General features: G+C 72.8%; 51 protein-coding genes and 1 riboswitch (1 of these 52 only partly in view). Of the genes, 29 read left to right on the top strand and 22 right to left on the bottom strand.

Annotated features, from left to right (window positions below; all coding sequences use genetic code 11):
- From AB0L21_RS16090 to otsB, 3 genes are all read left to right on the top strand, one after another.
- Nucleotides 1-885 carry the 3' portion of an extracellular solute-binding protein gene (locus AB0L21_RS16090; RefSeq protein WP_365709888.1) on the top strand. Its footprint begins 369 nt before the window's first position, so only the last 885 of its 1254 coding nucleotides appear in the window; its start codon lies off the left edge, out of view; it ends in the stop codon at nt 883-885.
- Nucleotides 886-920: 35 nt separating this feature from the next.
- Complete coding sequence (locus AB0L21_RS16085) at nt 921-1145, top strand: DUF3263 domain-containing protein (RefSeq protein ID WP_014673423.1); 225 nt, start codon at nt 921-923, stop codon at nt 1143-1145.
- Nucleotides 1146-1236: 91 nt separating this feature from the next.
- Complete coding sequence (gene otsB, locus AB0L21_RS16080) at nt 1237-2091, top strand: trehalose-phosphatase (RefSeq protein WP_365784542.1); 855 nt, start codon at nt 1237-1239, stop codon at nt 2089-2091.
- A gap of 278 nt (nt 2092-2369) precedes the next feature.
- On the opposite strand, the gene AB0L21_RS16075 is transcribed toward otsB, so the two are convergent.
- A complete protein-coding gene (locus AB0L21_RS16075; protein ID WP_365784540.1) occupies nt 2370-3809 on the bottom strand; it encodes a trehalose-6-phosphate synthase in 1440 nt (479 codons plus the stop codon).
- Between the two features lie 74 nt (nt 3810-3883).
- On the bottom strand, nt 3884-4828 hold the full coding sequence (locus AB0L21_RS16070; protein WP_365709896.1) for a glucosyl-3-phosphoglycerate synthase: 945 nt from the start codon (nt 4826-4828) through the stop codon (nt 3884-3886).
- A gap of 131 nt (nt 4829-4959) precedes the next feature.
- Nucleotides 4960-5100, top strand: a riboswitch (SAM riboswitch).
- A gap of 17 nt (nt 5101-5117) precedes the next feature.
- On the opposite strand from AB0L21_RS16070, the gene thrC reads away from it, so the two are divergent.
- The 5 genes from thrC to AB0L21_RS16045 all read left to right on the top strand — a co-directional run bounded on the left by thrC (nt 5118) and on the right by AB0L21_RS16045 (nt 10756).
- Nucleotides 5118-6401, top strand: a complete 1284-nt coding sequence (gene thrC, locus AB0L21_RS16065) for a threonine synthase (protein ID WP_365709898.1) — start codon at nt 5118-5120, stop codon at nt 6399-6401.
- A gap of 148 nt (nt 6402-6549) precedes the next feature.
- Nucleotides 6550-6825, top strand: a complete 276-nt coding sequence (locus tag AB0L21_RS16060; protein WP_208032903.1) for a ubiquitin-like small modifier protein 1 — start codon at nt 6550-6552, stop codon at nt 6823-6825.
- Between the two features lie 448 nt (nt 6826-7273).
- Nucleotides 7274-7477: a cold-shock protein gene (locus AB0L21_RS16055; protein ID WP_004986573.1), complete on the top strand. Its 204-nt coding sequence runs from the start codon at nt 7274-7276 to the stop codon at nt 7475-7477.
- A 298-nt stretch (nt 7478-7775) separates the two neighbouring features.
- A complete protein-coding gene (gene groL, locus AB0L21_RS16050) occupies nt 7776-9398 on the top strand; it encodes a chaperonin GroEL (protein WP_365709901.1) in 1623 nt (540 codons plus the stop codon).
- A 230-nt stretch (nt 9399-9628) separates the two neighbouring features.
- Complete coding sequence (locus AB0L21_RS16045) at nt 9629-10756, top strand: NADH:flavin oxidoreductase (RefSeq protein WP_365784538.1); 1128 nt, start codon at nt 9629-9631, stop codon at nt 10754-10756.
- A gap of 204 nt (nt 10757-10960) precedes the next feature.
- On the opposite strand, the gene AB0L21_RS16040 is transcribed toward AB0L21_RS16045, so the two are convergent.
- The 3 genes from AB0L21_RS16040 to AB0L21_RS16030 form a co-directional block, all read right to left on the bottom strand.
- On the bottom strand, nt 10961-11533 hold the full coding sequence (locus AB0L21_RS16040) for a hypothetical protein (RefSeq protein ID WP_030643046.1): 573 nt from the start codon (nt 11531-11533) through the stop codon (nt 10961-10963).
- Nucleotides 11534-11581: 48 nt separating this feature from the next.
- Nucleotides 11582-12505, bottom strand: a complete 924-nt coding sequence (gene murQ / locus AB0L21_RS16035) for an N-acetylmuramic acid 6-phosphate etherase (protein ID WP_365784537.1) — start codon at nt 12503-12505, stop codon at nt 11582-11584.
- Nucleotides 12506-12572: 67 nt separating this feature from the next.
- The gene (locus tag AB0L21_RS16030; protein WP_365711072.1) at nt 12573-13478 is read right to left on the bottom strand and encodes a MurR/RpiR family transcriptional regulator; all 906 of its coding nucleotides are present in this window, start codon (nt 13476-13478) and stop codon (nt 12573-12575) included.
- A gap of 56 nt (nt 13479-13534) precedes the next feature.
- Between AB0L21_RS16030 and AB0L21_RS16025 the strand changes: the two genes are divergently transcribed.
- Nucleotides 13535-13918: a hypothetical protein gene (locus AB0L21_RS16025; protein WP_365711074.1), complete on the top strand. Its 384-nt coding sequence runs from the start codon at nt 13535-13537 to the stop codon at nt 13916-13918.
- 7 nt (nt 13919-13925) lie between these two features.
- Nucleotides 13926-14201 carry a DUF4031 domain-containing protein gene (locus AB0L21_RS16020; RefSeq protein WP_365784535.1) on the top strand — a complete coding sequence of 92 codons (276 nt, stop codon included), beginning with the start codon at nt 13926-13928 and terminating at the stop codon, nt 14199-14201.
- Here the strand turns inward: AB0L21_RS16020 and AB0L21_RS16015 are convergent.
- Together AB0L21_RS16015 and AB0L21_RS16010 are read right to left on the bottom strand one after the other, a co-directional pair.
- The gene (locus tag AB0L21_RS16015) at nt 14183-15283 is read right to left on the bottom strand and encodes a GNAT family N-acetyltransferase (protein ID WP_365784533.1); all 1101 of its coding nucleotides are present in this window, start codon (nt 15281-15283) and stop codon (nt 14183-14185) included. The genes AB0L21_RS16020 and AB0L21_RS16015 overlap by 19 nt on opposite strands.
- 26 nt (nt 15284-15309) lie before the next feature.
- Complete coding sequence (locus AB0L21_RS16010) at nt 15310-15954, bottom strand: hypothetical protein (RefSeq protein WP_365711080.1); 645 nt, start codon at nt 15952-15954, stop codon at nt 15310-15312.
- 133 nt (nt 15955-16087) lie between these two features.
- Here AB0L21_RS16010 and AB0L21_RS16005 point away from each other — a divergent pair, with 133 nt between their 5' ends.
- Together AB0L21_RS16005 and AB0L21_RS16000 are read left to right on the top strand one after the other, a co-directional pair.
- The gene (locus tag AB0L21_RS16005; protein ID WP_365711094.1) at nt 16088-16747 is read left to right on the top strand and encodes a maleylpyruvate isomerase family mycothiol-dependent enzyme; all 660 of its coding nucleotides are present in this window, start codon (nt 16088-16090) and stop codon (nt 16745-16747) included.
- Nucleotides 16748-16813: 66 nt separating this feature from the next.
- Nucleotides 16814-17512 carry a copper homeostasis protein CutC gene (locus AB0L21_RS16000; RefSeq protein ID WP_365711082.1) on the top strand — a complete coding sequence of 233 codons (699 nt, stop codon included), beginning with the start codon at nt 16814-16816 and terminating at the stop codon, nt 17510-17512.
- 256 nt (nt 17513-17768) lie between these two features.
- On the opposite strand, the gene AB0L21_RS15995 is transcribed toward AB0L21_RS16000, so the two are convergent.
- Complete coding sequence (locus tag AB0L21_RS15995; protein WP_365711084.1) at nt 17769-19823, bottom strand: UvrD-helicase domain-containing protein; 2055 nt, start codon at nt 19821-19823, stop codon at nt 17769-17771.
- A gap of 312 nt (nt 19824-20135) precedes the next feature.
- On the opposite strand from AB0L21_RS15995, the gene AB0L21_RS15990 reads away from it, so the two are divergent.
- A complete protein-coding gene (locus tag AB0L21_RS15990; RefSeq protein ID WP_365784531.1) occupies nt 20136-20318 on the top strand; it encodes a hypothetical protein in 183 nt (60 codons plus the stop codon).
- A 33-nt stretch (nt 20319-20351) separates the two neighbouring features.
- A complete protein-coding gene (locus AB0L21_RS15985; RefSeq protein ID WP_365784643.1) occupies nt 20352-21482 on the top strand; it encodes a glycosyltransferase 87 family protein in 1131 nt (376 codons plus the stop codon).
- Nucleotides 21483-21506: 24 nt separating this feature from the next.
- On the opposite strand, the gene AB0L21_RS15980 is transcribed toward AB0L21_RS15985, so the two are convergent.
- Complete coding sequence (locus tag AB0L21_RS15980) at nt 21507-23531, bottom strand: NAD-binding lipoprotein (protein WP_365784529.1); 2025 nt, start codon at nt 23529-23531, stop codon at nt 21507-21509.
- Nucleotides 23532-23763: 232 nt separating this feature from the next.
- Between AB0L21_RS15980 and AB0L21_RS15975 the strand changes: the two genes are divergently transcribed.
- On the top strand, nt 23764-25782 hold the full coding sequence (locus AB0L21_RS15975; RefSeq protein WP_365784527.1) for an NAD(P)/FAD-dependent oxidoreductase: 2019 nt from the start codon (nt 23764-23766) through the stop codon (nt 25780-25782).
- 4 nt (nt 25783-25786) lie between these two features.
- Here AB0L21_RS15975 and AB0L21_RS15970 read toward each other — a convergent pair whose 3' ends face one another.
- Nucleotides 25787-27430, bottom strand: a complete 1644-nt coding sequence (locus tag AB0L21_RS15970; RefSeq protein ID WP_365711098.1) for a DNA repair helicase XPB — start codon at nt 27428-27430, stop codon at nt 25787-25789.
- Between the two features lie 177 nt (nt 27431-27607).
- Between AB0L21_RS15970 and AB0L21_RS15965 the strand changes: the two genes are divergently transcribed.
- Nucleotides 27608-28147, top strand: a complete 540-nt coding sequence (locus AB0L21_RS15965; RefSeq protein ID WP_365784525.1) for a hypothetical protein — start codon at nt 27608-27610, stop codon at nt 28145-28147.
- Between the two features lie 202 nt (nt 28148-28349).
- On the opposite strand, the gene AB0L21_RS15960 is transcribed toward AB0L21_RS15965, so the two are convergent.
- The gene (locus AB0L21_RS15960) at nt 28350-30941 is read right to left on the bottom strand and encodes a helicase-associated domain-containing protein (protein ID WP_365784523.1); all 2592 of its coding nucleotides are present in this window, start codon (nt 30939-30941) and stop codon (nt 28350-28352) included.
- Between the two features lie 98 nt (nt 30942-31039).
- On the opposite strand from AB0L21_RS15960, the gene AB0L21_RS15955 reads away from it, so the two are divergent.
- Together AB0L21_RS15955 and AB0L21_RS15950 are read left to right on the top strand one after the other, a co-directional pair.
- The gene (locus AB0L21_RS15955; protein ID WP_365784521.1) at nt 31040-32020 is read left to right on the top strand and encodes a hypothetical protein; all 981 of its coding nucleotides are present in this window, start codon (nt 31040-31042) and stop codon (nt 32018-32020) included.
- A 124-nt stretch (nt 32021-32144) separates the two neighbouring features.
- Complete coding sequence (locus tag AB0L21_RS15950; RefSeq protein ID WP_365708976.1) at nt 32145-32789, top strand: HAD family hydrolase; 645 nt, start codon at nt 32145-32147, stop codon at nt 32787-32789.
- Here the strand turns inward: AB0L21_RS15950 and AB0L21_RS15945 are convergent.
- The gene (locus tag AB0L21_RS15945) at nt 32753-33016 is read right to left on the bottom strand and encodes a hypothetical protein (protein WP_030989395.1); all 264 of its coding nucleotides are present in this window, start codon (nt 33014-33016) and stop codon (nt 32753-32755) included. The genes AB0L21_RS15950 and AB0L21_RS15945 overlap by 37 nt on opposite strands.
- 165 nt (nt 33017-33181) lie before the next feature.
- Between AB0L21_RS15945 and AB0L21_RS15940 the strand changes: the two genes are divergently transcribed.
- A complete protein-coding gene (locus AB0L21_RS15940) occupies nt 33182-33565 on the top strand; it encodes a cold-shock protein (protein ID WP_014673396.1) in 384 nt (127 codons plus the stop codon).
- A gap of 26 nt (nt 33566-33591) precedes the next feature.
- Here AB0L21_RS15940 and AB0L21_RS15935 read toward each other — a convergent pair whose 3' ends face one another.
- From AB0L21_RS15935 to AB0L21_RS15920, 4 genes are all read right to left on the bottom strand, one after another.
- Complete coding sequence (locus AB0L21_RS15935) at nt 33592-34440, bottom strand: 1,4-dihydroxy-6-naphthoate synthase (protein WP_365708980.1); 849 nt, start codon at nt 34438-34440, stop codon at nt 33592-33594.
- On the bottom strand, nt 34430-35176 hold the full coding sequence (locus tag AB0L21_RS15930; protein ID WP_365784519.1) for a futalosine hydrolase: 747 nt from the start codon (nt 35174-35176) through the stop codon (nt 34430-34432). Before AB0L21_RS15930 ends, AB0L21_RS15935 begins: the two co-directional genes overlap by 11 nt.
- Nucleotides 35149-35646: a DUF2771 domain-containing protein gene (locus AB0L21_RS15925; protein WP_365708984.1), complete on the bottom strand. Its 498-nt coding sequence runs from the start codon at nt 35644-35646 to the stop codon at nt 35149-35151. The genes AB0L21_RS15930 and AB0L21_RS15925 overlap by 28 nt, the downstream gene beginning before the upstream one ends.
- 93 nt (nt 35647-35739) lie before the next feature.
- Nucleotides 35740-37134, bottom strand: coding sequence for an MFS transporter (locus tag AB0L21_RS15920; protein ID WP_365708986.1), 1395 nt, complete (start codon nt 37132-37134; stop codon nt 35740-35742).
- A 267-nt stretch (nt 37135-37401) separates the two neighbouring features.
- On the opposite strand from AB0L21_RS15920, the gene AB0L21_RS15915 reads away from it, so the two are divergent.
- The 5 genes from AB0L21_RS15915 to AB0L21_RS15895 all read left to right on the top strand — a co-directional run bounded on the left by AB0L21_RS15915 (nt 37402) and on the right by AB0L21_RS15895 (nt 45378).
- Nucleotides 37402-38328, top strand: a complete 927-nt coding sequence (locus AB0L21_RS15915; RefSeq protein WP_365784517.1) for a DUF3027 domain-containing protein — start codon at nt 37402-37404, stop codon at nt 38326-38328.
- 1062 nt (nt 38329-39390) lie between these two features.
- A complete protein-coding gene (locus AB0L21_RS15910; RefSeq protein ID WP_365784515.1) occupies nt 39391-42519 on the top strand; it encodes a molecular chaperone Hsp90 in 3129 nt (1042 codons plus the stop codon).
- Between the two features lie 140 nt (nt 42520-42659).
- Nucleotides 42660-43418 carry a calcium-binding protein gene (locus AB0L21_RS15905; RefSeq protein ID WP_365708991.1) on the top strand — a complete coding sequence of 253 codons (759 nt, stop codon included), beginning with the start codon at nt 42660-42662 and terminating at the stop codon, nt 43416-43418.
- A gap of 40 nt (nt 43419-43458) precedes the next feature.
- Nucleotides 43459-44346, top strand: coding sequence for a hypothetical protein (locus AB0L21_RS15900; protein WP_365708993.1), 888 nt, complete (start codon nt 43459-43461; stop codon nt 44344-44346).
- Nucleotides 44347-44547: 201 nt separating this feature from the next.
- Nucleotides 44548-45378 carry a hypothetical protein gene (locus tag AB0L21_RS15895; RefSeq protein ID WP_365708995.1) on the top strand — a complete coding sequence of 277 codons (831 nt, stop codon included), beginning with the start codon at nt 44548-44550 and terminating at the stop codon, nt 45376-45378.
- Nucleotides 45379-45394: 16 nt separating this feature from the next.
- On the opposite strand, the gene AB0L21_RS15890 is transcribed toward AB0L21_RS15895, so the two are convergent.
- Both AB0L21_RS15890 and AB0L21_RS15885 read right to left on the bottom strand, forming a co-directional pair.
- Nucleotides 45395-47791 carry an HAD-IC family P-type ATPase gene (locus AB0L21_RS15890; RefSeq protein ID WP_365784514.1) on the bottom strand — a complete coding sequence of 799 codons (2397 nt, stop codon included), beginning with the start codon at nt 47789-47791 and terminating at the stop codon, nt 45395-45397.
- A gap of 74 nt (nt 47792-47865) precedes the next feature.
- Nucleotides 47866-48132, bottom strand: coding sequence for a DUF2530 domain-containing protein (locus AB0L21_RS15885; RefSeq protein WP_365784512.1), 267 nt, complete (start codon nt 48130-48132; stop codon nt 47866-47868).
- A gap of 150 nt (nt 48133-48282) precedes the next feature.
- Between AB0L21_RS15885 and AB0L21_RS15880 the strand changes: the two genes are divergently transcribed.
- Entirely contained in the window at nt 48283-49734 is a 1452-nt protein-coding gene (locus AB0L21_RS15880; RefSeq protein WP_365709001.1) for an NCS2 family permease, read from the top strand.
- A 10-nt stretch (nt 49735-49744) separates the two neighbouring features.
- Here AB0L21_RS15880 and AB0L21_RS15875 read toward each other — a convergent pair whose 3' ends face one another.
- Nucleotides 49745-49927: a ribbon-helix-helix protein, CopG family gene (locus AB0L21_RS15875; protein ID WP_030642981.1), complete on the bottom strand. Its 183-nt coding sequence runs from the start codon at nt 49925-49927 to the stop codon at nt 49745-49747.
- A gap of 155 nt (nt 49928-50082) precedes the next feature.
- On the opposite strand from AB0L21_RS15875, the gene AB0L21_RS15870 reads away from it, so the two are divergent.
- Together AB0L21_RS15870 and AB0L21_RS15865 are read left to right on the top strand one after the other, a co-directional pair.
- Nucleotides 50083-50520 carry a MarR family transcriptional regulator gene (locus AB0L21_RS15870; protein ID WP_365709003.1) on the top strand — a complete coding sequence of 146 codons (438 nt, stop codon included), beginning with the start codon at nt 50083-50085 and terminating at the stop codon, nt 50518-50520.
- A gap of 102 nt (nt 50521-50622) precedes the next feature.
- A complete protein-coding gene (locus tag AB0L21_RS15865; protein WP_365784510.1) occupies nt 50623-51894 on the top strand; it encodes an MFS transporter in 1272 nt (423 codons plus the stop codon).
- A 224-nt stretch (nt 51895-52118) separates the two neighbouring features.
- Here the strand turns inward: AB0L21_RS15865 and AB0L21_RS15860 are convergent, their stop codons facing one another.
- A complete protein-coding gene (locus AB0L21_RS15860; RefSeq protein WP_365709007.1) occupies nt 52119-52643 on the bottom strand; it encodes a GNAT family N-acetyltransferase in 525 nt (174 codons plus the stop codon).
- A 40-nt stretch (nt 52644-52683) separates the two neighbouring features.
- Between AB0L21_RS15860 and thpR the strand changes: the two genes are divergently transcribed.
- On the top strand, nt 52684-53256 hold the full coding sequence (thpR, locus tag AB0L21_RS15855) for an RNA 2',3'-cyclic phosphodiesterase (RefSeq protein WP_365784508.1): 573 nt from the start codon (nt 52684-52686) through the stop codon (nt 53254-53256).
- Between the two features lie 189 nt (nt 53257-53445).
- Here the strand turns inward: thpR and AB0L21_RS15850 are convergent, their stop codons facing one another.
- Both AB0L21_RS15850 and AB0L21_RS15845 read right to left on the bottom strand, forming a co-directional pair.
- On the bottom strand, nt 53446-54438 hold the full coding sequence (locus AB0L21_RS15850) for an aldo/keto reductase (protein WP_365709011.1): 993 nt from the start codon (nt 54436-54438) through the stop codon (nt 53446-53448).
- Between the two features lie 127 nt (nt 54439-54565).
- Nucleotides 54566-55051: a carboxymuconolactone decarboxylase family protein gene (locus AB0L21_RS15845; protein ID WP_365784506.1), complete on the bottom strand. Its 486-nt coding sequence runs from the start codon at nt 55049-55051 to the stop codon at nt 54566-54568.
- A 195-nt stretch (nt 55052-55246) separates the two neighbouring features.
- Here AB0L21_RS15845 and AB0L21_RS15840 point away from each other — a divergent pair, with 195 nt between their 5' ends.
- On the top strand, nt 55247-56356 hold the full coding sequence (locus AB0L21_RS15840; protein WP_365784504.1) for a hypothetical protein: 1110 nt from the start codon (nt 55247-55249) through the stop codon (nt 56354-56356).
- Nucleotides 56357-56409 lie beyond the last annotated feature (53 nt).

Here is a 56409-nt window from a genome sequence, read left to right as displayed (position 1 = left end):
GAGTGGAAGCACACGCAGTACGGCATCCCGTTCGCCGCCTCCACGCGCGTGCTCTTCTACAACAAGTCCCTGTTCGCCAGGGCCAACCTCACGGCGCCCACCACCTGGGACGAGCTGGCCACCGACGCCAGGGCGCTCAAGGCGGAGGGCGTGAAGTACCCGTACGCGCTGCCCCTCGGGCCCGAGGAGGCCCAGGCCGAGACCATGCAGTGGCTGCTCAGCGGCGGCAACGGCGGCAGCGGGTACACCGACGACGTCGGCACCTACACGATCGACTCCGCCACGAACATCGGAACGTTCACCTGGCTCAAGGACGAGCTGGTCGGCAAGGGCCTGACCGGCCCGGTCGCCCCCGGCAAGCTCAACCGCGCCGACGCGTTCGCCGCCTTCGCCGACGGCCAGGTCGGCATGCTCAACGGGCACCCCACGCTCATCCAGCAGGCGGCCAAGAAGGGCGTGAAGTTCGGCATGGTGCCGATGCCGGGCCGCACCGGCAAGGCCAGGGCCTCCATGGGCGTCACCGACTGGATGATGGGCTTCAAGCAGAACGGGCACGCCCAGCAGATCGGCGACTTCCTCGACTTCGTCTACAGCCAGAAGAACGTCCTCGGCTTCTCCCGGGAGTACGGGCTGCTGCCGGTCACCGGCTCCGCGTCCAACACCATGGCGGCGTCGGACGCCCCCGCCGACAAGGCCCTGCACCCCTTCCTGGAGCAGCTGCCGACCTCGGAGCTGTACCCCGCCGGCAAGACCTCCTGGGCGGCGGTCAGCGCGGCCGTGAAGCAGAACATCGGCCAGGCGGTCGCTCCCGGCGGCAGTCCCGCCGGCGTCCTGACCCGTCTGCAGTCGACGGCCATGGCGGCCGACAGCAGCAGCGCGAGCTGAGCCCGCTGTCGGTGCCCGCCGCTACCGTGGCAGGCATGGAACTGGGCACCCGTGAGAAGGCGATCCTCGCGCTGGAGCGCCGGGCCTTCCCCGGCCCCGGCGCGAAGGAACGCGCGATACGCGAGGAGCTGGACCTGTCCCCCGTCCGCTACTACCAGCTCCTCAACGCCCTCCTGGACGACGAGCGGGCCCTGGCCCACGACCCGGTGACGGTCAACCGCCTGCGCCGGATACGGGAGACGAGGCGCGCGGAACGCTGAGGTCGCTTCAGGAGACCGAGTCGGGTGGGTGGGGCCGGGGCCCACGGGCGGCCCAGGCGTGAGGGGGCCCCGAGCCGGATAGTGTCGCGGTATGGACGCTCTGCCGACCCCGCGCACCCCGGCCGGTCGGGACGGCCTCGCCGCCCTGCTGGCGCAGCCCCGCACCGCCCTGATCGGCCTGGACTTCGACGGCACGCTGGCCCCGATCGTCGCCGACCCCGAGCAGGCCCGCGCCCACCCCGAGGCCGTACCCGCCCTCGCCGCCCTCGCCCCCCAGATCGCCTCCGTCGCCGTGATCACCGGCCGCCCGCCCGAGGTCGCGGTCCGGTACGGCGGCTTCGCCGGCGTCCCCGGCCTGGAGCACCTCACCGTCCTCGGCCACTACGGCGCCGAGCGCTGGGACGCGGCCACCGGCAAGGTCACCGCGCCGCCCCCGCACCCCGGCGTCGCCGCCGTCCGCGCCGAGCTGCCGGGCCTGCTGGAGCGCGCCGGCGCGGAGGAGGGCACGTGGATCGAGGAGAAGGGCCGGGCGCTCGCGGTGCACACCCGCCGCGCCCCCGACCCGCAGGCCGCGTTCGAGGCCCTGCGCGCCCCCCTCGCCGACCTCGCCACCCGGCACGGCCTGATCGTCGAGCCCGGCCGCATGGTCCTGGAACTGCGCCCACCGGGCATGGACAAGGGCGTGGCCCTCCTCGACCACGCCCGCGCCGTCAAGGCCGGCTGCGTCGTCTACGCCGGTGACGACCTGGGCGACCTCCCCGCCTTCGCCGCGATCGAGAAGCTCCGCACCGACGGCGTCCCCGGCCTGCTGGTCTGCAGCGGCAGCACGGAGGTCACCGAACTGGCGGACCGCGCCGACCTGGTCGTCGACGGCCCGGAGGGCGTCGTGGGCCTGCTGCGGGCGCTGGCCGTTCAGCTGGGCCGGGAGCCCGGCACCGAGGGCTGATCGAGGGGCCCGGGGCGGGCCGAGTCCCGGGTCGCGTGACAGCGCCAGCGTGGAGGTCGCCGGGCTGGCGGGGCGGCCCGGCCTGGTGGTCGACGGCCCGGAGGGGGTCGGCGACGCTGGCTGTTCAGTTGGGCCGAGGTCAGGCGCCGAGGGCTGATCGAGGGGCCCGGGGCGGGCCCAGTCCCGGGTCGCGTGACAGCGTCAGCACGGAGGTCGCCGGCCTGGCGGACCGGGCCGGCCTGGTGGTCGACGGCCCGGAGGGGGTCGGCGCCGGCCGTTCAGTTGGGCCGGGGGGCCAGCGCCGCGAGCTGATCGAGGAACCACCGGGCCGGCGGCAGCGCGGTCGCGGCGGCGGCCAGCCGCTTGGAGCGTTCCGCCCGCGCGTCCGCCGGCAGGGTCAGCGCCTCGTGCAGGACCCGCGCCGTCCCCGCGATGTCGTACGGGTTCACCACGAAGGCGTCCTCGCCCAGCTCCTCGTACGCCCCCGCCTCCCGCGACAGCACCAGTGCGCAGCCCTCGTCGGAGACGACCGGGACCTCCTTGGCGACCAGGTTCATCCCGTCCCGGATGGGGTTCACCAGCGCCACGTCGGCCAGCCGGTACGCGGCCAGGGAGCGGGCGAAGTCGTCCTTCACGTGCAGCACGACCGGGGTCCAGCCGGCCGTGCCGTACCGCTCGTTGATCTCGTCCGCGACCCGCCGCACCTGCGCGGTGTACTCGCGGTACACGGCGAGGTCCTGCCGGGACGGGTAGGCGAACGCCACGTGGACGACCTTCTCCCGCCACTCCGGGTGGTCCTCCAGCAGCTGCTCGTACGCCAGCAGCCCGCGCACGATGTTCTTGGACAGCTCGGTCCGGTCCACCCGGACGATCGTCTTCCGGCCCTCTCCGATCTCCGCCCGCAGCGCCGCCATCCGCTCGGCCACGTCCGGCTCGTGCGCCCGCTTGCGCAGGAAGTCCGCGTCCGCGCCCAGCCCGTGCACCCCGATCCGGGTGCCGGAGGGGATGCCGGGCCCGAGCACCGCGTGGCAGCAGTCCGTGAACGCGTCCGCCCACCGCCGGGTGAGGAACGCCGCCCGGTCCGCGCCCAGGATGCCGCTGAGCAGTTCGGCCGCGATGTCGTCGGGCAGGAGGCGGAAGTAGTCCGGCGGCGCCCACGGGGTGTGCGAGAAGTGCCCGATGCGCAGGTCGGGCCGGAGCCGGCGGAGCATGCGGGGGGCGAGCGCCAGGTGGTAGTCCTGGATCAGCACGGCCGCGCCCTCGGCCGCCTCCTCGGCCAGCGCCTCGGCGAACGCCCGGTTGTAGGCCTCGTACGACGCCCACTGCCGCCGGAAGCCGGCGTCGAAGACCGGCTCCAGCGGGGTCTGGTACAGCATGTGGTGGACGAACCAGAGCACCGAGTTGGCGATGCCGTTGTACGCCTCGGCGTGCACGGTCGCGTCGATGTCGAGCATCCGCACCCGCTGCCCGCCGGTCTCCTCGGCCGGCAGCAGTCCGCCGTCCGCGCGCCGGACGGCCGCCCGGTCGCCGTCGCCGAGCGCGGCGCACACCCACACCGAGCCCGCGTCCGACCCGATGGCGGACAGTCCCGAGACCAGCCCGCCGCCGCCCCGTCGGGCGTGCAGCGAGCCGTCCTCGCCCACGTGATAGGAGACCGGGCCGCGGTTCGACGCGACCAGCACCTGAGCCTTTTCCGCAGCATCGAGCGTGGAAGCCATACGCCTCAACCTAGCCCGGCCCCGAACCGCTCAAACGTACGGCCCGCCCGGTGAGCCGACCGTATACGGCCCGTTCACGCCACCTTCCGTTCGGCGTACTCGGTGATCTCCACCATGGGCGGCCGCTCCTCGGTGTCCACCGAGTAGGTGCGCGGTTCGAACCCGTCCTCGCCCCGCTCGAACTGGGTCAGCGAGGGCCGGACCAGATGGCCGCGGGCCAGCCGGAGCTGGGCGGTGCGGTAGATCGCGGCGGCCATCCGGCCGAGCGCCTGCCCGTCCTGGTGCCGGTGCTTGCGCACGCCCACGTCGACCTGGGCCAGCGCGTCCAGGCCCACCAGGTGCAGCGCGTCCACCAGCATGCCCAGCTCCACGCCGTAGCCGACGGGGAACGGCAGCTGTTCCAGCAGCGTGCGGCGGGCCGCGTACTCGCCGCCCAGTGGCTGCACGAACCCGGCCAGCTGCGGCCAGTGCATGTTCAGCAGCGGGCGGGCCATGAGTTCGGTGACCCGGCCGCCCTGCCCGGCACCGCCGCCGAGCGGGCGGTCGTACATCGCTTTGACCAGGTCGACGTCCGGGTCGGTGAGCAGCGGGCCGACGATCCCGGAGACGAAGTCGGAGGAGAACTCCTTCAGGTCCGCGTCGATGAAGCAGACGATGTCCCCGCTGGTCACCAGCAGCGACCGCCACAGCACCTCGCCCTTGCCGGGGACGGCCGGGATGCGCGGCAGGACGGTGTCGCGGTGGACGACCCGGGCGCCCGCGCGCGCGGCGACCTGGGAGGTGCGGTCGGTGGAGCCGGAGTCGACGACCACGATCTCGTCGACGAGCGGGACCTGCTCCACGAGGTCGTGCCGGATGACCGCGACGATGTCGCCGACGGTCTCCTCCTCGTTGAGCGCGGGCAGGACGACGCTGATGGTCTGGCCCGTGCGCTGCTTGGCGGCGATGATCTGGTGCAGCGGGCGATCGGCCACGGACCAGGACCGGGTGGTCAGCCAGCGCTCGACTTCTTCCAGCACAGTCTGTGGCTCCTCACTCTTGTCTCGCGGTTCGGACGACTATCTCAACTGTCCCGGCCGTCGGTTACAGTCTTGAACAACGCCGGTGACCATCGCATGTCGGGGGTCATGTGCGTTCTACAACCGCATACCGCTCATCCAGAGGGGCAGAGGGACACGGCCCGATGAAGCCCCGGCAACCCCCCTGATCCGGACTCGTTCACGCGAGGCTCACGGCCAGGGAAGGTGCCAATTCCGTCTCACGGCGAGATGCGTCGTGAGGAAGATGAGGAGAAAGGGCCTCGCCTCCATGGCTGTGCAGACAGTTGTCACCACCAGCGAATCCACGGTCGACCTCGGCCCCGCCGCTGCCCTGAGCTGTCGCGAGTGCGGTCACCGGGTGCCGCTCGGCCCGGTCTTCGCCTGCGAGGAGTGCTTCGGCCCGCTGGAGATCGCCTACGACTTCTCCGCCTACGACACCGAGGACCTGCGCCGCCGCATCGAGGCGGGCCCCGCGAACATCTGGCGTTACGCGCCCCTGCTGCCGGTCCCGGCGGACGTCGCCGACAAGCCGAACCTCAACCCCGGCTGGACCAAGCTCGTCAAGGCCGGCAACCTGGCCCGCGAACTGGGCGTGACCGGCGGTCTGTACGTGAAGGACGACTCCGGCAACCCGACCCACTCCTTCAAGGACCGGGTCGTGGCCCAGGCCCTGGAGGCCGCCCGCGCCTTCGGCTTCACCACCCTGTCCTGCTCCTCCACCGGCAACCTGGCCGGCGCCGTCGGCGCCGCCGCCGCCCGCGCCGGCTTCCGCTCCTGCGTGTTCATCCCGCACGACCTGGAGCAGGGCAAGGTCGTCATGGCCGCGGTGTACGGCGGTGAACTCGTCGGCATCGAGGGCAACTACGACGACGTGAACCGCTTCTGCTCCGAGCTGATCGGCGACCCGGCCGGCGAGGGCTGGGGCTTCGTCAACGTCAATCTGCGGCCGTACTACGCCGAGGGCTCCAAGACCCTGGCGTACGAGATCTGCGAGCAGCTCGGCTGGCGGCTCCCGGACCAGATCGTCGTGCCGATCGCCTCCGGGTCCCAGCTCACGAAGATCGACAAGGGGCTCCAGGAGCTGATCAAGCTGGGGCTGGTCGAGGACAAGCCGTACAAGATCTTCGGCGCCCAGGCCGAGGGCTGCTCCCCGGTCTCCACCGCCTTCAAGGCCGGCCACGACGTCGTACGGCCCCAGAAGCCGAACACCATCGCCAAGTCCCTGGCCATCGGCAACCCGGCCGACGGGCCGTACGTCCTGGACATCGCGCGCCGCACCGGCGGTGCCGTGGAGGACGTGACGGACGAGGAGGTCGTGGACGCGATCAAGCTGCTCGCGCGGACGGAGGGCATTTTCGCGGAGACGGCGGGCGGCGTGACCGTCGGCGTCACCCGCAAGCTGCTGAAGGCGGGCGTGCTGGACCCGGCGAAGACCACGGTCGTCCTCAACACCGGCGACGGCCTGAAGACCCTGGACGCGGTGGCCGGGACCGGCCTCACCGCCACCATCCGCCCGTCCCTGGACTCCTTCCGAGAGGCCGGCCTCGCATGACGGGCGCTGCGCCGGGAGGCCGGACACGACGCGCGGGCCGGCGAGGGCCGCTCGCGCCCACGCGGCGGCAGCCGCACCCGCAGCACGGCCCCGAGCCCCTGGGGCGCCGCCCCGCCCCACCCGTGAACCCGACCGGAGGTCTCACCGCATGAGCGTGACCGTTCGCATCCCCACCATCCTGCGCACCTACACCGGCGGGCAGGCCGAGGTCGCCGCCGAGGGCGCCACGCTCGGCGAGGTCATCGCCGACCTGGAGAAGAACCACACGGGCATCGCCGCGCGCGTGCTGGACGACCAGGGCAAGCTGCGCCGGTTCGTCAACGTGTACGTCAACGACGACGACGTCCGCTTCGAGCAGGGGCTGGACACGGCGACCCCCGACGGGGCCGGCGTCTCGATCATCCCGGCGGTCGCCGGCGGCTGAGCCGCGGATCCGCGCGCTCATTACCGTGGGTAACGTCGGTTACCGACTGTTTTCCGATTGCCCCCTCCGTGAGAGAAGCGGAGGGGGCAATTCTGTGTGATTGAGCGCGGTAGAGTTGGGGAACACGGCCGCGGCCTCCGGGTCGCGGGCCCTGGATTTCATGCCGCCCGCCCGACAAGAAGTAGCCAAAGTGTGCGGGTTGTCTGTGGCTTTTGTGGCTTTTATGGGGCCCGACTTGCCCTGAAGTCGGGTGAATTCTCACCAGATTCCGGACCGCTCGCGTCCAGAATTCTCGTCCGATTGACCTGTTGCAGACGGCAGTTGGACAGATACATTCAGCCGCGGTCGACGCGTTCCGGCGCACGCCCCCGACCAGTTGGGGGGTGAGGTCTGACCCGGGTCCGCGAAGTGTGGATCTGTGCAAGGGCCAGTAATAGGGGAGTTAGGCATGGCTCAGGGCACCGTCAAGTGGTTCAACGCGGAGAAGGGGTACGGCTTCATCGCGGTCGACGGTGGTGCGGACGTCTTCGTCCACTACAGCGCGATTCAGATGGACGGCTACCGCACCCTGGAAGAGGGCCAGCGGGTCGAGTTCGAGATCTCGCAGGGCCAGAAGGGTCCGCAGGCCGACATGGTTCGCGTCACCGCCTGAACGTTTCTTGTCCGAAGGGCCCGCACCTCGCAGAGGGTGCGGGCCCTTCGCCGTGCCCCGGTTCCGCTGTTCGCGTGCGGCTGACGGGGGCCTCCTCCCGCCCAGGCGCTTGCACTCGACCATGCCGAGTGCTAATCATTGGCGTTAGCACTCTGAAGGTGAGAGTGACAGCGAAGGACCGGGTCGGTGAGGCCCGCGGGCCGGGTGGGGCAAGGAACCACGAGGCCGGCGAGCCGTCCGTCGCGGGCGCGGGCGCGGTCCGAAGGAATCACCCCCAGTCCTGGAGGGACCACTTCACATGGCCAAGATCATCGCGTTCGACGAGGAGGCGCGGCGCGGCCTCGAGCGCGGCATGAACCAGCTCGCGGACGCCGTGAAGGTGACGCTCGGCCCCAAGGGCCGCAACGTCGTCCTCGAGAAGAAGTGGGGCGCCCCCACGATCACCAACGATGGTGTCTCCATCGCCAAGGAGATCGAGCTCGAGGACCCGTACGAGAAGATCGGCGCCGAGCTGGTCAAGGAAGTCGCCAAGAAGACGGACGACGTCGCCGGTGACGGTACGACCACCGCGACCGTGCTCGCCCAGGCCCTGGTCAAGGAGGGCCTGCGCAACGTCGCCGCCGGTGCCAACCCGATGGCTCTGAAGCGCGGTATCGAGAAGGCCGTCGAGGCCGTCTCCGCCGCCCTGCTGGAGCAGGCGAAGGACGTCGAGACCAAGGAGCAGATCGCCTCCACCGCGTCCATCTCCGCCGCCGACACCCAGATCGGCGAGCTGATCGCCGAGGCCATGGACAAGGTCGGCAAGGAAGGCGTCATCACCGTCGAGGAGAGCAACACCTTCGGTCTGGAGCTGGAGCTCACCGAGGGCATGCGCTTCGACAAGGGCTACATCTCCGCCTACTTCGCGACCGACATGGAGCGCATGGAGGCGGCGCTGGAGGACCCGTACATCCTCATCGCCAACTCCAAGATCTCCTCGGTCAAGGACCTGCTCCCGCTGCTGGAGAAGGTCATGCAGTCGGGCAAGCCGCTGCTGATCATCGCCGAGGACGTCGAGGGCGAGGCCCTGTCGACCCTGGTCGTCAACAAGATCCGCGGCACCTTCAAGTCCGTCGCCGTCAAGGCCCCGGGCTTCGGTGACCGCCGCAAGGCCATGCTCGGCGACATCGCCATCCTCACGGGCGGCGAGGTCATCTCCGAGGAGGTCGGCCTCAAGCTGGAGAACGCGACCCTGGACCTCCTGGGCCGCGCCCGCAAGGTCGTCATCACCAAGGACGAGACCACCATCGTCGACGGTGCCGGCTCCTCCGAGCAGGTCAACGGCCGCGTCAACCAGATCCGCGCCGAGATCGAGAACAGCGACTCCGACTACGACCGCGAGAAGCTGCAGGAGCGCCTGGCGAAGCTCGCCGGCGGTGTCGCGGTCATCAAGGCCGGTGCCGCCACCGAGGTGGAGCTCAAGGAGCGCAAGCACCGCATCGAGGACGCCGTGCGCAACGCGAAGGCGGCCGTCGAGGAGGGCATCGTCGCCGGTGGTGGCGTGGCCCTGCTCCAGGCCTCCCAGGTCTTCGAGAAGCTGGAGCTGGAGGGTGACGAGGCGACCGGCGCCAACGCCGTGCGCATCGCCCTGGAGGCCCCGCTGAAGCAGATCGCCGTCAACGCCGGCCTGGAAGGCGGCGTCGTCGTGGAGAAGGTGCGCAACCTGACCCCGGGTCACGGCCTGAACGCCGCGACCGGCGAGTACGTCGACCTGGTCGCCGAGGGCATCATCGACCCGGCGAAGGTGACCCGTTCCGCGCTGCAGAACGCCGCCTCCATCGCCGCGCTGTTCCTCACCACCGAGGCCGTCATCGCCGACAAGCCGGAGAAGGCCGCGGCCCCGGCCGGCGGCGGCATGCCGGGCGGTGACATGGACTTCTGATCGATCTGACGGTCGATCGCCTGTCCTGCGGACCGAGGGCGGCACTCCCAGCTTCCGGCTGGGAGTGCCGCCCTCGGCGTTCGCGGGGCCGGGGAGGGTGGCCGGCATCACGTGAGGGCCCCGGACCGGCCGGAACGCGGGCCGGTGGGCGGTGTTTACTTAAGGTGCTGCAACAATGCGTGCGCACGTACCAGCCGGTTTGCGCCGTCCACTCACGAGGAGCCCCCCACGTGACCGTCACCACGCCCCCCGCCTCCCGCGCGGCCCGCGTCCTGTCCCGCCCGATCGCGCTGAACGGCCTCACCGTCCCGAACCGGATCGTGATGGCGCCCATGACCCGCACGTTCTCCCCGGGCGGTGTCCCGGGTGAGGACGTGCGCTCCTACTACGCCCGCCGGGCCGCCGCCGGCGTCGGGCTCATCGTCACCGAGGGCACCTACGTGGGCCACCCGTCGGCCGGCCAGAGCGACCGCGTCCCGCGCTTCCACGGCGAGGAGCAGCTGGCGGCCTGGGCGAAGGTCGCCGAGGACGTGCACGCGGCCGGCGGCACCATCGTCCCGCAGCTGTGGCACATCGGCATGGTCCGCAAGCAGGGCGACGCCCCCTTCCCGGACGCGCCCGCCGTCGGCCCCTCCGGCCTGAAGACCGCCGGTGCCGAGCCCACCGGCAAGGCGATGACGCAGGCGGACGTGGACGACGTCGTCGCCGCGTTCGCCGAGGCCGCTGCCGCCGCCGAGCGCATCGGCTTCGACGGCGTGGAGCTGCACGGCGCCCACGGCTACCTCCTCGACCAGTTCCTGTGGGCGGGCACCAACCGCCGTACCGACGCGTACGGCGGCGACCTGGCGGCCCGCACCAGGTTCTCCGCCGAGGTCGTCGCCGCCGTGCGCGCGGCGGTGTCGCCGGACTTCCCGATCCTCTTCCGCTACTCGCAGTGGAAGCAGCAGGACTACACCGCCCGGCTCGCCGAGACCCCCGAGGAGCTGGAGGCCCTGCTCACCCCGCTCGCGGCGGCCGGTGTCGACGTCTTCCACGCCTCCACCCGCCGCTACTGGCTGCCCGAGTTCGACGGCTCCGGCCTGAACCTGGCGGGCTGGACGAAGAAGCTCACCGGCAAGCCCGCCATCACCGTCGGCTCGGTCGGCCTCGACGGCGACTTCGTCAACGCCTTCCAGGGCGAGGGCTCCCCGGTCAAGGGCATCGACAACCTCCTGGACCGCCTGGAGGCCGACGAGTTCGACCTGGTGGCCGTCGGCCGCGCGCTGCTCCAGGACCCGGAGTGGGCGGCCAAGGTGCTCTCCGACCGGTTCGACGAGCTGAAGCCGTACGACGCGGCGGCCGTGAAGACCCTGAACTGACCGGGGGTCCCGCGGGGGCGCCGGCCGCTAGGCCCTGTCGTCAAACTCCCGTCTGCCGCGCGACGCCATGCACGCACTCTCGCCGCACCGGGCCCCGACCCGAGTACATCCAGTACGAGGGCCGGGGCCCGGCACGCCGAGAGCACGCACCTGACGCCGCGCGGCCCGCCCTCCGGGCGGACGACGGGAGTTTGACGACAGGACCTAGAGGTTGCCCATCGGCTCGATGTCGACCCGGACCGGCGTCCCCCACACCCGCAGCACCTCGTAGTCGGTGAACTCGTGCACGAGCCGGTACGCCATGGCGGGCCGGGACCCGCGCCGCTGGGCGGCGAGATACGCCTCCGCCTCGCGCCGGTCCCGTCTCGGTGTCCCGCACAGCTGCCATTCCTGGCCGTTCCACAGCTCCGGCAGCCACCGCTGCTGTGCCTGCGGCCGGTCACCGCGCACGCCGTACCGGGAGGGCGCGGAGGGGACCGGCTCGCCCGGCCGGGGCCTGCCGCCCTGGAACTCCGACCGCCGGGCGGCTCGGCGCCGGGTCTCGCACAGCAGGCACAGGTCGGGCGCGCTCTCGTCCACCGGTCCCTGCGGATGCTCGGGGCAGCGGGTGGCGGGCGCGGCGGTGGTGACGGTGTCGTCCAGCAGATCGAGGGCCCGCCGCAGGTCGTCCTTGATCTCGTGCAGCCGGGCGTCCGGCGTGTCGGCGGTCAGGGCCTCCCCGTGCTCCCCGAGCAGCCGAAGAGCCCGTCCGAGGGCGGTGAGCTGGGCGTGATTCATGTCGGTGGGTGCCTCCTCCCCTCCATGGTGCCCTGACCGCACGGTCCGTCAGCGTGCCGCGTGGGTCAGCGCCGTGCGCAGATGGCCGCCTGACTCCTCCAGGAGGCGGGCCGCCGTCGGGCCGTCGACGCCGGCGAGGAGGGCCAGGATCGCGTGCTTCACCTCACCGCCGCTCTCCGTGAGGGCCTTCTCGATCTCGGCGTCGCCCGCACCCGTGGCCAGGGAGACGATCCGGTGGGAGCGGGCCCGGAGCTTGTCGTTGGAGGCCCGCACGTCGACCATCAGGTTCCCGTACGTCTTGCCGAGCCGGATCATCGTGATCGTCGAGAGCATGTTCAGCACCAGTTTCTGGGCCGTGCCCGCCTTCAGCCGGGTGGAGCCGGCGATCAGCTCCGGGCCGACGACGACCTCGATGCCGTGCTCGGCGGCGGCGGCCAGCGCGCTGTCCTCGTTGCAGGCCAGGCCGATGGTCAGCGCGCCGAGCGCCCGGGCGTGCTCGACGGCGCCGACCGCGTACGGGGTGCGGCCGGAGGCGGAGACGCCGACCACGGTGTCGTCCGGGGTGATCTTCAGCGCGTCCAGGTCCCGGCGGGCCAACTCCTTCGAGTCCTCCGCGCCTTCGACGGAGGTGACCATGGCCGCGGGACCGCCCGCGATCAGGCCGACGACCTGCTCGGGGCCGGTGTTGAAGGTGGGCGGGCACTCGGAGGCGTCCAGCACGCCCAGCCGGCCGGCGGTCCCGGCACCGGCGTAGACGAGCCGCCCGCCCCGGCTCATGCGCGCGGCGACCGCGTCGACGGCGGCGGCGATCCGCGGCAGCTGTGTCGCCACGGCGGCGGGCACGCCCGCGTCCTCGCCGTTCATCAGCCGGGCGATGTCGAGGGTGGGCAACCGGTCGATCTCGGCGAGTTCCGGACGGAAGGCCTCGGTGGTCAACGAGGCCAGCTGGTCGCGCAGGTCGTGAGAGGTCATAGGGGGCGGCTCTCTCCGGTGACTGTGAGGGGGGTGGTGAACCTTCGTGCGGGCTCCTTCCTACCCTCTATCGCGAACCGCTCCGGTGCCGATGAGCCAACGCCTCGTAGGAGGCGGCCAGCGCGGGTGCCGCCGTCTCGTACGTCCGCTGCGCCACCCCCACGAACAGACAGTCCACCACCAGCAGCTGACTCGTCCGGGAGGACATCGCGGCGGGCCGCAGCTCCGTCTCCCGTGACGTCGACGTCGTCAGCACGAGGTCGGCGTACTGCGTGACCGGCGAGTCCGGCCGCCCGGTGATGGCCACCGTCGTCGCCCCCCGCTCGAAGGCCACCCGCAGCGGCTCGATGACGTCCCCCGTCGACCCGGAGTGCGTGATCGCGAGGGCCACGTCACCCGAACGGAGCTGCACCGCGTTGGTCACCGCGAGATGCGGGTCGCTGTGCGCGTGGGCTATGAGCCCTATCCGCAGCAGCTTCTGGGTGAGGTCCTGGGCGACGAGCCCGGACGCCCCTATGCCGTACACATCGGTGCGCCGGGCGGCGGCCAGCGCGGTGACGGCCGCGCCCAGCTGGACGGTGTCGAGTCCGGCGGCGGTGTCGGCGAGGGTCTGCTGCTCCTCGTAGGCGAGCTTGGTGACGACGTCGGCGATGGGATCGTCCACCGCGATGTCCGTCGTGATCGCGGGCGCGCGCCCGGACTGCTGCTGGGCGGCGAGTCCGGCGAGGGCGAGCCGCAGATCGCGGTAGCCCGGATAGCCGAGCAGCCGGGCGGTGCGCACGACCGTCGCCTCGCTCGTGCCGGTGAGCTCGGCGAGGCCCGTGACCGTGAGGGCGGCGCAGCCGGCCGGGTCACCGGCGACGGCCTCGGCGACGCGCTGCATGGACCGGGTCATGGACGGGGCGAGCGTGCGCACCTTGGCGGCGAGCGAGCCGCCCGGGCTGCCGAAAATTTCCTTCACGTCCTGGGTCACACATGAAAGATATTTTCGGTTCGGTGTCGCGGTCAAGAGTGCGCACAATGGGGTGCATGGACCCCATCAGCCCCCTGGAGCAGTCATTGCACGCGGCCCGCGCCCTCGTGCTCGCGGATCTCGTCGCGGGAGAGGTCGCGGAGGCCGACGTGGTCTCGCTGGTGGAGGACTCCATCGCCCAGCGGCGCTGGTGGGTCGAGCAGTGGCCGGACGGCGCGGCCTTCGTGGCCGGGCTGGTCGCCCAGGACGTGCAGGACGCGCTGCTGGAGCGGTACGGCCGCTGGCCGCTGTGCCCGGTCTGCGGCTCCGGCGACCCGCACGCGCTGGACGTGGAGCCGGAACTGGGCCCCGACCCGCACTGGGTGTGCCACAAGGCCGGCGTGAAGGTGGCGTCGGTCGGCTCGCTGGGGTCGGCCCTGCGCGGGACGACGTCCTCATGAGGCGCCGGTGACCGTCTACATCGACCCGCCGACCTGGCCCGGCCACGGGCGCATGTGGTCGCACCTGGTCAGCGATGTGTCGTACGACGAACTCCACCTGTTCGCCGAGGGCCTGGGCATGCCCCGCCGGGCCTTCGACAGCGACCACTACGACGTCCCGTCCGACCGCTACGCGGACGCGGTGGCGGCGGGCGCGGTGCAGGTCGGCAGCCGTGAGGTGGTCCGCCTGCTGCGCACCGCGGGCCTGCGCAGGCGCAAGGGGCGTCAGGCCCGGCGGACGTAGAGCAGCAGCCCGGTGTCCCTGTCGTACTCGTCCGTGGCGGTGCGCTCCTCCTCCACGGTCGCGCGGGTGAAGCCCGCCCGGGTCACCACGCGCTGGGAGGGCAGGTTGGCCGGTTCGATCGTGGCGACGACCGTGTCGACGTCGTCCCGGGCCAGCGCCCACTCGGTCAGGGCGCGCAGCGCCTCGGTCGCGTAGCCGTGGCCGCGGGCGCTCTCGACCAGGTCGTAGCCGATCTCCACCCGGCGTTCGTCGTCCGGGGCGCCGTGGAAGCCGATGCCGCCCACCGCCCGGCCGTCCTCGGTCCGCACGAGGGCGAAGACCCCGAACTCCGGGCGGTGCACGCCGGCTTCGTACGCCTTCGTCAGGTGGGAGCAGGCCTCCCGGGTGCCCTCGTACGGGCCGTCGTCCAGCCAGTCGAAGCCGCCGTCGCCGCCGAGGACCACATCGCGGGCGACGGCCGGGCGGATGCCGGTGAGGGTGACGCGTCCGGCGGGCAGGACGAGGTTGTTGTACCAGGTCCAGTCGGTGACCGGGGCGCGGCCGGGCAGCTCGCCGCGGCCGGTCGCCCACAGCAGCGTCGGCCAGGGCGCGGGGCCGGGCTGGACGTGCGGGAAGAGCCAGGCCAGGACGGATGCGGCGAGGTCGGCGGGCGGTTCGTGGGGGAGGCCCAGGCCCCGGGCGATGTCGTGGGTGTGCAGCAGGGTCTCGGCCACGCCCATCGCGGCGAAGCCCTCGCGGTCGGCGCTGCCGAAGGGGAGGGGGTGGAAGGCGCGGACGCCGGGCGGGGCGCTGCGGACGGCGGCGGCCAGCAGGGCGCCGGTGGCCTCGATCACCTGGAGCAGGCCGGCGTTGCCGGTGCCCTCGGGGAGGGTGATGCGCAGCGGGAGGCGGTCCTGGGCGCCGACGGCGAGACGGCTCGCGTACCCGGTGAGCGCCTCGGCGATGTGGAAGGCCGTGGTGCGGCAACTCCACTCCAGTCCGGCCGCGTTCACCGTGTCCCAGTCGCGGTCCAGCGCCGCGCGCAGTGCCGTCGCGCAGCTCGCGACGGCCGCCTCCACCTGATCCCCGCTCATCGTCCGCATGCGCGCACAGTACGGCGGGGGCGTCCTCAGGTCGACAGCATTTCCAACTCGGACGTGAGGTTGTAGCGGGCGGTGGCCTCCCAGTGCTCCCGGCCGTACGGGGTGCGGTACAGCCGTGGCAGGGCGAGGAGTTGACGCAGAACCGCCGAACGACCGTCCCGGAAGGCGCCGCCCGGCACGAAGTGGTACTCCTCGCGGACCTCGGCGGTGTACACGGCGTACGCCGACGGGGGCGCGGCCAGGATCGCGAGGTCGGCGTCGCACAGCACCTGTCCGTCGCGGTCGTCGTCGGCCGGGTCGTGGGTGACGGTGAGCCGGACCAGCCGGGCCACCTCGGCCGTCTTCGCCTGCGGCACGCCGGCCTCGGGCAGGGCGCGCTCGGCGAGCCGCGCGGAACGCTCCTCGTTCTCGGACCGCTCGGGGAGGTAGACGGCGTCGTGGAACCAGGCGGCCAGACGGACCACGTCCGGGTCGGCCGCGTACCCCTCCAGCACGTCGACGTGGTCGAGGACGGCGGTGAGGTGGGCCACCGTGTGATAGCGGCGCTGCGGCTCCTGCCAGCGGGCGAGCAGGTTGTCGGCGTAGGGGGCGGGGTCGGGACCGCCGCCGGGGGCGCGGACTGCTTCCAGCGCGCGGGCGAAACGGAGGCGCAGGGCGTCGAGGTCGGCCATGCCTCCCATTCTTCCGTGGCGGGGACGCGGGCTGCCGCCCGGTCTGTCCGGTGGCGGCCCCGGGCCGGCTGCCCGCCCGTTTCCCGCGTGACGGCCGTCCCCCGGCGCCCCTAGCGTGATCTCCATGACGGACATGCTGGAAGTACGCGATCCCGAGCTCCCCGGACGGCTGCTGGCCACAGAACGCGACGCCCTCGTACCGCTGCTGCGGTCGCGGACCGACGCCGACTTCGCGCTGCCGTCGGCGGGGTGTCCGGGCTGGACGGTGCGGGATGTGCTGGCGCACTGTTCCGCCGCGCTGATGCGGGTGGTCGAGAACCGGTTCGAGGCGGGCGTGTTCTCGCCGGAGTCGAACGAGCGGGACATCGCCGAGCGGGCCGGCTGGACGAACGCGCGGGTCGTGGACGAGCTGGAGCGCGGGATGACGGAGGCCGGACCGGTGATCGCCGGGACGGACGGTTCGCTGGACATGATCGCGCTCGGCGAGTGGGTGCACGCCGGGGATGTGCGCGAGGTGCTGGGCGCGCCGGGGGCGTACGCCGGGGCCGCGCTGCCCGACGCGCTGACCCTGCTGGCGCGGATCACCCGGCAGAAGGAGCACGTGCCGCTCCACGCCGACCTGGACGACCTGGACGAGCCGCTACGGCTCGGCGCGGTGGCCGCGGGCGGCCCGCCCGCCCGGTACATCGGCGACGCGGCCACGCTCGTACGGCTGTACGCGGGGCGGCCGGTGAACGGGGCGTCCTACGAGCTGGCGGGGACCGGGGAGGGAGAGCTGAACATCTTCGGGTGAGTGGCGTCCCCGGGCAGGCGTAGTCTTGGATTGGACTAGACCTGTAGCGCCGATGAATGGGGTGCCATGAGCAAGCGTGCAGTCCTGGAGGTGATCGCCCTCGACGTCGAGGACGCGGTCGCCGCCCAGGCCGGAGGCGCGGACCGACTGGAGCTGGTCACCGAGATGGCGGCCGACGGGCTCACCCCCGCTCCCGCCACCGTCGCCGCGATCCGCGCCGCCGTCGACATCGACCTGCGCGTGATGCTCCGCCTCGCGGACGGCTTCGCGGCCGGTGACCTGGACCGGCTGACCGGCGTGGCCGACGAGCTGCGGCAGGCCGGCGCCGACCAGTTCGTGCTCGGGTTCCTCGCCACGGACGGCGGCGTCGACCTGGGCGCGGTGGAACGGGTCGTCGACGCGCTCGGCGGCTGCCGCTGGACCTTCCACCGGGCGATCGACCGGGCCGCCGACCGGGACGCCCTGCGCAAGCAGCTCGCCGACCTGCCGGGTCTGGACACCTATCTCACCGCCGGCTCCGCCACGGGCGTGGACGACGGCCTGCCCACGCTGCTCGCCGAAGCGGCGCACGACGGCGAACCCGGGTACGAGCAGCAGATCATGGCCGGCGGCGGACTGCGCCTCGACCATGTCTCCCGGCTCCGCGCGGGCGGGATCGAGGCGTTCCACATCGGCGGCGCGGCCCGCCCCGACGGCTGGCAGGGCCCGGTCTCGGCGGACGCGGTCGCCCAGTGGCGCACGGCCCTGGACGGCGACGCGGCCTAGGCCCTGTCGCTCGGATCAGGCCGGCTGCGAGGCGCGGTGCCTTCGGGCCGAGCCGGGCGGGGTCCGGCGCGTGCGGCTGCGAGGCGAGGACGCCGACGCGATGGGGGTCCCCCGCGTGGGCGCAGCCGGGCGTGGGGGAGTCGGCAATCCCGGCGACAACGCGGCAGATGTGCCTGCCGGGCCCCGCGACGCCGGGATGATCCAGACAGCAGGGCCTGGTTGCGTGCGGGGTGCGCTTGGGGCGGGCGGTGGCGCCCTACTCGGCGAGCTGCGGCGGCAGTGGTGCCGTGTGCGTCACGATCAGGCCCGACACCGCCCGGGTCAGCGCCACGTACAGGCGCCGCAGGCCCGTGCGCTCGTCCGGTTCGCCGTCCACCACGGCCTGCGGCTCGTCCAGGACCACGTAGTCGTACTCCAGACCCTTGGCCAGCGAGGCCGGGACCAGAGTCAGCCGGGTCTCGCGGGTGGTCTCCTCACCGGGGGCCAGACAGGAGATGCCGGCCGCCGTCAGGGCCTCGGCCAGCGCCGGGACGCGGGCGTCGGCGGCGATCAGACCGGTCGAGCCCTCGTTGCGCAGCAGCTCCGCGCACGCGGCGACGACGTCGGCCGGCTGCGTGGCCGTACGGACCTCGAAGAACCCGGGGTTCTCCCGGACGGAGGCGACCGGAGTGAGACCGGGCGCGATGTGCGGCAGCAGCCGGGAGGCGTACGCGATGACGTCCGTCGGCACGCGGAAACCGGCCGTCAGCTCCTCCACGGCCCCGTCCGGCTTGCCGAGATGGGCCAGCGCCTCCGCCCAGCTCCGGGTCGCCCACGGGGTCGTCCCCTGCGCGAGGTCGCCCAGCACGGTCGCGCTGCCCGTGGTGCAGCGGCGGCCGACGGCCCGGTACTGCATGGGGGAGAGGTCCTGCGCCTCGTCCAGGACGACATGGCCGAGCGAATGCGTCCGCTGGATGAGATCGGCCGCCTCGTCGATCAGTACGGCGTCCGCCGGCGACCACCTGGCCGACTTCACGCCGCGGACCGGCTTGGCCCACAGGATCGTCTTCCGCTCGTCCTCGTCCAGGAGCCCGTCCGCGTGCTCGGCGAGGAACTCCGCGTCGGTGAGCAGCCGCAGCACCAGCTTGGCCGGATCGACGGCCGGCCAGACCGCCTTCACGGCCGCCTTCACCGCGCTGTTGCGGGCGACGGCGTCCTGCACCCGGTCGTCCGGGGCCTCCCCGGCCCGCTCCATCTGCACCAGCACCGCGTGCGCGATGCGCTGCGGCAGGGCCTCGCGGGCGGCGCCGTAGCGGATGTCCCGGTCCAGCAACTCCCGGACGATCTCCTCCAGTTCGTACGCCGGCACCCGCCAGCGCCGCGAGCCGCGCACGACCACCACCGGCTCGGTGGGCAGGGTCACATGGGAGTACAGGGCGCGTCGGAGGACCTCGGCCATCCGGGCGTCGCCCTTGACGATCGCGGCGGCGGCGTCGTCCGTGCCGCGCACCTCCACCTGCGCGACCAGGTCGTCCACGGTCGCCTGGCGCACGCTCAGCTCTCCCAGCGCCGGCAGGACCTGCTCGATGTAGTGCAGGAAGGACCGGTTCGGCCCGATGACCAGCGTGCCGGTGCGGGCCAGCCGCTCCCGGTGGGCGTAGAGCAGGTACGCGACCCGGTGCAGGCCGACGGCGGTCTTTCCGGTGCCCGGACCTCCCTGCACGCAGACCGTGCCGCCGAGCCCGCTGCGGACGATCTCGTCCTGCTCCGGCTGGATGGTGGCGACGATGTCCCGCATCGGGCCGACGCGGGGCCGCTCGATCTCCTGCTGGAGCAGCTTGCTGGTGGTGGCCGCCTCGGCCGGGTCGGAGAGGTGCTCGTCCTCGTAGGCGGTCAGGTCGCCGCCGGTGTATCCGAAGCGGCGGCGCAGCCCGACGTCCATGGGGTCCTTCTTGGACGCCCGGTAGAACGGCTGCGAGACCGGTGCGCGCCAGTCGATGACCATGGGGTCGCCGTCGGCGTCGTGGACGTGCCGCCGCCCGATGTAGAACCGCTCTCCCTCGGCGCCCTCGGCCCGCTCCGCGCCCGGGGCGTGCAGGTAGTCGAGCCGGCCGAAGAACAGCGGGGTGTCGCTGAGGTCGGCCAGCGCCTTGATGCGCTCGTCGATCTGGCGGGAGAGCACTGCGGCGTTGACCCAGTTCGCGGTGACGTCGCTGATGTCGAGCGCCTCCACGTCCTCGCGCATGGCGCGCAGGGCGGCACGGGACGCGGCGAGGTGGGAGCGCTCTCGGGCGAGGGGGTCGTCGAGCGGGTCGTGGGCGGGCGTGGACAAGGGGGTGCCTCCGGTGGGCCTGCTGCGTGGGCTACGACGATGCCGCCCGGTTTCCGGCCGGGCGACGGCACTCCGTGAGGGAGGCGGGCAAGAGCGGGGATTTTAGGGGAGGGGGCGGGGCGGGGGCCAATGAATTTCCGATCCGGCGCTCGCCGGGCCTCGCCGCCCGCGTGTCTCCCGCGGGCCCGTCCCCTAGGGGACGAGGGGACTCAGGGTCAGGGGCGGCGTCCACCCGGAGGTCTACGCGGGGCTGTGCGGAATCGGACCCGCAGACCGATGCGGAGGAGGGGCCCGGAGTTCCACCATGGAGACATGAGCGCAGCAAGCATCTCACCGACCCCCGTCCGGCCCCCGTCCGGCGCCACGGCCGTCGACGGCCTCCACCGCCACCTGCTGGGCAACGCCCTGCGCGCCGTGAAGGTGTTCCTGGAGGCGGCCTTCAGCGTCGTCATCCTCGGCGAGTACGGCGAGGAAGCGGGCATACGCCGCAAGTGACGGCATAGGGTCGCGTCCGTGCGGAAACGGACGTTGACGCCCTCCTGCCCTGCCCTGCTCCTCCTCGCCCTCTCCCTCGCCGCCTTCGTCACCCTGTGCGTCCTGCGCGGCGCACCCATGGCCGATCTCCTCGTCTACCGGGCCGAGGGCGCGGCCGTGGCCCACGGCACCGACCTGTACGGCTTCACGGTCACCGAGTGGCACCTCCCGGCGACCTATCCGCCCTTCGCGTCGATCCTGTTCGTCCCCGCCGTCTGGCTCCCGGTCCCGGCCCTGAAGGCGCTCTTCCTCGCCGGCAACGCGCTCCTGCTCGCCACCCTGGTCGCCCTCTCCGCCCGCCTGGCGTCCCGGCCCCTCACCCCGTCCCTGCTCTGCACGGCCACGGCCCTCGCCCTGTGGCTGGAACCGGTCTTCCAGACGCTCCTGTTCGGGCAGATCAACCTGGCCCTCGCCTGCCTCGTCCTGTGGGACCTGACCCGCCCGGCCGGCGCCCGCGCCAAGGGCCTGGCCCTCGGGATGGCGGCCGGCATCAAGCTCACCCCGGCCGTGTTCATGGCGTACCTGCTCCTGCGGGGCCGGGTGCGGGAGGCCGCGACGGCGGGGGCGGCCTTCGCGGGGACGGTCGCGCTCGGTGCCGCTCTGCTCCCGGCGGCGAGCGTGGAGTTCTGGACCCGGCGGCTGTTCGAGACCGGCCGGGTGGGCAAGGCGTGGATCGTGGACAACCAGTCCCTGCGCGGGCTGGCCGCCCGGGCGCTGGGCGACCCCGCGCCGGGCCTCTCCTGGGCGCTCCCGGCGGCGGTGGTCGCCGTGGCGGGCCTGGGGCTGGCCGCCCGGGCCCGCCGGGAGAGCCACGGCATCCTGCTGACCGCCTGCACGGCCCTGCTGGTCTGCCCGATCAGCTGGACCCACCACTGGGTGTGGTGCGTGCCGCTGCTCGCCGTGCTGCTGGCGGAGGGCCGCACCCGTACCGCCGTGCTGGTGGCCCTCGTCTTCACCGCCCGCACGATGTGGCTGGTGCCCCACGAGGGCGCCCGCGACCTGGAACTGCCCTGGTGGCAGCAGCCGTTGGCGGCTGCCTACCCCCTCCTGGCGCTGGGGCTGCTGCTCTCGTACGACAGCGTGACCAGCCGCTGCGTACCGGCCCCGGCTTCACGTCCCAGGTGACGAGGCCGGCCACCGGTTTCGGCGTCACCTCGTCGGCGGATCGGCGCCGTCCCCGGCCAGGGCGTCCCCTCCGAAGCGGCCGTCGCGGTCACCGTCGTGCCGTTCGTGTCGCGCGTCGCGGCTTCGCGGAACGCTCCCGCTCCCGCTCGCGTGGCCGTCACCGGCGCCGGCGATGACGACGACCTCGTCACCGGTGGTCCAGCGCCGGCGGTCGGTCTTGGGCGGGTTGACGCGCAGCCCGTGGCCGGGGGCGCGGCCGGTGCCGGCGTGGCTGCGGTACCCGATGGCGCACTCGCCCCGGTCGCGCGCCGCGGCGACCACCGTGGCGAAGGACGCCTCCTGGCCGGGCAGTACGTAGTCGGCGGCCGACCGCAGATGGATCTGGGTGCCGCCGGCCGAGAACAGCTCGTCGAACACCGCCGCCAGGTGGCGGTTCTGGGAGATCTGCGCCATCAGCAGCCCGATGAGCTTGCCGCTGATGATCACGTCGGCTCCCGGGCCGAGCGGTGCGAGGGGCCGGTTGCCGTCGTCGGTCAGTTCGGTGACCACCGGCAGTTCCCGGCCGATCCGCTGTTCGAGGTGGCGCAGCACGAGCAGGGTGACGAGCGTGCGGTTGTCCGGCTCCTCCGGGGCCTCGCCGGGCCGTGGGTCCTGACCGAGCACGACGACGCTGTCGTAGGAGGCGATGTCCAGGCCGTACAGCGTCTCCGGCCGGGTGGTGTCGCCCCTGCGGTGCACACACCCCCAGTCGGCGCCGCCGGCGTCGCACGCGGTCCGCACGGTCGTCTCGTCCTCGTCCGCCACCACGTCGGCGACGGAGCCGGGTGGTGCGTTGCGGCCCCATTCCCGCAGGATGAGCGGCGCCCGGCGATTCCAGCCCAGCACCAGCACCCGCTCCGGCCGCGTGTCCCGCGGCCGTGGGCCCGCCATGAGCCGCTCCTCGACGCACCACGTGCAGTCGGCGAGTTCGGCGGTGTCGTCGTCGGCGGTGATGACGATGATCTGGTCGTCCGGCCCGATCACCGTGCGCGCCGGAGGGTTCAGCCACGGCACACCGGCACGGATCAGCCCGACCGCGCTCGCGTGGCCGTAGGAGAGCAGCACGTCACCGAAGTCCCGGCCGACCAGCGACGGGTGTGAGGTCGGGTAGAACTCGTGCCCGGCGAAGTCGAGGAGCTCACGGTGGACGAGGGACAGCCCCGGGCGGCGCGCGGCCTGGGCGATGAGCCGGGCGGTGACCGTGTCGCTCTCCACGACGATGCCGCGCTCTCCCGCGGCCAGTCGGGCCGCCAGCAGATAACTGCCGTCGCGGACCGCGGCCACGACGGGCGCGGTGGCGCCGTCCCCGGATGCCGTCGCCCGCAGGGCCAACAACGTCTTGACCACGTCCGCGTCGCCGCGCGAGTCGTCGGGCGGCAGCACGAGCACCGAGCCGGCCGTGGCCGGACTGGTCAGCGCCAGCACGGCCGGATCGGCCGGCGGACCGCTGCGGCAGATCAGACGGGTCCGGCCGGTGGGACCCACCTTGCTGTACAGGGCCTCCTCCATGGCCGTCTTGTCGCGGTCCGCCAGGACGGCCACGGCCGAACCCCGCTGGTTGGCGCCCGCCGCGACCAGTTCGCCCACCACCGTGAACACCTGCTCCGACCAGCCGAGGACCACCACATGGCCGTGCTCCACCAGCGTGGAGCGTCCGCGCCGCAGGGCGATGAGCCGCTCGGTCAGCCCGGTCGTGATGAGCCCGACGAGCGTCGAGACGTACACCAGGGCGACGAGGGCCAGCAGCACCGACAGCAGCACCCGCAACGGGGTGCCGGTGGTACCGCCCAGCCGCAGCGTCTCGCCGGTCAGACGCCAGACCTGCGCCAGTTTCCCGGGCAGGCCGGCGGGGGCGTGCGGAGCCGTCCACACCAGCACCGCGCTCGCGGGGACGACGAGGGCCAGGCAGACCACCACCAGCCAGCCGACCAGGGCCGAGGTCCCGCGCGCCAGGGTCGTGTCGAACCAGTACCGCGCTCGGGCACCCAGCCCAGGACGCCGCTGTTCCACCTTGTTCCCCCTCCGTACACAGGCCCGTAGGGGGCAGTGTCCTGACCCGGCACCCCGCGCCGCGCGGCACGGCGCGGGGTTCATCCCTTCGCCGTAATCGGGTGCGGCAGGACCCCCTCGGCGTGCCTCCGTGCACCCCGGTCCCACCGGTTTGAACGGCGGCCTTCCCTCGTCCGTGGCAATTCGCCGCGACCCCGGGCGCACCGGCCCCGTGGGCCAGTAGAAGTTCGCCATGACCGAAGATCACCAGGCGGACGCCGGCAACGGCGGCCTGACCAGGCGCACGCTCACGACCGCCGCCGGCACGACCGCCGCGGCCACCGTCCTCGGCGCGGGCAGCGCGGCGGCCCTGCCCGCCCCGGCGCCCCCTCGGGCCCCCGCCCCGGCGGCCCCCGCCAGCGCCCGTGGCGCGGACGTCGACCGCTGCCTCGCCGCCGCACGGGCCCTGCTCGTCGTGGACTCCGGCGACCGGCCCCTCGTCCCCGGCTACCAGCGGGTGCTCAGGGACGGTCTCCCACGACGCCGGGCGGGCGGGCCCAAGAGCGTCCTCGTCATCGGGGCGGGCCCGGCCGGCCTCGTCACGGCCTGGCTGCTGAAGCGGGCCGGACACCGCGTGACCGTCCTGGAGGCCAACGGCAACCGGGCGGGCGGACGCATCAAGACCTTCCGCCGCGGCGGCCACGAACGGGCGGCGCAGCCCTTCGCCGACCCCCGCCAGTACGCCGAGGCCGGCGCGATGCGGCTGCCCGGCAGCCACCCGCTGGTGATGGACCTCATCGACCAACTGGGCCTGAAGAAGCGGCCCTTCCACTACGTCGACGTCGACGCGGACGGACGTCCCGCCTCCCACACCTGGATCCACGTCAACGGCATCCGCACGCGGCGCGCCGACTACGCCCGCGCACCCCGGCGGATCAACCGCTCCTTCGGCGTCCCGCGCGCCCACTGGGACACACCGGCCGCCGCCATCCTGCGCTCGGTCCTCGACCCGGTGCGCGACGAGTTCAGCACGGTCGGCCCGGACGGCAAACGCATCGACAAGCCGCTGCCCGAACGCGTGCGGGGCTGGGCCAGGGTGATCCAGCGCTTCGGCGACTGGTCGATGTTCCGCTTCCTGACCGAGCACGCGGGCCTGGACGAGCGGACGGTCGACCTCATCGGCACCGTCGAGAACCTCACCTCACGGCTGCCCCTGTCCTTCGTCCACAGCTTCATCGGCTCCTCCCTGATCAGCCCGGACACGGCGTTCTGGGAGCTGGAGGGCGGCACGGCCGTCCTGCCGGACGCCCTGCTGGCCAAGGTCCGCGACGCCGTGCGGTTCGACCGGCGGGTCACGCGGATCGAGTACCACGACCCCGACCGCGCCGGCGGCGACACGGCACACGTCCACGCCAAGGGACCCCGCGTATGGGTGGACACCGTTTCGGAGGGCCGAGGAGGCCCGGTCGAGCGGGAGCAGTTCACCGCGGACGCGGCCGTGGTGACCGTGCCCTTCTCCGGCCTGCGGCACGTGCGGATCAGCCCGCCGATGTCGTACACCAAGCGCCGCGCGATCACCGAACTGCACTACGACTGCGCGACCAAGGTGCTGCTGGAGTTCAGCCGCCGCTGGTGGGAGTTCGACGAGGCCGACTGGAAGCGGGAACTGAACCGCATCGAACCCGGTCTCCACGACGCCTACCGCACCGGCCGCACCCCCGGCGACGGCCGCCTGCTCGGCGCGCACCCCTCCGTCCCGCGCGGACACATCACCCCCGGCCAGCGCGTGCACTACGCCGCCCACCGTGCCGTCGCCCGCGACCAGCCGGAAGCGGCCGGCGTCATCGGCGGCGGCTCGGTGTCGGACAACGCCAACCGGTTCATGTACCACCCGTCCCACCCGGTCCCCGGCAGCGAGGGCGGGGTGGTCCTGGCCTCCTACAGCTGGGCGGACGACGCCCTGCGCTGGGACTCCCTCGACGACGACGCCCGCTATCCGTACGCCCTGTGCGGCCTGCAAGAGGTCTACGGCCAGCGGATCGAGGTCTTCTACACCGGCGCGGGCCGCACCCAGAGCTGGCTGCGCGACCCCTACGCCTACGGCGAGGCCTCCGTCCTCCTGCCCGGCCAGCACACGGAACTGCTCCCGTCCATCCCGGCCCCGGAGGGACCCCTGCACTTCGCGGGCGACCACACCTCCGTCAAACCGGCGTGGATCGAGGGGGCGCTGGAATCCGCCGTGCGCGCCGCCCTGGAGGTCCACACGGCGTGAAGAGCTAGCTCTCGGCCAGGATCTCGTCCGCGTCCACGATCCGGTAGGCGTACCCCTGCTCGGCCAGGAAACGCTGCCGGTGGGCGGCGAAGTCCTGGTCGATGGTGTCGCGGGCGACGACCGAGTAGAAGTGGGCCTGGTGGCCGTCGGCCTTGGGGCGCAGCACCCGGCCGAGCCGCTGGGCCTCCTCCTGCCGGGAGCCGAAGGTGCCGGACACCTGGACGGCGACCGTGGCCTCGGGCAGGTCGATGGAGAAGTTGGCGACCTTCGACACCACCAGCACGCTGATCTCGCCCTCGCGGAACGCGTCGAAGAGCTTCTCGCGCTGCGCGTTGGAGGTCTCGCCCTTGATCACCGGGGCGTTCAGATGCTCGCCCAGCTCGTCCAGCTGGTCGATGTACTGCCCGATGACCAGGATCTGCTGCCCGGCGAACCGGCGGACGATCGCCTCGGTGACCTTCCGCTTGGTCTCCGTCGTGGCGCAGAAGCGGTACTTCTCCTCCGTCTCGGCCGTCGCGTACGCCAGCCGCTCGGAGTCGGTCAGGTTGACCCGGACCTCGACGCAGTCGGCGGGCGCGATGTAGCCCTGCGCCTCGATCTCCTTCCAGGGCGCGTCGAACCGCTTGGGCCCGATGAGGGAGAACACGTCCGACTCGCGGCCGTCCTCGCGCACGAGGGTGGCCGTGAGCCCGAGCCGCCGTCGCGCCTGGAGGTCGGCGGTGAACTTGAACACGGGCGCGGGCAGCAGATGCACCTCGTCGTAGACGATCAGGCCCCAGTCCCGGGAGTCGAACAGCTCCAGGTGCGGGTAGACGCCCTTCCGCTTGGTCGTCAGCACCTGGTAGGTCGCGATGGTGACCGGCCGGATCTCCTTCTTCGTGCCGCTGTACTCGCCGATCTCGTCCTCGGTCAGCGAGGTCCGCTTCACCAACTCGTGCTTCCACTGCCGGGCGGAGACGGTGTTGGTGACGAGGATCAGCGTGGTCGACTTCGCCTGGGCCATGGACCCGGCCCCGACCAGCGTCTTCCCGGCGCCGCAGGGCAGCACGACGACCCCGCTGCCGCCGTGCCAGAAGTTCTCCACGGCCTGCTTCTGGTACGGCCTGAGCGCCCAGCCGTCCTCCAGCAGCTCGATCGGGTGCGCCTCACCGTCGACGTACCCGGCGAGGTCCTCGGCCGGCCAGCCCAGCTTCAGCAGCGTCTGCTTGATCTGCCCGCGCTCGGAGGGGTGCACGGCCACGGTGTCCGGGTCGATCCGGGCGCCGACCAGCGGGGCGACCCGCTTGGACTTCAGCACCTCCTCCAGCACCGGCCGGTCGGTGGTGGTCAGGACCAGCCCGTGCGCGGGGTGCTTGGACAGGGTGAGGCGGCCGTAGCGGTCCATCGTCTCGGCGATGTCCACGAGCAGCGCGTGCGGCACGGGGTAGCGGCTGTACTGCACCAGGGCGTCCACGACCTGCTCGGCGTCGTGCCCGGCGGCGCGCGCGTTCCACAGGCCGAGCGGGGTGACCCGGTAGGTGTGGATGTGCTCGGGTGCCCGCTCCAGCTCGGCGAAGGGCGCGATGGCCCGCCGGCAGTCGTCGGCCCGCTCGTGGTCGACTTCCAGGAGCAGGGTCTTGTCGGACTGGACGATCAGCGGACCATTCACGCGCGGCACACCCTTTCCATGACGGCCAAACGTCCAGTGTGCCTCATACGGCCGGGGGGCTCCATGGCCGCAAGATCGGCGGCGGCACCGGACCCCGGGCGCAACCCCCTCGCCCCGCCGCGAGTCCTGACACACGACAAGGCGGCGCGGGCGCGCGGCCGGGTGAGGAGTTCAGGGATGTCGGCACGCAGATGGGCCGTCGGCACCGGAGCCGTGGTGGTACTGGTGGCCACCGGCACCTGGGCGATGCGGCCGGGAACCGTCGACACGCGGCTGTGGGACGAGATACGGCCGGTCATCGAGGCCCGGCTCGCAGCGGAGAGCCACGGCACCGGCTACGGCGAGGACGTCCCCGGGCTGCACACGCGCTGGTTCTGCCGGGCCGAGGCGCTCGACGTGGCGGAGCACGGCGGCGAGGTGCGCGCGGGCGTCGACACGCTGTGCCTGGAGTACGGGATGCGCGACGGCGGCCTGGTGGAGTGCGGCGGCGGACGGGGCCCACAGGTGGTGCGGCTGGTGCGGGACCCGCACGGCGGTTACCGGGTGGTCTCGCGCGAGGCACCGCCGGACGGCGCAGGGAACGAGGACTGGACCGAGGCCCACTTCGGTCTCTTCGCCCGCGCCGCCCTGGACGACACGATGCCGTCCGACGCCCTGGAGAGAGCCGCCCGCGCCCACTTCGGCCTGCCCGCGGACACGCCGGTCGGAGACTGCTAGGCCCTGTCGTCAAACTCCCGTCTGCCGCGCGACGCCATGCACGCACTCTCGCCGCACCGGGCCCCGACCCAAGTACATCCAGTACGAGGGCCGGGGCCCGGCACGCCGAGAGCACGCACCTGACGCCGCGCGGCCCGCCCTCCGGGCGGACGACGGGAGTTTGACGACAGGACCTCGGGCCTGTCTGGCCCTAGGAACGACCTCAGTCGTCCGCCAGCTCGGCGACGCCGGTGACGCGGTGCAGCGGGAACGTCCGCACCTCGTCCGCTGTGTGGTCGTACGCCGTCACGAAGCCGCCCTCGACCCGGATCGGCGCGATGACCCGCTGGCTGGCGGCGCCCTCGGCGTTGACGTAGCCGATCCACACCGAGTCGCCGGTCAGGACGGCGGCCTGCATGGTGGCCAGGGTCTCGGCGGAGGAGGTGCGGGGCAGCTCGCCGCCCGCCAGGGGCTCGCCGACGGGCTTGCGCGGGGTGGTGGCGGCCAGATCACCGGCCCGGATCGCGCGGATCGCCGCCGCGAGCAGCGTGGCGTCGGGCGGCGGCGGCCCGTCCGGCACCGGCTCGGGCGCGGTGCGCGGCGGGGTGCGGTGGGCGTGCGCGCGGGTGATCAGCACATCGCCCTCGGCGGACTCGGCGGCGGGCGCGTACCCCATCGCGCGCAGGCCCTCCAGCAGCGTCGCCGGGTCGGTCGGGGCGGCCAGCACGGTCGGCGCGAGGCGACGCAGGCCCAGCGCGGCGGCGCGCTTGTCGGCGAGGATCTCGTTCAGCAGGGTGTCGTCGTCGCAGCGGACGTACGCCGAGGCCGCGCCGACCCGCAGGTGGCCGTGCCTGCGGGCCACGTCGTCGATCAGATAGGCGAGCGGCTGCGGGACCGGGGTGCGGGAGTGCTCGGTGAGAAAGGCGTGCAGGTCGGCGGCGGTCCGGCCGGCGTCCAGGGCACGGCGGACGGACGCCGGTGTGAACCGGTACACGGTCGCGCCGCCCTTGGATTCCACGTCCGCGAGCACCCCCAGCATGTCCGCGAGCGGGCGCCGCAGCGGACCGGGCGCCACCGCCGTCAGGTCGGCCTGGAGCAGCACGTGGTCCAGCGGCTCGGGCAGCAGCGGGGCGAGCAGCCGGGCAGCGGCGGCGGCCGCGACGCCCTGCTCGGCGGGGGAGAGGGGCACGGGCCGCTCGGGGGCCCGGTGGTGGTGCACCGGAAGCTTGTCACCGGGGCCGGTGGGCGCGGGGGAGCCGGCGGCGGGGGTCGCCGGGGCGCCGGTGGCGGCGCCGGACCTCGCGGACCCGGCCCCGGCGGCAGCCGGCGCCCCCAGCAGCGCGCGCCCGGGGGACGACAGCGCGCCCCGGCCCGTCACCCCCAGCAGTTCCGCCTCCGACAGGGTCCAGCGAGCGAGCCGGGAGCGCAGGTCGTCGTCGCGGGCACCGTCGCGCCGAGCACCCCGCAGGGGCCGCTCCCAGCGCAGCCGGGCCAGCACCGACTCCGCGTCCGGCGCCGCTCCCTGCGGCAGCGCGGCCAGCAGGGACAGCACCCGGTGCCGTACCTCGGGCGCGGCGGAGCGGTCGAGGCCCGGACCGAGCGCCGACAGGGTCCGGTCCTTCGCGTCCCGCCCGCCGACCAGCCCCGGCGTACGGGTGGCCGTCAGCCAGGCCTGGGCGAGCCGGGCCCAGCGCTCGGCCGGAGGCAGCTCCAGCCACTCGTCGTAGGCCGGGGTGGCCGCGTACCGCTCGTCGGCCTCGCCGTCGGAGGCGATCAGGCCGGCCGCGTAGGCCAGCTCGACCCAGAAGGCGGCGACCGGCTCCGACACGTCCAGTGCCACGGCGGTCCGCTTCAGGTCACGGACGCTCAGCCCGCCCGCCCGCAGCACCGCCGGGCCGCCCTCGTCCCAGTCCTTCAGCAACTCCTCCACGGTGGCCAGCGCGGTGTACGCCTGCCCGGCCGCCGTCGCGTCCACCACCTGCGGGCTGTGGGTCGCGGCCGGCGCCACGGCGGGCGGCAGCGGCTCGGTCGCACGGTGGGCGCGGCCCTCGCGCAGATGCAGGGCGACCTCGCGGGGCAGCACGACCGTGCCCGGCGCGGTCGGCAGCAGCAGACCGCGGTCCAGCAGCCAGCGCAGATGCGCCGCCGGATCGGCGGTGACCTGCCCGTACGGCGGCCCCCACACCAGCCGGGACAGCACCTCGCGGGCCGCCTCCGGGGCCCCGGTGAGCAGCTTCGCCATCTTCGTGCGGTGGGTGAACAGCCCGGTCAGCGCGGCCACGGCGGACACCGAGTCGTGGGTCGACGGCAGCCCGGCCGTCGTCACGATCTCCTGGATCCGCCCCGGCGACATGCCCGAGGTGGCCTCCTGCACGGTCGGCCCCAGTCCGGTCGGGGACGGGTGCTGCGGGGACGGCGCGAGCAGCTCGCGGGCTGTCCGCACCAGCCGCAGCCGGTCGTCGTCGCCCCACACCAGCGCTTGCTCGCGCAGGGTGGCGACGGCCCGGGGCAGCTCGCGGGCGACCGTCTCGTCGCCGGCGTCCCCGGCCATCAGAGAGAGCAGTGTGTCGTAGGACGCCGGGTCCGGGGCCACGGCCAGCGCCTCCGCCGTCTGCAGCGCGAACCGGTCCAGCCGCTCCAGAGCGCGCAGCACCGAGGCGCGGGTGCCGGCGCGGGTGGCGAGCTGGGTGAGGTCGGTGGGGACGGGGGTGATGAGGTCCGGGCGGCTGCGCAGCAGCGCGGCCAGGGAGGCGTCGTCCCGCGCGCGGAGCGCCTCCGCGAGGGACCGAGGGGCTGAGTGGGCCTCGGGGCTCATCCGGCCAACGGTAGCGGACTTCCCCATGCCGAGGGCATGCCGCGAGAAGCGGTACGGTCCTCACGGGGTATCAGTCGGCGTCACCCCGGAGGGGTTCCGTGGGCATCGAGAGCGACCAGGTCGTCTACGAGTATCTGAGCCGCGTCGGAGACATCGCCCAGCAGCGCCAGCTGCCGTCGGCGACGCGGATGCGGCTCGTGTCGGAGCTGCGGAACGAGATCGACCGGTTCCGGGCGCAGACGACGGTGGACTCGCCCGCCGCCGTCCGCCGCATCCTGGAGCGCCTGGGCAGCCCGGACGAGGTGGTCGCGGCGGCGGGCGGCACCGGCGGCCTCCCGCAGGCGCCGCCGACCGCGGTACCGGCGCAGCCCTCCTCCCGGGAGCGGGCACCGGAGCCGGCGCAGCGGGAGCGGCCGAAGGGTCTGCGCCGGGTCGTGCCGCGCCCGCGCCCCGCCGAGCCCCAGCCGCCCGCCACGCGCGACACGCCCGCCCCGCCGCATCTCGCGCCCGCGCACGAACTGGGGGACGCCACGGCACCGCCCGACTGGTGGCGCGTCGGCACTCCTGTGAGCGACGCCGACCCGGTACCGGGGTTCGTCGGCGGCGTGGAGATCCCGGAACTGCTCAAACGGCCACCGCGGGCGCCTTCCGCCGAGAAGGCCGATCCTGTGGTGGAGCCCGCCGAGGCCGCGCCGGAAGCAGCGCCCGCCAAGCCCCGCCGGCTCCTCCCCGTCCCTTCCGCCGGCTGGTCCAACCCCCTCCTGCTGCTGGCCGCCGCCGCGCTCGTCGCCGGTGCCGTACTCGGCAACTGGTTCGCGCTGCTCCTCGGCTGGGCCATCGCCTACGGCTCCCGGCGGCTGACGCCCGCGGAGACCAGGTGGGCGGTGATGGTGCTGCCGGGCGCGGCGCTCGCGGCGGGGCTGGTGTGGCTGTGGGGGCGCGCCGAGGGCCGCTGGGGCGACCCGATCGCCCAGGGCCACATGAACGACGCGGTGGGCGACACCTGGCCGTGGGTGGTCAGGGGAGCAGCGGTCGCCTCGGCCCTGTTCCTCCTCTGGCGCTCCCAGCGCAAGCGCTAGCGCTGGCACGGCGCGGTTGCGCAGTTCCCCGCGCCCCTTGACCAAGCTGCGGCTGACGCGGCCGGTAACGGGCACCCCCACGGCGCAGCCCCACCCGGCCCGGCCGCCGCAGGCACCCGGCACAATGGCCCGCATGGCCTCCTCGCTGACCGTCGGCTTCGACCTCGACATGACCCTCATCGACTCCCGGCCGGGCATCCGTGCCTGCTACCTGGCCCTGGCGGAGCGGACGGGGACGTTCATCGACGCCGATCTGGCGGTGACCCGGCTCGGGCCGCCGCTCGCGGAGGAGCTGATCCACTGGTTCCCGGCCGACGAGGTGCCGGCGGTGGCCGACCTGTACCGGGAGATGTACCCCTCCATAGCCATCGCCGCGACGCCCGCCATGGACGGCGCCCGGGAGGCGATCGACGCGGTGCGGGCGGCCGGCGGACGGACGATGGTGGTGACGGCGAAGTACGAGCCGAACGCCAAGCTGCACCTGGCCCACCTCGGCATCGAGCCGGACGTGGTCGTCGGCGACCTGTGGGCCGAGCAGAAGGCGGCGGCACTGCGCGAGTACGGCGCGGGCGTGTACGTCGGCGATCACGTCGGGGACGTGCGCGGTGCCCGTGCGGCGGGTGCGTTCTCGGTCGCCGTGGCGACCGGCCCGTGCCCGGCCGGCGAGTTGCACGCGGCTGGCGCGGACGTCGTCCTGACGGACCTGTCCGCGTTCCCCGCGTGGCTCACCGGCTACCGAGAGGCGCCCGGCGCCGCGCCCCTCGCCTGACGCCGTCCGGCGGCGACGGAGCGCAGGACACCCGCGCCGGCCACGAGGAATCCGACGGCCATGAGCATGCTCAGACCGAACATGTACGTCGGAAAAGGCTTCGCCCCGAGGAACAGCGGGGCCACCGTGACGAGGGTGGCCACGGCCCCGAGGAAGAAGACGACGGCACCGGCGCGGATCAGTCGGTCACCGGGCGCGGCGGAATTCGTTTGGGTTTTGTCACGCACCGGACCAGGGTAGTTCCCTGCGCGAGAGAACAACCGGGGGACGTCTTGTCACCCGCCCCAAGACCATTAGCCTTGGTACCGGCGGGTCATGGTCGACCCGCTCTAGTGCTATCAAGAGCCGTTTCCGAAGTAGTTTTCCCGACGAGTACGAGGACGAGGACAGACGTGCCTACCGGCAAGGTCAAGTGGTTCAACAGCGAGAAGGGCTTCGGCTTTCTCTCCCGCGACGACGGCGGTGACGTCTTCGTCCATTCCTCGGTTCTCCCCGCCGGAGTCGATGCGCTCAAGCCGGGACAGCGCGTGGAGTTCGGTGTCGTCGCCGGTCAGCGCGGTGACCAGGCGCTGTCGGTGATCGTGCTCGACCCGACGCCGTCCGTCGCCGCCGCCCAGCGCAAGAAGCCGGACGAGCTGGCGTCGATCGTGCAGGATTTGACGACCCTTCTCGAGAACATCACGCCGATGCTGGAGAAGGGCCGTTACCCGGACAAGGCCTCCGGCAAGAAGATCGCCGGTCTGCTCCGCGCGGTCGCCGATCAGCTGGACGTCTGAGCCGTATCCGGAGGCCCTGCCCCCCTTTACGGGAAAGCGAGCGCGTCCGGGCCGAGGGGCGGCACCAGCCCCTCGGCCGCCGCGCGCGTGAGCAGTCCCCGGATCGCCGCGTAGCCGTCCTCGCCGAGGTCCGCGGTGAACTCGTTGACGTACAGCCCGATGTGCTGGTCGGCGACGGCCGGGTCCATCTCCTGGGCGTGTTCCATGACGTACGGCCGGGAGGCCTCCGGGTCGTCCCAGGCGGCCCGTACGGAGGCGCGGACGGAGTCGGCGAGCCGGCCGAGCCGCTCGGCGCCCAGCGACCGCTTGGCGATGATCGCGCCCAGCGGGATCGGCAGCCCGGTGGTGTGCTCCCAGTGCTCGCCCATGTCGGCGAGCTTGTGCAGCCCGTAGTTCTGGTACGTGAACCGGGCCTCGTGGATGACCAGGCCCGCGTCCACCTTGCCGTCCCGCACGGCCGGCATGATCTCGTGGAACGGCATGACGACGATCTCGCCGACCCCGCCCGGCAGGATGTCGGCGGCCCACAGCCGGAACAGCAGGTACGCGGTCGACTTCTCGCTCGGCACGGCCACCGTACGGCCCGTCAGGTCGGCGTCGGCGTCCCGGGTGAGCACCAGCGGGCCGCAGCCCCGCCCCAGCGCACCGCCGCACGGCAGCAGCGCATACGTGTCGAGGACGTACGGCAGGACGGCGTACGACACCTTCAGCACGTCGAACTCGCCGCGCTCGGCCATGCCGTTGGTGATGTCGATGTCGGCGAAGGTCACGTCCAGCGCGGGGGCGCCGGGGACGCGGCCGTGGGCGAGGGCGTCGAAGACGAACGTGTCGTTCGGGCAGGGGGAGTACGCGATCTGCAGCGGTTCACCGGTCATGTGCGTTCCAACTCTCCAATGCGGGCGCGAGTTTCCCGAAGCCCTCGGTGAGGGCGGCGAGGGCGTCACCGATGCGCCAGGCGGCGCGGTCGCGGGGACCCACCGGGTTGGAGACCGCGCGGATCTCCAGCACGGGCACGCCGTGCGCGGCGGCGGCCTCCGCCACCCCGAACCCCTCCATGCCCTCGGCGAGCGCGCCGGGGTGCCGGTCGCGCAGGGCGGCGGCGCGGGCGGCCGTGCCGGTCACCGTGGAGACGGTCAGGACCGTGCCGGTCCGGGCACCGGTGGCCTCGGACACGGCTCGTACGAGTGATCGCGGCGGACGGTGGGTGACGGTCCCGAATCCGAGTTCGGTGACCGGGAGAAATCCGTCGGCGGTCTCGGCCCCCAGGTCGGCGACGGTGATCGCGTCGGCGACGACGAGCGAGCCGACGGGCGCCCCGGGCGCGAAGCCACCGCCGATCCCGGCCGAGACGACCAGACCGTAGGGGCGGCCGGCCAGCGCGGCGGCGGTGAGGGCGCCGGCGGTCGTGGCGGCGGCGAGCGCCGGGCCGACGCCGGCGGCGAGCAGGTCCCAGCCCGTGGCCGTACGGACCAGGGACGCGCCCGGCAGCCGTACCTCCCCGGCCGGCGCGGGCAGCCCCCGGGCCACCGCGTCCCGCTCGACGGGGACCGCGGTGGCGACGAGGACCGGAAGAGACGTCGTGATCAGGCCTTCTTCAGCTTGAAGGACCACATGCCCTTGTTCGTGTTCTCGCCCATCCGGATCGACAGGGTGTTGGTGTTGCCCTGGGTGCCGTACTGGACGTTGAAGAACGCGCTGCTCGGGATCGTGCGGTACGTCTCCTTGCTGGAGTCGCTGAACTGGCGGCCGTTGACCAGCACGATCCAGCCCGCGTCCGCGATCTTCGGGTCGACGCCGATACGGACGGTCTGGTCCTGACCGACCTTGATGGACTTGACGTCGTCGGCGTTCTTGACGCACTCCTTCAGCGACTTCTCGTCCAGCGCCTTGCCGTCGTTGTAGCAGACGGCCTCGGAGTTGACCGAGTCCCCGCCGACGGTGAGCGTCGCGACGGGGGTCGGCTTGTCACAGGCCGACAGGACGAGCAGTCCGGCGGAAACGGCGCCGGCGGCGGCGACGACGCGGCGGCGTCGCGCAACGCGGTGTACATCAGCGGCTTCGCCGCGGGGCAGCGTGGTCATGGCCGAAGGCTATCGGGCGCCCCGAGCCGTCCGCCCACGTGGGGTACGGCGTGCCCGGTTCGTTACGCCACGCGTGCCCGTGCCCCCACGGCGTCACGCCACCCGGGTCCGGCCACCGTGCCGGGCCGAGGCGAGCAGCCCCTTCAGCGTGCTCAGCCAGCCGGCGGCCACGAACGCGGCGCCGACCAGCAGCCCGGCCGTGCCGTTGAGCGGCATCACGATGCCGACCGCGCCACCGAACACCCACGCCATCTGCAGCAGCGTCTCCGAGCGGGCGAACGCCGAGGTACGCACCAGCTCGGGCACGTCCCGCTGGATCAGCGCGTCCAGCGCCAGCTTGGCCAGCGCCTGCGCGAACCCGGCGACCGCGGCCAGACAGGCCACCAGGAACGCCCCGAAGAAGAGGGCCGCGACGAGCGCCGTACCGAGCACCACCGCGACCACGGTCACGATGATGATCTCCGGCGCGCGGGAACGGAGCCAGGCCCCCACGGCCGTACCGAGGGCGTTGCCCGCGCCGGCCGCGACGCCCACTATCCCCAGCGACACCGCCGCGCTCTCCCCGGTCAGCGGATGCTCGCGCAGCAGGAAGGCGAGGAAGAAGATCAGAAAGCCGGACAGACAGCGCAGAGCGGCGTTGGCGCCGAGCGCGTGCGTGACGGCCGGCCCGACCGTCCGCAGCCCCGGCCGCTTGACCTGCTCCCGGCGCGGCCCGTGCAGATGCTGCTCGTCGGCCGCGAGCAGCGCCACGTCCTCGCCCTTGGCCGAGTCCACCTTGGGCGGCAGGGAGAACGACAGAAACGTACCGGCAATGAAGATCACGAAGGCGCCGTAGAGCGGCCACGGATCGCCGAGGGCGTGCAGCCCCGCCGCGACCGGCGCTGCGGCACCGGTGGCCAGCAGCCCGGCGAGGGTCACCCGGGAGTTGGCCTTCACGAGCGAGAACCGCGGGGGCAGCAGCCGTGGTACGACGGCACTGCGGACCACTCCGTACGCCTTCGACGCCACCAGCACGCCCAGCGCGGCCGGATAAAGCTCCAGACCGCCGCTCGCCACCGCCCCCGAGATGATCAGCGACAGCAGGGCCCGCGCCAGCATCGCCCCCGCCATCGCGGCCCGCCGCCCGTGCGGCAGCCGGTCCAGGAGAGGACCGATCACGGGCGCGAGGACCGTGAACGGCGCCATGGTGATGGCGAGATAGAGGGCGACCCGGCCGCGCGCCTCGTCGGTCGGCACCGAGAAGAACACCGTGGACGCGAGCGCCACGGTGACCATGACATCCCCCGCGCCGTTCACCGCGTGCAACTCGATCAGCTTGCCCAGACCCGACTCACCAGCGCCGTGCGCGTGCGTGGCCCTGCGGATGCCCCGGGCTGCGCCGGTCACGGGAAAGTGCAGGGCACGGCCGACCGAGCGGACGGCACCACCCACCCGGCCCGAACCGCCGCCCCGACCATTCGCCCTGTCCGCGGCTGCCACGACGTTCATAGTGCCCCGAGACACGGCTGGATAGTGCGGATCGGACGGGTGTGGCGGCACACGACCCCGGTCGGCGCAGGCAGAGGGGCGGGTGGGAATATGCGCGAATCCCGTCCGGTGTAGCGTGCCTATCTCAGCCATAACGCAGAATGGATGGCAGAGGTGCGCCCAGGCGCGCGGATGCAGACGTCGATGCGGTCCCCAGGTCCGCTCCGTCGGCGAAACCGCCGGAGGCAGCCGCACTCGACGAGACGGCGTAGGAGAGAAGCGATACCTGTGAGCGCAGCGACAACGCGAAGCCGCACCCCCGACCGCCTGTGCGCCGAGGCCGTCGACCTCGCCCGCACCGCCGCCGAGGAGGCCGCCGCGCCCGGCGTGGTCGGCGAGCACGCCGGCCTGGTCTCCGAGGGCGACCGCGTTGTCACGCACTTCTTCGAGTGCGAGGAGCTGGGCTACCGCGGCTGGCGCTGGGCCGTGACGGTGGCCCGCGCCTCCCGCGCCAAGATCGTCACGCTCGACGAGGTCGTCCTCCTCCCCGGCCCCGACGCCCTCCTCGCCCCCGAGTGGGTCCCGTGGAGCGAGCGCCTGCGCCCCGGCGACCTCGGCCCCGGCGACCTGCTGCCCACCGACCAGGACGACCTGCGCCTGGAGCCCGGCTACACGGGCGAGGAGGAGCCGCCGCCGAACTCGGCGGTCTCCGAGGAGATGCGGGAACTGGCGGAGGCCGAGGACGCCGACGTCACGCCGGGCGCCCCCGCCGCCCAGCCGACGACCCCGTCCCGCGGCTCCATCGCGTCCGTCGCCGAGGAACTGGGCATGCGCCGCGCCCGCGTCCTGTCCCGCTACGGCCTGCACAGCGCCGCCGACCGCTGGGAAGAGTCCTTCGGCCCGAAGACGGCCATGGCCCAGGCGGCCCCCGCCACCTGCATGACCTGCGGCTTCCTCACGCCCATCGGTGGCTCCCTCGGCCAGGCCTTCGGCGTCTGCGCCAACGAGTTCTCCCCGGCGGACGGCCGCGTGGTCTCCCTCGCCTACGGCTGCGGCGGCCACTCCGAGGCGGCGGTCATGCCGAAGCCCCCGCAGCCGGCCCCGCCGGTCGTCGACGAGACCCGGGTCGACCCCTTCCCGCTCCGCCCGGCCCGCGACTCCGGCTCGGTCCCGGAGACCGGCGACGACGAGACAGCGGAACTCGGCCACTCCTGACCCTGAAACTGCGGTACGGCACGATCCCGCCGCCCGGCGCTGAGACGGTTGCCGCCGGGCCGCCCGCTTCTTTGGCCAGTGTCGTGCTTCCGCGAGCCGAGTAAAGGGCGCTGCGCGTCGCCTTCGGCGATGGGCCTCCGGCCCACCCTTGACTCGGCTCACTCCAGCACGAGGGAGAAGCGAGCGGGCGGCCGGGGCAAAGTGGCCGCCTACCGGTGCGGGCCCGTGGGCAAGCCGGGTCCGCCCCCGGCGCTAGGGGTACGCGGTCGCGCCTCGCCTGCACGCCGGGTGGGTTCGGCGGCTTGGGGTGGGTGGGGGGGAGGGAGGGGGAGGGGGTGGCGTCCCATGAGCCCCTGGGGTCACACGGGCCCGGTGATTGGCGGATTTGGGCCACCCCCAGCGGACCTCCCGCCACCTGACCTACCCCGCATCTTGGCCCAATCGCGCCAATCACCCTCTGGAGGGGCGAGGCGAGGCCCCCGGGGAGTCCCGGGACTCCCCGGATTCCCGGGATGAGCCGCAGCCGCCGATCCCACCCGGCGTGCTGGCGAGGCGAGACCGCGCCCCGCCCACTCACCGTTCGCCGCTGAACCGGCCCGGCGTGCTGGCGAGGCGCGTTCGCGCGTCCCCCGCCGACGATGCGGACCCAGCCAACCCGAGGGCCCGTTACCGCTGGGGCCACCGTCTCTTCGGGTCGCTCGCTCGCTTCTTCCTCGTGCTGGAGCGGGCCGGGTCAAGGGTGGGCCGGAGGCCCATCGCCGAAGGCGACGCGGAACGCGCCCTTGAGGCGGGCCGTGGAAGCACGACACTGGCCGAGAAGCGAGCGGCCCAACGGTCACTTCTCGGCACCGGCGACATCAACACCCCCGGGCAGCCCGGGCAGCCCGGGCAGCCCGGGCAGCCCGGGCAGCCCGGGCAGCCCGAGCACCCCGAGCACCCCCGAGCACCCCGAGCACCCCGAGCACCCGTGCACCCCGGCCACCCCCACCCCCCGACCTCTCCCTTCGGCCTCCGGCCCGTCCTCGCTGTACCTTCGTCCTCACGTCGTAGAGGAGAGTCAACGTGAGCAAGTTCGTGCGGCCGGCGGCCGAGGGCGCCGACCCCTTCGGCACCGCCCGTCTGCGTCGCGGTGTTCTCGACGCCTGGGCGACCAGCCCCGCCCGGTTCCGGGAGGACGCCAACGCCGAGGAGGATCTGGTTCTCGGTGGGTACCGGGACCGGCTCGTCGTCGAGCTGGCTCAGAACGCCGCTGACGCCGCCGCGCGGGCGCACGTGCCGGGGCGGTTGCGGCTCACCCTCCGCGACGGCGTGCTCGTGGCCGCGAACACCGGGGCCCCGCTGGACGCGGCCGGTGTCGAGTCGTTGTCCACGCTGCGGGCCTCCGCGAAGCGGGACACCGAGGCGACGCAGGGTGCCGTCGGCCGGTTCGGGGTCGGGTTCGCCGCCGTACTCGCCGTCACCGATGAACCGGCGATCGTGGGGCGGCACGGGGGTGTGCGCTGGTCCCTCGCGGAAGCGAGGGAGCTGGCCGCCGACACCGCTCGGCACAGTCCTGGGCTGGGGGACGAGGTGCGGCGGCGGGACGGGCACGTGCCCCTGCTGCGGTTGCCCTTCGCCGCCGAGGGCACGGCTCCGGACCCGTACGACACCGCCGTCATCCTGCCGCTGCGTGACGCCGCCGCCGCCGATCTCGCCGAGCGGCTGCTCGACGGCATCGACGACGCCCTGCTCCTCGCCCTGCCGGGGCTGGCGGAGGTCGTCGTGGAGGTCAACGGGGAGGCTCCTCGCACGCTCAGCCGGCGGACCGACGGCCCCTTCACCATCGTGGAGGACTCCCGGGACGGCATCACCAACTGGCGTACGGCGTCGGCGAACGGGGCGCTCACGCCCGATCTCCTCGCCGGCCGGCCGGTCGAGGAGCGGTTGCGGCCGCACTGGTCGGTGACCTGGGCCGTGCCCGTCGACGCCTACGGTGCCCCGGTGAGGCCCCGTACGAGTCCGGTCGTGCACGCGCCGACGCCGAGTGACGAGCCCCTCGGTGTGCCCGCCCTGCTCATCGCCTCGTTCCCGCTGGACACCACCCGCCGGCACGCGGCGCCCGGTCCGCTCACCGACTTCCTGGTGGAGCGCGCTGCGGACGCCTACGCCGAACTGCTCGCCGCCTGGCGGCCGGTGCTGGCCGGGATCATCGATCTCGTGCCGGGGCCGCTCGGCAAGGGCGCGTTGGACGGGGCCCTGCGGCAGGCTGTGCTGGAGCGGCTGCCGCGTACCGCCTTCCTGCCCCCGGCCGTCGAGGCGAAGGGCGACGACGAGTTGCCGGAGGCGCTGCGGCCCCGGGACGCCGAGATCGTGGAGGGGGCCGGGGCCGGCACCGTGCGGGTGCTCGCCGAGGTGCTGCCCACCCTGCTCCCGGCGGGGCTGGAGCGGCGCGTCGAGCTGCGTACCCTCGGGGTCGCCCGGCTGCCGCTCGCCGACGCCGTCGACCGGCTGGCCGGGCTGGAGAAGGAGCCGGAGTGGTGGTGGCGGCTGTACGACAGCCTCGCCGGGGTCGATCCGGAGCGGTTGTCGGGGCTGCCGGTGCCGCTCGCCGACAGGCGGACCACGATCGGGCCACGGCAGGTGCTGCTGCCCACGCCGGACGCCGCCCGGATCGATCCGGACGTGCTGGGGCGGCTCGGGCTGAAGGTGGCCGACGCGGACGCCGCGCATCCGCTGCTGGAGAAGCTGGGCGCGCTGCCCGCGACCCCGCGCGCGGTGCTGACCACCCCGCAGGTCCGGGCCGCCGTGGCGGGCTCGCTGGAGGATGACGGCGGTTTCGGCTGGGAGGAGGACGCGCCGGACGCCGAGGAGCTGGCCGACACGGTGCTCGGGCTGGTGCGGGACGCGGGGCTCGAACCGGGGGACGAGCCCTGGCTGGGTGCCCTCGCGCTGCCCGACGAGGACGGGGAACTCGCGCCGGCCGGTGAGCTGGTGTTTCCCGGCAGTCCCTTCGCCCGGGTGATCCGGGAGGGTGAACTGGCCGCCGTGGACGCGGATCTGGCGCAGAAGTGGGGGGAGCAGCCGCTCGCCGCGTGCGGGGTGCTCGCCGACTTCGCGCTCGTCCGGGCCACGGACGTCGTGCTGGACCCGGACGAGCTGGAGCCCCGGGAGGGCGACTACGCCGAGCCCGACGACGCCGGTCTGCTGGACGCCGTGGACGTGTGGTGCGAGGACATCCTCGACCGGTTCCCGGACAGCCCGGTGCCGCCGGTCGCCACGGAACTCGTCGCCGTCCGCGACCTGGACCTGGTGGACGACGACCACTGGCCCGAGGCGCTCGCCCTGCTGGCCCGGCCCCCGCTGCGGGACGCCCTCACCCAGCCCGTGCGCATCCTGCTGCCCGACGGCACCCATGAGGCCGTACGGCCGTACACCGCGTGGTGGCTGCGCGGGCACCCGGTGCTGGACGGCCGCAAGCCCGCCGGCCTGTTGGCGGCGGGCGGGGACCCACTGCTGCGCGGGCTGTACGACGAGGCCGACGCCACCGGGTTCGAGGACGAGCAGGTGCTGCGGGCGCTCGGCGTGCGCACCTCCGTCGCCGCGCTGCTGGACGAGCCGGGTGGCGCCGCCGAGCTGCTGGACCGCCTCGCCGACCCGGAGCGGCCCGTCACGCCCGCCCAACTGCACGGGCTGTACAGCGCGTTGGCGGAGCTGGATCCCGAGCAGGTGACCCTGCCGGACGAGCTGCGCGCCGTGGTCGACGGGCGGGTGGAGGTCGTGGACGCCGGGTCGGCCGTCGTGGTCGACTCGCCGGACCTGCTGCCGTTCACCTCGGGTGTGCCGCTGCTGCCGGTCCGGCCGGCGCGGGCCGCCGAGCTGGCCGAGCTGTTCCAGGTGCGGCGGCTGAGCGAGTCCGTCACCGGTGAGGTGCACTCCGAGGGGTCGGAGCACGCCGTGCCGGACGCGGTGCGGGTGCTGCTCGGGTCGCGTACGCCGGACACCTATGTGGAGCACGAGGAACTCGTCGTGGACGGCGTGGAGATCGACTGGCGGCTCACCGACGACGGTGTTCTGCACGCGGCCACTGTGGAGGGGGTCGCGGCGGGGCTGGCGTGGGCGGCGGGGCAGTGGCCTCGGCGGTTCGAGGTGGCCGCGCTGCTGGAGGACCCGTCGCGGACGGAGGAGTTGGCGCGGGACCGGTGGTTCGACTGACTCCGGCCGTGCCGCCGGGGTCACTCCTCCCTCACGCACTCCCGCACAGAATGTTCACGGCTCGTACAACCTTTCACCTTGTCCCCGCGTCACATCTGCGGAGTCACCCGACTCCCCAGATCTCAACGTGGGGACCACACATGCGCATCCGTGCCTCTGTCGCCGTCGTCGGCGGCGCCCTGGCCCTGTCCGCCCTCGCCGTCCCGGCCGCCCAGGCCGACGGCAGCCAGGGCGACACGAAGATCACCAAGGTGGTCGTGGACGGCGACAACAAGGTGCAGATCGGCACCTCCAGCGCGGTGACCGTCAAGGTCAGCGTGACCGCCACGGACGACTCGGGCATCAAGGGCGCGGACGAGTTCGACCTCTACGGCCCCGACAACGGGTACGCGACCACGGGCAAGCCCACCTGCACCAAGGTCAACGCCACCACCTCCACCTGCACCGCCTCGGTGAAGATCGACCCGAAGACGGACTACCTCACCAACAAGAGCGCCGGCACCTGGTACGTGGACGCGTGGGTCGACGCCAACGACGAGGACTACATCTGGAAGGAGAAGGCCGGCTCCTTCTCCTTCCAGCGCGCCGCCAAGCTCACCGCCAACGCCTCCCCGGAGCCGGTGAGGAAGGGCAAGACCGTCACCGTGACGGGCGCCCTCACCCGCGCCAACTGGGAGTCCCTGAAGTACGGCGGCTACGGCTCGCAGTCCGTGAAGCTCCAGTTCCGTAAGAAGAGCTCCAGCACCTACACCACGCTGAAGACCGTCAAGGCGGACTCCAAGGGCTACCTGAAGACGACCACCACCGCCACGGCCGACGGCTACTACCGCTTCTCCTTCGCTGGTGGCACGACCACCTCGGCGGTCAGCTCCACCGGTGACTTCGTCGACGTGAAGTAAGCGGCCGGATCCACCGTTCCACACCACTCAGGGACAACACATGCACCTTCGTGCCACCGTGGCCGCCGTCTCCGGCGTCCTGGCGCTCTCCGCCGTCGCCCTGCCGGCCGCGTACGCGGCGGACGGCGGCTCGTCCTACCGCGCCGACGTCCTCAAGGCCGTGGCGCAGCACTCCTCGGGCAAGCCGGCCTTCACCGCCACCGCCGCGCCGATCGGCGACCTGGACGTCTCCTTCTCCGACTTCAAGATCACGAAGGCGATCAAGGTCGGGACGACCAACAAGGTCTCCACCACGGTCACCTACAAGCTGACCCACGGCGCGGACGTCGACGTCACCAGCGACGCGTTCGCCACCGGCCCGCTGATCTACCGGGGCTCCGCCGACGACCCGGAGAACATCCAGGGCGGCAACTACCCGGCCACCTGTGTCGAGACCTCGGCCACCACGGCCACCTGCAAGGGCCCGGTCGACATCAACCCGCGCGAGACCGACGCCGACCTGAAGCTGCGCAACGCGCAGGCCGGCACCTGGCACGGCGCGGCCATCGCCCTGGACTTCGACAGCGAGAAGTCCGCCGTCCAGTTCGGGCTGGGCACCACCCTGGTCCAGCGCAACTCCACGCTGACGGTCAACGCCTCCCCGGAGCCGGTGAAGAAGGGCAAGACCCTCACCGTCACGGGCAGGCTCTCCCGCGCCAACTGGGAGGACCACAAGTACCACGGCTACACCGGCCAGTCCGTGAAGCTCCAGTTCCGCAAGAAGGGCTCCAGCACCTACACCACGCTGAAGACCGTCAAGACGGACTCCACGGGCAGCCTGAAGACGACGGCCAAGGCCACGGCCGACGGCTACTACCGCTTCTCCTTCGCGGGCACCACGACCACCCCGGCGGTCAGCGCCGCGGGTGACTTCGTCGACGTGAAGTAAGCGGCACGGCTCCGGCCCCGGGAGTGCCTGCCGTCGCTCCCGGGGCCGGAACGTTCCCTCTCAGTTGTGTCATGTTCCGGTAATCCCCGGCCCAAATCTGGCCGGAAAGAGGTCTTGCCGTACAACCCCTGCCCTGCCTCGCGGGTCTGATCGCGTGAGTCGACCGACTCCACGATCAACTCTCCCTCCAGGGGAACGTACATGCGCATACGTGCCACCGTGGCTGCCGTCTCCGGCGCCCTGGCCCTCTCCGCCTTCGCCGTCCCGGCCGCACACGCCACCGGTGACTCCGGCACCCCGTACACGCTGAACGTCAGCTTCTCGAACGTCACCATCGCCAAGGCGATCAAGGTCGGCACCACCAACGAGGTCAGTGCCACCTACTCGTACACGCTGACGCACGGCTCCGACGTGGACATCACGGCGAAGGACTTCTACACCGACGCCTTCCTCTACAAGGGCTCGTACGACACCGCGACCGCCGAGGTGTACGGCGACAACCCGGCGACCTGCACCGCCACCTCGGCGACGACGGCCACCTGCAAGGGCACGGTCGACATCTACCCGGCCGACGGGGACCTGCAGAACGCCTGGGCCGGGTCCTGGGGCGTGGCCGCCGAGGCCGTCGCCTTCAACGGCCAGGACCAGAACAACCCCGACCTGAGCAAGGTCGGCTACAAGGACCAGAGCGGTCTCGGCAGCACCCTGGTGCAGCGCTACTCCAAGCTCACGGTCAACGCGGGCCCCGAGCCGGTCGGCAAGGGCAAGACCCTCACGGTGACGGGCAAGCTGACCCGGGCCAGCTGGGACGACCACCAGTACCACGGCTACACGAGCCAGCCGGTCAAGCTCCAGTTCCTCAAGGCGGGCACGACCTCCTGGACCACCGTCAAGACGGTGTACACGGACTCGTACGGCAACCTGAAGACCACCACCACCGCGAACTACGACGGCTACTGGCGCTACAGCTTCGCGGGCACCTCGACCACTCCGGCGGTCAGCGCCACGGCTGACTACGTCGACGTGCAGTAGCGGCACCCGACCGGACTCAGTCCGGGAAGCGGCGGCCGACCCACCTCCACAGGTACTCCAGGGCGGCCGCCGCCACCGCGGCCACGCCGACCGCCGTCCACGGCATGGTCATGCCGACCAACCTCAGCGCGAAGAAGCCCTGCAGCGCGGGTACGGCCAGCACCAGCAGGAAGGCCACGGCCATGGCGGCCACCAGGGCCACCCGCCACCAGGTGTAGGGGCGGGCGATGATCGCCAGGACCCACATGGAGATCAGGAACAGGGTCAGGGTGGCCGCGCTCGTCTCCGCGGCCAGGGCGCCGGGGCCGGTGTAGTGGTGGCGCGCGAGCAGGTACGTGGCGAAGGTCGCGACGCCGGCCAGCACCCCGCCGGGGACCGCGTACCGCATCACCCGGCGCACGAAGTGCGGTCTCGCCCGCTCGGTGTTCGGGGCGAGGGCCAGGAAGAAGGCCGGGACGCCGATGGTGAGCGTGGACAGCAGGGTCAGGTGCCGGGGCAGGAACGGGTACTCCACCTGCCAGCACACCACCAGCACCGCCAGCAGCACCGAGTAGACCGTCTTCACCAGGAACAGCGTCGCCACGCGCGTGATGTTGCCGATCACCCGGCGGCCCTCGCCGACCACCGAGGGCAGGGTCGCGAAGCTGTTGTTCAGCAGCACGATCTGGGCGACCGCCCGCGTGGCCTCCGAACCGGAGCCCATGGCGACCCCGATGTCCGCGTCCTTCAGGGCCAGTACGTCGTTCACGCCGTCCCCGGTCATCGCGACCGTGTGCCCGCGCGACTGGAGCGCACCCACCAGGTCCCGCTTCTGCTGCGGGCTGACCCGCCCGAAGACGGTCCCCGCGTCCAGGGCCTTCGCCATCGCCGGCCGCTCGGCGGGCAGCCGTCGCGCGTCCACCGCCGTGCCCTCCAGGCCCAGCTTCGCGGCGACCGCGCCGACCGAGACCGCGTTGTCACCGGAGATGACCTTGGCGCGGACGTTCTGCTCGGCGAAGTAGCGCAGGGTGTCGGGGGCGTCGGGCCGCAGCCGCTGCTCCAGGACGACCAGGGCGGTGGGGCGGGCGCCCCGGGCCGGCTCGGCGTCGTCCAGGTCGCGGTGCGCGCGGGCCAGCAGCAGCACGCGCAGGCCCTGCTCGTTCAGGCGCTCGGTCTCGGCCAGGGCGGGGTCGTCGGCGCCGAGGAGGACGTCGGGGGCGCCCAGCAGCCAGGTGCTGGTCTCGCCGTCGCCCTCGCTGAACGCGGCCCCGCTGTACCTGCGGGCGGAGGAGAAGGGCAGCGACTCGACGCAGCGCCAGTCGTCGCTGTCCGGGTAGGCGTCGATGATCGCCTGGAGGGAGGCGTTGGGACGCGGGTCGGACTCGCCGAGCGCGCCGAGCACCTTGCGTACGTACGTCTCGTCCGCGCCGTCCAGGGTCCGCAGCTCGGTGACGTCCATGCCGCCCTCGGTGAGCGTGCCGGTCTTGTCCAGGCAGACGGTGTCGACGCGGGCCAGGCCCTCGATGGCGGGCAGCTCCTGCACGAGGCACTGCTTGCGGCCGAGGCGGATGACGCCGATCGCGAAGGCCACGGAGGTGAGCAGCACCAGGCCCTCGGGGACCATCGGAACGATCCCGCCGACCGTCCGGGCCACGGCGTCCTTCAGGTCGTCGTTCTTGACGACGAGCTGGGTGACGACGAGTCCGACGGCCGCCGGGACCATCATCCAGGTGACGTACTTCAGGATCGTGGAGATGCCGGTGCGCAGCTCGGAGTGGACGAGCGTGAACCGGGACGCCTCCTCGGCGAGCTGGGCGGCGTAGGCCTCCCGGCCGACCTTGGTGGCCGTGAACGCGCCGCCGCCCGCGACCACGAAGCTTCCGGACAGGACCGGGTCGCCGGGGCGTTTGACGACGGGGTCGGCCTCGCCGGTGAGCAGCGACTCGTCGATCTCCAGCCCGTCCGCCTCCGCGCACACCCCGTCGACCACGATCTTGTCGCCGGGGCCGATCTCCATGAGGTCGTCCAGGACGATCTCATGGGTGGCCACCTCGGTCGCGACCCCGTCCCGCCGTACCGTCGGCCGGGCCTCCCCGATCACCGCGAGGGAGTCCAGGGTCTGTTTGGCCCGCCACTCCTGGACGATGCCGATGCCGGTGTTGGCGAGGATCACGAAGCCGAAGAGGCTGTCCTGGATCGGCGCGACGAACAGCATGATCAGCCACAGGACGCCGATGATCGCGTTGAACCGGGTGAAGACGTTGGCCCGGACGATCTCCCCGAGCGACCGGCTGCCGCGCACCGGTACGTCGTTGACGAGGCCCCGGCTGACGCGGTCCGCGACCTCGGCGGCGGTCAGCCCGGCCGCGGGGCTTCTCGGCAGGGCCACGGGATGCACGGGGTCGAGTTCGGCGCCCGCGTCTATACGGCTCATGCAGTCGACGTTACGTGCGATGCCGCCCGCCCGCCCACCGCGGAGCACCGAGTGGCCGGCCGTGGCCGGCCGGGCTATTCGGCCGACGGTGCCTTCACAGTCGCCGCCCGCTTCAGCGCGGCGTCCCGCTTCCGTACGTACCAGACCCCGATCAGTCCCAGCCCGCCCCCGGCCAGGCACGTCCACAGCCACCACAGGTGCCCGTGGTCGTCGAACCAGCCGTAGAAGGGGAGCTGGACCAGGAAGAGGACGAACCACACGAGGGTGCCGCCGGTGATCGTGGCGACCACGGGCCCCTCCAGGGGCTCCGGCGCCTCGTGCTTGGGGGTCCACTTAGCCATGCGCACAGCTTAAGCGCCGCCGGGGTCTACGCGCGGAGATAGCGATCTGGCACTCATACGTTCATACTGAAACCGTTTGTCTTTGACCACTTCTGATCGTAGGAAACTCCAACGGGGCTCGGGGGAACCCCGCTGGTGATGAGGTCCCGCATGTCCACCTCGGCACCCGCCAAGGTCCCCACCCCCGAAAAGCCGGGCGGCGCGCCCGCCTACGGCGCCCTCGACCGCTACTTCAAGATCTCCGAGCGCGGCAGCACCCTCGCCCGCGAGGTCCGTGGCGGTTTCGCCACCTTCTTTGCGATGGCGTACATCATCGTGCTGAACCCGATCATCCTCGGCAGCGCGAAGGACATGTACGGGCACCACCTGGACAACGGCCAGCTGGTGACGGCGACCGCGCTGACGGCCGCGTTCACCACGCTGCTGATGGGCGTCATCGGCAACGTGCCGATCGCGCTCGCCGCCGGCCTCGGCGTGAACTCGGTCGTCGCCCTCCAGCTCGCGCCGCGCATGTCCTGGCCGGACGCCATGGGCATGGTCGTCCTCGCGGGCATCGTGGTCATGCTGCTGGTCGCCACCGGGCTGCGCGAGCGCGTGATGAACGCCGTGCCGTTCGGCCTGCGCAAGGCGATCGCGATCGGTATCGGCCTGTTCATCATGCTGATCGGTCTGGTCGACTCCGGGTTCGTCACCCGGATGCCCGACGCCGCCCAGACCACCGTGCCGGTCCAGCTGGGCACCGGCGGTCACCTCACCGGCTGGCCGGTGCTGATCTTCATCCTGGGCGCGCTCCTCACCTTCGCGCTGATCGTCCGCAAGGTGCCGGGTGCGATCCTCATCTCCATCGTCGGCATGACCGTCCTCGCGGTGATCATCAACGCGGTCGCCACGATCCCGTCCTGGGGACTGACGGTCCCGAAGTGGCCGGGCAACCCGGTCGCCACTCCGGACTTCGGCCTGGTCGGCCAGGTCAGCCTGTTCGGCGGCTTCTCCAAGGTCGGCGTGCTGACCGGCATCCTCTTCGTCTTCACGGTCCTGCTGTCGTGCTTCTTCGACGCGATGGGCACGATCATGGGCATCAGCGACGAGGCCAGGCTGACGGACGCCGAGGGCTACATGCCGGGCATCAACAAGGTCCTGTTCGTGGACGGCCTCGCGGTCGCGGCGGGCGGTGCCAGCTCCTCCTCGGCCACCACCGCCTTCGTGGAGTCCACGGCCGGCGTCGGCGAGGGCGCCCGTACCGGCTTCGCGAACGTCGTCACGGGCGGCCTGTTCGCCGTGGCGCTGTTCCTCACCCCGATCGCCACGATGGTCCCGTCCCAGGCGGCCACCCCGGCGCTGGTCGCGGTCGGCTTCCTGATCCTGTCGAACTCCATCAAGGAGATCGACTGGGCGGACTACACCCTCGCGATCCCGGCGTTCGTGACGATGCTGATGATGCCGTTCACCTACTCGATCACGAACGGCATCGGCATGGGCTTCATCACCTTCACGGTGCTGCGCCTGGCCGCCGGGCGGGCCCGGGAGATCCCGGCGGCGATGTACGTCGTCTCGGCGGTCTTCGCCTTCTACTACCTGATGCCGGCCCTGGGCCTGACCTGACCGGTGGGCGTCAGGTGACGCCGTAGAACTTCTCCGTCTCCTCGACGGCGGCCTGGAACCGCTCGTCGAAGTCATCCCGAATGAGCGTCCGGACGACATAGTCCTGGACGCTCATTCCTCTTCTGGCCGCGTGGTGCCGGAGCCGTTCGAGCAGCTCCCCGTCTATCCGCAGGCTGAGCACACTGGTCCCCATGTGTACGAGGGTCGCCACATCCGGCCGCCCGATGCGTCACTTTCCGGAACCCGGTCACCCGTACGGGTGATCGGGGGGTTCAGTGGCGGGTGTCACGGGCATCTTGGGCGCGTCCGACTGGTCTTTAGCGAGAGTAATGAGTTACGCTAAAGAACATGCCGGACCTTACCCATGGCGACGACGCAGCCGCCGTGAACGCACTCCGCTCCGCCGTGATGCGGCTGTCCCGTCGCCTCAAGCACCAGCGGGTCGACGAGTCGCTGAGCCCCACCGAGATGTCGGTGCTCGGCACCCTCGCCCGCTGCGGCTCCGCCACCCCGGGCGAACTGGCCCGCAAGGAGCACGTCCAGCCGCCGTCGATGACCCGCATCGTCGCGCTGCTCGAAGCCAAGGGGCTGGTCCGGCTGGAGCCGCACCCCGAGGACCGGCGCCAGAAGGTCGTCACCCAGACCGAGCAGGCCGAGGCCATGCTCGAAGAGAGCCGCCGCAAGCGCAACGCCTTCCTGGCCGGCCTGGTCGAGGGCCTCGACGAGGACGAGTGGGCCACTCTGCGCGCCGCCGCCCCCGTGCTGGAGAAACTCGCACACCTGTAAGCGCATGATCCAAGGAGGCGAACCCTTTTGAGTACGGGATCCGGAACACCTTCCGCCCCCGCACCGACCACCCCTACCACCACCGTTTCCCGTAAGTCCTCGATGTTCAGCTCGCTGAAGATCCGGAACTACCGCCTCTTCTTCATCGGCCAGGTCGTCTCCAACACCGGCACCTGGATGCAGCGCATCGCCCAGGACTGGCTGGTCCTCAGCCTCACCGGCTCCTCCGCTGCCGTCGGCATCACGACGGCCCTGCAGTTCCTGCCGATGCTGCTGTTCGGCCTGTACGGCGGCGTCCTCGTGGACCGCCTGCCCAAGCGCCCCACCCTGCTGGTCACCCAGACCGCGATGGCCGTCACCGGTCTCGCGCTCGCCGCGCTGACCCTCTCCGGCCACGTCCAGGTCTGGCACGTCTACCTCGCGGCCTTCGCCGTCGGCCTCGCCACGGTGGTCGACAACCCGGCCCGGCAGTCCTTCGTCTCCGAGATGGTCGGCCCCGAGCAGCTGCAGAACGCGGTCAGCCTGAACTCGGCGAACTTCCAGTCCGCCCGGCTGGTAGGCCCCGCCGTCGCCGGCCTGATGATCACCGGCGTGGGCACCGGCTGGGCGTTCCTCGCCAACGGCCTGTCCTTCGCCGCGCCGATCGCCGGCCTGCTGCTGATGCGCGCCCGCGAGCTGCACGTGGTCGAGCGCGCGCCGCGCGGCAAGGGCCAGCTGCGCGAGGGTCTGCGGTACGTGGCGAAGCGGCCGGAGCTGATCTGGCCGATCGTCCTCGTCGGCTTCATCGGCACCTTCGGCTTCAACTTCCCGGTGTGGCTGTCCGCCTACGCGGACGACGTCTTCGACGCCGGAGCCGGTGCCTACAGCCTCTTCAACACCCTGATGGCCGTCGGCTCCCTGGGCGGTGCCCTGCTGGCCGCCCGGCGCGGCACGGCCCGGCTGCGCGTGCTGATCGCCGCCGCGCTGGCCTTCGGCGCCCTGGAGACCGTGGCCGCGGTGGCGCCGTCGTACTGGCTGTTCGCGCTGCTCATGGTGCCGATCGGGGTCTTCGGCCTGACCGTCAACGTCACCGCGAACACCGCCGTGCAGATGGGCACCGACCCGGCCATGCGCGGCCGGGTGATGGCCCTGTTCATGATGGTGTTCATGGGCGGTACGCCGCTGGGCGCGCCGGTGGTCGGCTGGATCACCGACACCTACGGCGCCCGGGTCGGCTTCGCGGCCGGCGGTGTGGTGTCGGCGGCGGCGGCCGGGGCGATCGGCCTGGTCCTGGCCCGCATCGGCGGCCTGCGCCTGTCGGTGGGCTGGCACCACGGCCATCCGCGGGTCCGGTTCGTGCCGCGCGAACAGGAGCAGCTGGCGACGGCGGCGTGAGCCTCCCGGCCGGTTTCCGGCAGGGGTCTCCCGGAGGGGCAGGGCCCTGCACGCTTCCCCGCTGCCTCAAGGGCGTGGGCGGTGCCCCCACTCGCCGCACCGGCCCCAGACCCGAGTACGTCCGGTACGAGGGCCTGGGGCCGGCACTCCCCGGGCCTTCGGCCGCACCTGACGCCGCGCGGCCCGCCGCCCTTCGGGCGACGACGCGCATGGTCGGACAGGCCCTAGCCGACCCTGCGGGCCAGCACCTGTCCCGGCCAGTCGTCCGGGCCGTGGGTGTAGGTGTGCGTCGGGGTGAAGCCGTTGGCCTCGTAGTAGGCGACGAGACCGCGGTCGCCGCCCGCGTAGCAGTCCACGCGGAGCAGGCCCACGCCGGCCCGCCGGGTCACCTCGGCGGCGTGCGCGAGCAGTGCGCTGCCCACGCCCTGTCCCTTGAAGCGGCGGTCGGAGGCGAGCCAGTGGATGTACCGCTCCGGCTCGCCGGGCGGCGGAAGGTGGGACAGGTAGGCGCCGGGCCCGTCGGTGAGAGTGAGCGTGGCGGCCGGTACGCCGTCCACCTCGGCGATGTACGTGGTGCCCTGGTCCACGGCTCGTGTGACCGCCTCGACGGTCTTGGTGTGCTCCGAGAGCGGCTCGGTGCCCCACTGGCCGGTCCGCCCCTGTGAGACGAGCCACTCCACACTGCTGTCGAGCATGCCGAGTATCGCGGGCAGGTCGTCGGGGCCGCCTTCTCGAATGGTGATCGTCATGAGCCCATCATGCCCGCCGGGGTCTGGGATCGTGAGGTGCATGAGACTCTTCGCCGCCGTAGTGCCCCCCGGGGACGTCGTGGAGGAACTCGCCGCGGAGGTGGCCCGGTTGAGGCAGCTGCCGGGTGCGGGCCGGCTGCGCTGGACCGCCCGCCCCGGCTGGCACTTCACCCTCGCGTTCTACGGTGAGGTCGCCGACGACGTCGTACCCGCCCTGTCGGACCGCCTGGCGCGCGCGGCCCACCGTACGGACCCCTTCCCGCTCTCGCTCGCCGGCGGCGGCCAGTTCGGCCGGGGCCGCGCGCTGTGGATGGGCGCCCGGGGAGACGTGGAGGCGCTGCGGCTGCTGGCCGACCGGGCGGAGGCGGCGGCGCGGAAGGCCGGGGTGCCGATGGGGGAACACCGGCGCTACACGGCCCATCTGACGCTGGCCCGCAGCCGGGAGGCGGTGGACGTACGGCCGTATGTGGCGGGCCTCGCGGAGTTCGCCGGCCGGACCTGGACCGTGGCCGACCTGGCGCTGGTGCGCAGCCGGCTGCCGGCGTCCGGGGTGCCGGGGGAGCAGCCGCGGTACGAGGTGGTCGAGCGGTGGGCGTTGGGCGGGGCCGGTTAGTCTCGCATACGTGGACCCGAAAACCCGGAACCGGATCATGGCCGGTGCGCTCGTTCTTCTGTTTGTGGTGGTGGCCTTGGCGTCGGCCGTCAGATAGCGGTTCGCCCGGGGCGCGGGGACCGCGGCTGCGGACCGTCCTCGGCCGGTCGCGGCCCCGCCGCCCCTGCGGGCGCTGACCCTTCCCGGCGTTTACCAGGCGAACGCCTCCGGGGACGGGCCCGGGCCCGGGAAGATCTCGTCCAGGCCGGCCAGCAGGTCCTCGCCGAGCTCCAGCTCGACCGCCCTGAGGGCCGACCCCAGCTGTTCGGCGGTGCGCGGGCCGACGATCGGGCCCGTCACGCCGGGGCGGGTCAGCAGCCAGGCCAGGGCCACCTCGCCGGGCTCCAGGCCGTGCTTGTCGAGCAGGTCCTCGTAGGCCTGGATCCGCGCGCGGGCCGCCGGGTCCTTGAGGGTGTCGGCGGCCCGGCCGGAGGCGCGGCGACCGCCCTGGACCTCCTTCTTGATGACACCGCCCAGCAGACCGCCGTGCAGCGGCGACCAGGGGATGACCCCGAGGCCGTAGTCCTGCGCGGCCGGGATGACCTCCATCTCGGCGCGGCGCTCGGCCAGGTTGTACAGGCACTGCTCGCTGACCAGGCCGATGGTGCCGCCGCGGCGGGCGGCGATCTCGTTGGCCTGGGCGATCTTGTAGCCGGGGAAGTTGCTGGACCCGGCGTAGAGGATCTTGCCCTGCTGGACGAGGACGTCGATCGCCTGCCAGATCTCCTCGAACGGGGTGTTCCGGTCGATGTGGTGGAACTGGTAGAGGTCGATGCGGTCCGTCTTCAGCCGCTGCAGGCTGGCGTCCACCGCGCGCCGGATGTTCAGCGCGGAGAGCCTGTCGTGGTTGGGCCAGGCGTCGCCGTCGGCGGCCATGTTGCCGTACACCTTGGTGGCGATGACGGTCTTGTCGCGCCGGCCGCCGCCCTTGGCGAACCAGTTGCCGATGATGGACTCGGTCCGGCCCTTGTTCTCGCCCCAGCCGTACACGTTGGCCGTGTCGAAGAAGTTGATGCCCGCGTCCAGCGCCGCGTCCATGATCGCGTGGCTGTCGGCTTCGTCGGTCTGCGGACCGAAGTTCATCGTCCCGAGGACGAGCCGGCTGACCTTGAGTCCCGTGCGTCCGAGCTGCGTGTACTTCATGGTCCACCAGCCAACGGCTTGGAGTGCGCTCAAGGCAAGGGCGTGGGGGCAAGCGCTGTCAGGAACGCGTGCGGGGGCCGGCAAGGTCCTGCCGGCCCCGGCACGCGCGCGTGTCACGAGCCGCCGTTCAGTTCGGCAGGTCGCCGAACATGCCGGGCTCGTAGGAGCCGCCCTGGTTGTGGACGATCACGCCGAGCCGGTTGGCCGCGTTGATCACGGCGACCAGGTAGACCAGCGCGGTGCTCTGTTCCTCGTCGTAGTGCTTGCGCACCTGGGCCCAGGTCTCGTCGGACACGCCCGGGTGGGCGTCGGCGATCCGGGTGCCCTCCTCGGCGAGGGCCAGCGCGGCCCGCTCGGCCTCGGTGAACACGGTGGAGTGGCGCCAGGCGGCCACCAGGTGGAGGCGGACCGCGCTCTCGCCGGCCGCCGCGGCCTCCTTGGTGTGGAGGTCGACGCACCAGCCGCAGCCGTTGATCTGGCTGGCGCGCAGCATCACCAGTTCCTGGGTGGCCCGGGGCAGTGTCGACCGCATGATCCCGAGGCTGAGGTCGGCGAACCGCTTGCCGAGCTTGGCGCCGAGGCCGTTCGTCATCAGGTTGAGACGGGGTTCCATGTCGTGGTCCTCATCGATCGGGGTCGGTACCGCGCCACGTCGTCGGCGCGGCGTCCTGTCGACCACGAGATGCCGGCCGGCCCGCCGGTGTGACAACCGCGGGTGTGTGACCTGCGCCACCCCACGGCCGGGGCCGACGGGGTGTCAGAGGGGTGCCGTAGGGTGCGCGCAGCCACATCACCCCTGGAGAGTCCCGTGTCCGTCCGTGCCCGGCTCTGTGCCGTCGTCCCCGCGCTCCTGCCGTCCGCGGAGGCGGACGTCCCCGAACTGCTCGGCCTGCCGGGCCGCCGCCTGCTGGCCCAGCGCGGCGACGACGCGCTCTGGGTCCAGCCCCTGGACGACGCCTTCGCACCGACGGGGGACCGGGTGCGGCTGCCCGCGCCCTGGCCGCGCCGGCGCGGGACGTGGGCGGTGGCGCCGGACGCGAGCCTGGCCGTGTTCGCGGGCGTCCACGCGGTGCGGGCGGTGGAGCCGTCGGGGGCGACGCGCTGGGAGGTCCGGCACGGCTGCTGGTACGGCGCCTGCCGCGAACTGCACACGTCGTACGAGGAGTACGGCGACCGCGCCGACCACCGCTACCCGGAGCGCGGCTCGGCCGGGTTCTCCGTGGACGGGGCGTACGTGTGGGCGCACATACGCGGGTCGCTGACGGTGGGCGAGTTGGGCCCGGGCGTCGTCGACGAGTGGCTGCTGCTGGACGCGCGGGACGGGCGGGTGCTCGCGCGGGCCGACGCCGGGGCCGCGGCGTCGGGCAGCTTCCATCTGCCGCACCCGGCGGATCCGGGGCAGATGGGACTGAGCATCGGGGAGGGCCAGGACGGGTCACCGCTGCGCTGGGGCCGCTGGGACGGAACGGAACTGTCCGTCCGTCACGTCGAGGGCGATCTGGTGCTGGTGGGCCTGAGTCCCTCGGGCGAACGGCTGATGACGGTGGCGCACGACCAGGACGCGCTGGCGGTCCGCGACACCTGCGGCTTCGTGCTGGAGGACCTGGAGTGGGACGCCGGGACGGCCGTCTCCCGGCATCCCGGGGCCGAGCCCGACAACGACGAGGCGCTTCCCTTCTGGGACTGGGCGGGCGGCTTCCTGGACGAGACGACCCTGATCTGCTCGACCGTCGAGGGCGACGAGGAGTGGGGGCAGGGCCGGCACTGGCTCCTCGACACGGCGGGTACGCGCACGCCGATGGAGGTCACCTATCCGGTACCGGTCGGCATCCGGCCGCCCACGGCCACCCTGGGCGACGGCAGGTGGGTGACGCCGGCCGACTCGGGGGAGGCGTTGTACGTGTGGGAGCGGGGCTAGGTCCTGTCGTCAAACTCCCGTCGTCCGCCCGGAGCGCGGCAGACGGGAGTTTG

The organism is Streptomyces sp. NPDC052721, from assembly GCF_040678315.1.
GTDB lineage: Bacteria > Actinomycetota > Actinomycetes > Streptomycetales > Streptomycetaceae > Streptomyces.
Note: the sequence above shows the minus strand (reverse complement) of the source record. Positions and strands in the feature narration are given on the sequence as shown.

Excerpts from the sequence above, each read along its gene's own strand:
- AB0L21_RS16085 (WP_014673423.1), top strand. The coding sequence starts at position 921 with ATGGAACTGGGCACCCGTGAGAAGGCGATCCTCGCGCTGGAGCGCCGG.
- otsB (WP_365784542.1), top strand. The coding sequence starts at position 1,237 with ATGGACGCTCTGCCGACCCCGCGCACCCCGGCCGGTCGGGACGGCCTC.
- AB0L21_RS16075 (WP_365784540.1), bottom strand. The coding sequence starts at position 3,809 with ATGGCTTCCACGCTCGATGCTGCGGAAAAGGCTCAGGTGCTGGTCGCG.
- thrC (WP_365709898.1), top strand. The coding sequence starts at position 5,118 with ATGGCTGTGCAGACAGTTGTCACCACCAGCGAATCCACGGTCGACCTC.
- AB0L21_RS16060 (WP_208032903.1), top strand. The coding sequence starts at position 6,550 with ATGAGCGTGACCGTTCGCATCCCCACCATCCTGCGCACCTACACCGGC.
- AB0L21_RS16055 (WP_004986573.1), top strand. The coding sequence starts at position 7,274 with ATGGCTCAGGGCACCGTCAAGTGGTTCAACGCGGAGAAGGGGTACGGC.
- groL (WP_365709901.1), top strand. The coding sequence starts at position 7,776 with ATGGCCAAGATCATCGCGTTCGACGAGGAGGCGCGGCGCGGCCTCGAG.
- AB0L21_RS16040 (WP_030643046.1), bottom strand. The coding sequence starts at position 11,533 with ATGAATCACGCCCAGCTCACCGCCCTCGGACGGGCTCTTCGGCTGCTC.
- murQ (WP_365784537.1), bottom strand. The coding sequence starts at position 12,505 with ATGACCTCTCACGACCTGCGCGACCAGCTGGCCTCGTTGACCACCGAG.
- AB0L21_RS16025 (WP_365711074.1), top strand. The coding sequence starts at position 13,535 with ATGGACCCCATCAGCCCCCTGGAGCAGTCATTGCACGCGGCCCGCGCC.
- AB0L21_RS16015 (WP_365784533.1), bottom strand. The coding sequence starts at position 15,283 with ATGCGGACGATGAGCGGGGATCAGGTGGAGGCGGCCGTCGCGAGCTGC.
- AB0L21_RS16010 (WP_365711080.1), bottom strand. The coding sequence starts at position 15,954 with ATGGCCGACCTCGACGCCCTGCGCCTCCGTTTCGCCCGCGCGCTGGAA.
- AB0L21_RS16005 (WP_365711094.1), top strand. The coding sequence starts at position 16,088 with ATGCTGGAAGTACGCGATCCCGAGCTCCCCGGACGGCTGCTGGCCACA.
- AB0L21_RS16000 (WP_365711082.1), top strand. The coding sequence starts at position 16,814 with ATGAGCAAGCGTGCAGTCCTGGAGGTGATCGCCCTCGACGTCGAGGAC.
- AB0L21_RS15990 (WP_365784531.1), top strand. The coding sequence starts at position 20,136 with ATGAGCGCAGCAAGCATCTCACCGACCCCCGTCCGGCCCCCGTCCGGC.
- AB0L21_RS15975 (WP_365784527.1), top strand. The coding sequence starts at position 23,764 with ATGACCGAAGATCACCAGGCGGACGCCGGCAACGGCGGCCTGACCAGG.
- AB0L21_RS15965 (WP_365784525.1), top strand. The coding sequence starts at position 27,608 with ATGTCGGCACGCAGATGGGCCGTCGGCACCGGAGCCGTGGTGGTACTG.
- AB0L21_RS15960 (WP_365784523.1), bottom strand. The coding sequence starts at position 30,941 with ATGAGCCCCGAGGCCCACTCAGCCCCTCGGTCCCTCGCGGAGGCGCTC.
- AB0L21_RS15950 (WP_365708976.1), top strand. The coding sequence starts at position 32,145 with ATGGCCCGCATGGCCTCCTCGCTGACCGTCGGCTTCGACCTCGACATG.
- AB0L21_RS15935 (WP_365708980.1), bottom strand. The coding sequence starts at position 34,440 with ATGACCGGTGAACCGCTGCAGATCGCGTACTCCCCCTGCCCGAACGAC.
- AB0L21_RS15925 (WP_365708984.1), bottom strand. The coding sequence starts at position 35,646 with ATGACCACGCTGCCCCGCGGCGAAGCCGCTGATGTACACCGCGTTGCG.
- AB0L21_RS15920 (WP_365708986.1), bottom strand. The coding sequence starts at position 37,134 with ATGAACGTCGTGGCAGCCGCGGACAGGGCGAATGGTCGGGGCGGCGGT.
- AB0L21_RS15905 (WP_365708991.1), top strand. The coding sequence starts at position 42,660 with ATGCGCATCCGTGCCTCTGTCGCCGTCGTCGGCGGCGCCCTGGCCCTG.
- AB0L21_RS15900 (WP_365708993.1), top strand. The coding sequence starts at position 43,459 with ATGCACCTTCGTGCCACCGTGGCCGCCGTCTCCGGCGTCCTGGCGCTC.
- AB0L21_RS15895 (WP_365708995.1), top strand. The coding sequence starts at position 44,548 with ATGCGCATACGTGCCACCGTGGCTGCCGTCTCCGGCGCCCTGGCCCTC.
- AB0L21_RS15890 (WP_365784514.1), bottom strand. The coding sequence starts at position 47,791 with ATGAGCCGTATAGACGCGGGCGCCGAACTCGACCCCGTGCATCCCGTG.
- AB0L21_RS15885 (WP_365784512.1), bottom strand. The coding sequence starts at position 48,132 with ATGGCTAAGTGGACCCCCAAGCACGAGGCGCCGGAGCCCCTGGAGGGG.
- AB0L21_RS15880 (WP_365709001.1), top strand. The coding sequence starts at position 48,283 with ATGTCCACCTCGGCACCCGCCAAGGTCCCCACCCCCGAAAAGCCGGGC.
- AB0L21_RS15875 (WP_030642981.1), bottom strand. The coding sequence starts at position 49,927 with ATGGGGACCAGTGTGCTCAGCCTGCGGATAGACGGGGAGCTGCTCGAA.
- AB0L21_RS15870 (WP_365709003.1), top strand. The coding sequence starts at position 50,083 with ATGCCGGACCTTACCCATGGCGACGACGCAGCCGCCGTGAACGCACTC.
- AB0L21_RS15865 (WP_365784510.1), top strand. The coding sequence starts at position 50,623 with ATGTTCAGCTCGCTGAAGATCCGGAACTACCGCCTCTTCTTCATCGGC.
- AB0L21_RS15860 (WP_365709007.1), bottom strand. The coding sequence starts at position 52,643 with ATGACGATCACCATTCGAGAAGGCGGCCCCGACGACCTGCCCGCGATA.
- thpR (WP_365784508.1), top strand. The coding sequence starts at position 52,684 with ATGAGACTCTTCGCCGCCGTAGTGCCCCCCGGGGACGTCGTGGAGGAA.
- AB0L21_RS15850 (WP_365709011.1), bottom strand. The coding sequence starts at position 54,438 with ATGAAGTACACGCAGCTCGGACGCACGGGACTCAAGGTCAGCCGGCTC.
- AB0L21_RS15845 (WP_365784506.1), bottom strand. The coding sequence starts at position 55,051 with ATGGAACCCCGTCTCAACCTGATGACGAACGGCCTCGGCGCCAAGCTC.